The sequence below is a fragment of the Leifsonia sp. YAF41 genome (assembly GCF_052113185.1).
Taxonomy (GTDB): Bacteria; Actinomycetota; Actinomycetes; order Actinomycetales; family Microbacteriaceae; genus Cryobacterium.
On the sequence record NZ_JBFRCS010000013.1, the window covers coordinates 57,672 to 115,342 of the forward strand.

Genomic DNA, 57,671 nt, shown 5'->3' on the forward strand with positions numbered 1-57,671 from the left:
ACGCCCAGTTCTACGAGATCGCGCGGCCCAAACTGTTCAGCCGATGCCTTCAAGCCCAATTTCAACACGGTGCCTCCACTTGTCACTGCGATCCTATTCGCAGCCGACGCCGGCCCGCCTTCTCACCAGGCATTCCGCCTGGAAATTTGCTCAGTTGAGCAGCGGGCCGGCCTCGTGGTTCAGCGTGTGATCGAGGCCAGGATGCTGGCGCGCACCGCATCGAGCTGGCGTCGCAGCTCAGAGACGGTGTCGGCGGGAACCCGCGAACGGTAGGCGGCGGTGCGCAGGTCGGCGCGCAACTGCTGCCGGAACTCGTTCAGCACCATGTCGGCTTCGTGGAGCGCACGGTTTGACTCGGTGTGGAGGTTGGACTCGTTGGCCGAGTTTTTCGACTCGGACTTGGCCTCGCGGGCCGCAGAGGCGAGATCGGCCCGCAGGCTCTTCATCGCCGCATTGACACCGGAGCGCACTTCGTCGGCCAGGCGACGCACCGAATCGGTCAACTCGTTCTCGATCGCGAACAGGTCGCCCTCCCGGGCGGCCAGCTCGGCCCGGCCCGCCTCGGTGATCTCATAGACGGTCTTGCGGCCGTCGGAGACCTTCGTGACAAGACCCTCTTCCTCGAGCTTGGCGAGCCGGGGGTAGATGGTTCCTGCGCTCGGGCTGTAGGTTCCGCCGAAGCGGTCGCTCAGTGCCTGGATCAGTTCGTAGCCGTGGCGCGGCTGCTCGGCCAACAGGCTGAGCAGGTAGAGCCGGAGGCTGCCGTGGGAAAAGACCGGGGGAGTCATTCCGACGCTCCTTCCTCGCCGAAGGTCGACGCGTCGTGCGAGGCATCCGTCGGGGAATTCTGCCCGCTGCTGTCGGCGCGGCGCACCACCGAGACGTCGCCGGAGACCGACTTCGCGTTGAGTTCGAGCCAGCTGCCCGAGAGGTCGCCGATGCTGCTGTCGAAGCCTTTGCCGAGCGTGCCGCGCACGGTGCGGTCGTCGAGTTGCAGCGTGCCGGAGACGGTGTTGATGCGGTAGCGGGCCGGAACGTCGGCACCGAGGCGCACGGTCAGATTTCCGCTGACCGAGTTGGTGTTGATGCGGTCGGGCACGCCGTCGATGTCGACGAAGACGTTGCCCGAGACGCCGTCGACGCTGAAGCGACGGATGTTTCCGCTCACCGTCACGTCGCCGGAGACCGTGTGCGCTGAAATGTCGCCCGTGTGGCTGCGCACCGAAAGCTCGCCGCTCACGCTGTTCAGTTCGAGAGCGCCGGTGCTGCCGTCGATCACCACGTCACCGGTGACCGTGCTGATGCGTGCGTCGTTGGCGAGCCCGGAGACGAGGGCGTCGGCGGAGATGACGCCGAACTTCAGTGCGATATCGCGCGGCACCATGATGCTCACGTCGGCGCGCGCCGATCCGCGGAACGAGCTGAAGACCTCAATGAAGTTGTCCCAGCGCAGTTGCGGGTGATCGATTTCGAGCAGGTCGCCGTCCATCGAGATCTTGAGGTCTTTGCCGCTGACGCTGTGCACGGTCACGCGGGCTCCGGGCTCGTCGTGCCCGATCACATCAACTCGGCCGGCGATCAGGCTGACCTTCAGGTGGCGTACCAGTTCGATGTCGATGATTTTCGTCTGGCCGGGCGTCACCAGCCACTTTTCGAGTGTCATTGTCTGCTCCTTCGGGGCACCAGCACGGATGCCGAAATCTCGGGTCTGAATCTGAGTTCTGAATTGTCGATGACGCGATATATCGCGTTCCGTAAATCTCACGATATATCGCGTCTTGCCCGAGCGCAAGGTGTTCGCAGAATTCGTCGTTGCCCGGCCGGGTGGGGTACCGAATTCAGGAGTGGAGGTGTGTCGCGGTGCCGAAATGCGTCAGCCGGGCTGAATTTCGGCGCGACACGCACTCCGCTCCTGATTTGGGCTCGCGAGTGCCGGCGGTCGAGTCATCCGCCAGCCTCGCGCGTGCGCCTCAAACGTCGCGTCGCCGCGGCGAAGGCGACGATGTGAGCGCACGCGCGGCAGGTCAGCGCTGGGGTCGACCCGCGCGCCTCCTGTGTCGAGTGCTAGCGCGCCAGGTGCCGCTCATCGACCCCGTTGTAGGCGCTCAGCGGGCGGATCAGTGCGTTCGACTCCAGCTGCTCCATGATGTGCGCGGTCCAGCCGGTGATCCGGGCCGCCACGAACAGCGGCGTGAACGCCGCGGTGTCGAAACCCATCAGGTGATAGGCCGGCCCCGACGGGTAGTCGAGGTTCGGCAGGATGCCCTTGCGTTCGGTCATCGCCAGTTCGAGCGTTGTGTAGAGCGAGAGCAGCGCCGGCCGGTCGTAGTGCTCGATCAGGGTGTCGAGCGCGGTCTTCATCGTCGGCACACGGGAGTCGCCGTCTTTGTAGACCCGGTGCCCGAATCCCATGATCTTGCGCTTCTCGGTGAGCGCGCCTTCCAGCCATCCGGTCGCCGACGCCGCATCACCGATCTCATCGAAGATGTGCATCACGGCCTCATTGGCGCCACCGTGTAGTGGCCCCTTGAGCGCACCGATCGCACCGGTCACCGCCGAATACAGATCGGACAGGGTCGAGGTGATCACTCGCGCGGTGAAGGTTGAGGCATTGAACGAGTGCTCGGCGTAGAGCACCATCGACACGCGGAATGCGTCGACGACGGCCGGCGCGGGCACCTCCCCGAATGTCATGAACAAGAAGTTCGACGAGTAGTCGAGGTCGTCCCGCGGCGCGATCAGCTCCTGACCGCGGCGGCGACGCTGGTCATACGCGACGATCGCCGGAAGCTGCGCGAACAGGCGCAGAGACTTGCCGAGGTTCGACACCCGGCTGTCGTTCTCGGCATCCGGGTCGCTCGCGCCGATCAGGCTGACCGCCGTGCGCACGACATCCATCGGATGCGCCGTCAGCGGGGTCAGGTCGATCACGGCTTTGACCGCGGGGCTGAGCGCACGGAGCGAACGCTCCTCGGCCACGAACGCGGCAAGCTCCTCGGCGCTCGGCAGCTCGCCGTGCCAGAGCAAGTAGGCGACCTCCTCGAACGAGCACCCCGCGGCAAGCTCCTGCACCGGATAGCCGCGGTAGAGCAGCGAGTTCGTCTCCGGGTTGACCTTGGAGATCGCGGTGTAGTCGACGACCACACCGTTCAGTCCCTTGCGAATGTCTGACGTCACTGTCATTTCTAGATCCGATCGGTGGGGCAGGCTCAGCGCGAGACCTGAAAGTTGAACACGGAGGTGTCGAAGCGGTTGTACGCCTCGTAGTCGAGCAGCTCGTAGAGGTCGGCGCGGTGCTGCATCTCGCCGAGCACCGGCTCGAGTGTGCCGTGCTCGTTGAGGGTGTCGAGGCCGCGCACTGCGGACCCCATCGCCAAGCGCAGCAATGAAACCGGCCAGATCACCATGTTGATGCCGATGTCCTGCAACTGGTCCACCGTGAAGAGGGCGCTCTTGCCGAATTCGGTCATGTTGGCCAGCAGCGGCACGTCGACGGCGGCACGTACGGCCTCGAACTCGGCCAGCGTGCCCATCGCCTCGGGGAAGATCGCGTCGGCGCCGGCATCCACCAGCTTCTTGGCCCGGTCGGTCGCCGCGGCCAGGCCGCCGTCGCCCGGCACGGTGGCACGGATGTCGGTGCGCGCCATGATCAAGAAGTTCGGGTCGCGCCGGGCGTCGACGGCTGCCCGGATGCGCTTGAGCGCCGTGTCCTCGTCGACGACCTGCTTGCCGTCGAGGTGCCCGCACCGTTTCGGGTTCACCTGATCCTCGATGTGCGTGCCGGCGAGGCCCGCATCCTCGAGAGTCTGGATCGTGCGGGCCACGTTCATCGGCTCGCCGAAGCCGGTGTCGGCGTCGACGATCGCCGGCAGATTGGTCATCCGGGCGATCTGCTGGGCGCGGGTGGCGACCTCGGTCAGCGTGGTCAGACCGATGTCGGGCAGGCCGAGGTCGGCGGCAAGTACGGCCCCCGAAATGTAGACGCCGTCGAAACCCTTGGCCTCGATCAGCTTGGCCGAGAGCGGGTTGAATGCGCCCGGAAAACGCTGGATCGTGCCACTCGCCAGGCCCGCACGCAATGCCTCGCGCTTGGCGGCCGGCGTTTCGGTCGAGTACAGCATTAGAAGAGCCCCTTCGGCAGCGCGGATGCCTGCAGCAGGCCCGGCTTCGCCACGATGGTGAGCTGGCCGATCTCAGCCGCGGTCAGCTCGGGCAGACGCTCGGCCAGGCCGAGGAAGCGCTCGATCTCGTCGGCCTCCAGTACGTCGGCGGCGAGCGTGCGGAACTTGTTCAGGTACTGCTCGCGACCGAACGGACGCGCACCCAGAGGGTGGGCATCCGCGACCGCGATCTCGTCGACGATCGTCGAACCGTCGGTCAGCGTGATCACCACGCGGCCGCCGAACGCCTTCTCGTTGATGTCGAGCGAGTGGTAGCGGCGCGTCCACTCGGCATCCTCGACTGTCGACGTCTTGTGCCAGAGGGCGACGGTGTCGGGACGGCCGGCGCGCTCGGGAGCGTAGGAATCGACGTGGTGCCAGCTGCCGTCCTGCAGCGCAACCGTGAAGATGTACGGGATCGAGTGGTCGAGCGTCTCGCGCGAGGCGGTCGGGTCGTACTTCTGCGGGTCGTTGGCGCCCGAACCGATCACGTAGTGCGTGTGGTGGCTGGAGTGGATGACGACGGATGCGACGTTGTCGGGGTTCGTGACCTCGGGGTGCTCCTGGTGCAACTTGCGGGCCAGGTCGATCCAGGCCTGCGCCTGGTACTCGGCCGAGTGCTCCTTGGTATAGGTGTCAAGGATGGCGCGCTTGGCTTCGCCGGCGGCGGGCAGCGGCACCGTGTAGGCGGCGGTCGGGCCGTCGAGCAGCCAGGCGATCACGCCGTCTTCGCCCTCGTAGATCGGGGTCGGGCTGCTCTCGCCGCGCATCGCCCGGTCGACGGCCTCGACGGCCATCTTGCCGGCGAAGGCGGGGGCGTGAGCCTTCCAGCTTGAGATTTCACCCTTCCGCGACTGCCGGGTGGCCGTGGTGGTGTGCAGCGCCTGGCCGACGGCCTGGAAGATGGTTTCGGCCGGCAGGCCGAGCAGGGTTCCGATGCCGGCGGCGGCGCTCGGGCCGAGGTGCGCGACGTGGTCGATCTTGTGCTTGTGCAGGCTGATCCCCTTCACCAGATCCACCTGGATCTCGTAACCGGTGGCGATGCCGCGCACGAGGTCGCGCCCGGTCAATCCGCGCTGGGCGGCGACATGCTGGGCCACCGCGACGATCGGCGGGATGTTGTCGCCCGGGTGGGAGTACTCGGCGGCCAGGAAGGTGTCGTGATAGTCGAGCTCCCGCACGGCGACGCCGTTCGCCCAGGCTGCCCACTCCGGGGAGACTCGCACCGCAGCATCCTCACCGAACACGTTGGCGCCGTCGCCACCCGTCGAACGCGGGTGCGAGAGTGCCTGCGAGCGGGCTGAGACGACCGGGCGGCGGGTCAGGGATGCGGCGGCGACCGACGCGTTGTCGATCACACGGTTGATCACCATATCGGTGGCCTCCGCCGAGACCTCGACGGGGTCGACGGCGACCTGGGCGATCTTCCAGGCGAGCTGGTCTTCACGGGCCAGGTTCTCGTCGCTGCGGTAGACGCGCACGGGGTGCTGCAGGGTCATCGGGTGTCCTTTCGTGGGGAGGCGCTCGCCACGGCGGTCGTCTCCGGGTTCTGGGGGTTCGTCTGGGGGTTCGCTTCGGTGTTGATGTTCGAGTTTGTTTTCGCGCTGTTGCCGGTCGGCAGGGGCGGAATCGTCGCCAGGATGTTGTCAAGACTGTTGCGCAGGTGCACGGCGGTCGCCTGGGCGGCGAGCACCTCATCGCGGCGCAGAATCGCATCGATGATCAGAAGGTGTTCGATGCGTGCCTGCTCCAAACGACGCGGGTTGGCGTGCGCGTGGCGGCGGGCCCGGGCCAAGTGGCCACGGATGTCGCCCAGCGCACCCCGCAGATAGCTGTTGTCCATGGCGGAATCGATCGCCGCGTCGAGGCGATCAGCCAGGATGTAGGTCGAGTCGGAGCTGCTGTTTCGGCTGCCCGTGGTGCCGGGCTCGACGACGCCGTGCGGTTCGCTGAGGTCATCGAGCGACGCGCTCAAGAAGGCTTCCTTCAACGCTTCGAAGGCGGCGGTGTCGCGGCGCCGGGCGGCGAGGCGCGCAGCCTGGGTCTCGAGCGCCTCACGCAACTCGAAAAGCTGTTCGATCTGTGCCCGGGAGACCGGGGTGACGATGGCCGTACGCCCCGAGGCGTTCGAGACGAGGCCCTCGTTGATGAGGCGCGAGAGCGCTTCTCTGACCGGGGTGCGCGAGACGCCGATGCGGGCCGAAACCTCGATCTCCGCCAACGGAGTGCCGGGCTCGAGGCGCCAATGGATGATGTCGTCTCGCAGACGTTCGTAGGCGATATCACTGGCGCGCATGGCTTCATCGTAACAAGCACTGATTGCCTTGTGTATACATGAACAGGAAACATGCAGCCTGAGCGCGCGGGAAGTCGCCTAATTTCCGGTGTTCCGGGGCTGCAAGCGCGATCTCTGTATGCAGAATGTCGCCGAGGCGAGCTTGCAGCCAACATCCGTCTCGCAGGGGGTGAAGGTGTTGACATTGACGTAGCGTCAAGATCTAACGTGGAATTCAGCAGCTGGACAGCGCTGCCGAAACCCGCTCACCCACAGTCAGGAGGCCCGATGGACTGGTCGATTCAAGAAATCGCTCGCCTGGCCGGCACCACGAGCCGCACGCTGCGCCACTACGGCGAACTCGGCTTGCTGCCGCCCAGCCGCATCGGCGGCAACGGCTACCGCTACTACGACGAGAAAGCCCTCGTGCGCCTGCAGCGCATTCTGCTGCTGCGTGACCTGGGGCTTGGATTGCCCGCCATCGGCGAGGTGCTGGCCCGTGAATCGGCGGCGGTACCCGCGCTCCGCGGTCACCTGGCCTGGTTGCAGAAGGAGCAGGAACGACTGAACGCACAAATTCGCTCGGTCGAACGCACACTCACCGATCTCGAAGGAGGAAGACAGCTCATGGCTGAGAACATGTTCAACGGTTTCGACCACACCCAGTACAAAGAAGAGGTCGAACAGCGCTGGGGCGCAGAGGCCTATCGGTCAAGCAACGACTGGTGGAGCAGCATGACGGATGCCGAGAAGTCGGCCTGGCAACAGCGTCAGAAGCAACTCGCTCGTGACTGGCAGGCCGCCGCCGAAGGCGGAATTGCCGCCGACAGCGACGAGGCCCAGGCGCTCGCCCAGCGGCAGTTCGACTGGCTGGCCGGCATCCCGGGCACGCCCCGCCGGGCGGAAGGCGGGCCGACGAAGGAGTACTTTGTGGGGCTCGGCGAGATGTACGTCGCCGACGAGCGTTTTGCGGCGAACTATGGAGGAGCTGCGGGGGCCGAGTTCGTGCGCGATGCGCTGGCCATCTTCGCGGAGCGCAACCTGTAGCAGTTTCGTTGATCGAGGAGCGCCCGACGGAGTCGGCCGCGTCTCGAGATCCCGTGAGCCAATCTCTGAACGTGATCACCGCCGAGAATCGGCTCGCGAGGTTTCGAGACGGCCCTGGCGGGCCTCCTCAACCACCGATGACTCCGGTGATCGAGCCTGTCGAGATCGACCTACCGACTCCCTCCGCGCGTAGCATCGGAGCGTGGAGAAGAACAGGAATCTCCTGTCGGTCCGCCTTGCCACCGGGGTGACGCTTCCCTACCTCGCGCAGGGCGATGCGAACGGAACCCCGCTCGTTCTTCTGCACGCCTGGGGTGAATCGCTGGGCTCGTTCGATCGCCTCACCCCACTGCTTCGCGCGGGCATCCGTGTGTTTGCGCCCGACCAACGCGGCCATGGCGAAGCCGACAAGCCGGCCACCGGCTATGCGCTGGCTCAGTTCACAGCCGACGTCGTGGCGTTCCTCGACGAGCTGGGGTTGACCCGTGCTGTTCTGTTGGGATCGTCGAGCGGGGGATACGTCGCCCAACAGGTCGCGATCGATCATCCGGAGCGCGTCGCCGGACTCATCCTGGTCGGGTCGCCCCGCACGTTGAAGGGTCGGCCCGCATTTGCGGCTGAGGTGGAGAAGCTCACCGATCCGATTGATCTGGGCTGGGTCAGGGCGACGCTGGGGTGGTTCCCGCTCGTCGGTGACGTGCCCGAGTGGTTCGTCGACGACCGGGTCGTCGACGGTGTTCGGATGCCCGCCCGCGTCTGGATTGAGGCCCTGCGGGGGCTGTACTCGGCAGAGCCGCCGACGGAAATCGGTACGATCACGGCGCCCACCCTGATTCTCTGGGCGGCAGCCGACGGGCTGCTCTCCGAGGTCGACGAGCGGGCGCTCGCCGCAGCGATTCCCGCATCACGGCTGATCGTCTACGAGAACACGGGGCACCTTGTGCTCTGGGAGCGGCCGGACCGGGTGGCCGCCGATGTGACCGACTTCCTCCTGACGCTTCGCTGATCAAGCCTGTCGAGATCCGGTGACGCGTTCTCGAAACCGGTCGATGACGCAAAGGAGGAGATTCTGCAACACACGGCGCAAACCTGGCGGGCCAGACCGGCGGGTCGCAGAATCTCCTCCTTTACGTATGTGTCGGCGAGGAAAGAAAGAGAAGGATGCGGCGGCATCCGTCTAGTGGATGACCGCCAACACGATGCCGACCGCGACGAACAGAGACCCGAACACCCGGTTCAGCACGCGCTGGCCCCGCTCATCCCGCGTGAACCGCTGGAACGACCGCGCGGCAGCGGCGAAGAAGAACCACATCACGATCACGTCGACCACCACCACGGTCACGGCGATCACCAGGTACTGCGCCAGCAGATCCTCCCCCGGCCGCACGAACTGCGGCAGAAAGGCGAGAAAGAAGACGATCGCCTTCGGGTTGAGCAGGTTCACCCAGAGTCCGCGCCGGAACAACGAGAACGCGGGCTCGTCGCGGATGGCCGCCACGTCATCCGGGTTCGCGCTCGGCTTCGCGAGAAACTGCCGCACACCGAGATAGACGAGATAGGCGGCGCCCGAGTAGCGGATCACGTTGAACGCGATCGGCGAGCTCGACACCAGCACGCCGACGCCGAGGGCCACGATCAGAATCTGAATGACTAGGGCCGTCTGCTGCCCGAGCACGCCCCAGAAGGCACGTCGGAAGCCGACGTTGAGCGAGTTGCTCATGGTGTTGATCGCTCCGGCCCCGGGCGTGAAGCTGATCAGCACGCTGGCGCCGAGGAGGGGGAGCCAGAGTGCGAGTTGCATCAACCCAGCCTACGGGCACCTCACGGTCGGGGACTTGACAGTCACGCCGCGCTCAGTCGACAGGGGGGAGCGTTCCGACATCGCCGGGGGGCTCCCGGGTCGAGGCGTCCGTCGCATCCGTCGACGTCGCATCCGCCACATTCGCCCCCGTCTCGACCGCATCGCTATCCGACGCCGCATCCGCCTTCTCACGCTGCCGCCGGCTCGCCAGGATGAAGGGCACGCCGAGCAACTCGATGATCGCGGCAAATCCGAGCGATGCGGCGTAGCCCGAGACGTCGGCGGAGCGCCCGAGGATCGGTTGCACGACCACGCCGCCCACGCTCCCCATCAACGACTCGAACGACAACACCGTCGCACGTTGCTTCGACGGGATCATGTCGTTCATATACGACTGCTGGATCGGCTGGCCGATCGCCGAGACAAGTCCCCACAAGACCAGCAAGACGATCGCCACCCAGAACGACGGCGTGAGCCAGAGCCCGACGAGTACGACGACACTGCCGAGTGTCGCGCCGACGATCACGGTGGTGCGGAGTCGGAACAGGCGACGGACGCGCGGCGCCGCCCAGCCACCGAGGATTTGCGCGCCGGCGAGAATGGCCGCGGCCAGCCCGGCGATCGAGTACGCCGTCGGGTCACCGTAGAGCTCGAGCAGGTACGGCTGTAGCGCGTAGAAGACGTAGAACCCCACGCCGGTGGCGAAGGGCGCGGCGAACATCATGTAGCGCACGGCCCGGCGCTTGAGACCGAACTCGATCGAGGCGGAGAGCACCGCCTGGGTGGCTTTGAGCGGCCCCTTCGAGCGATCCGGTGTGAACCCGATGTCCTTCATCAGCAGCGCGGCGACGACGAACATCGCCATGAGCACGCCCGCCCTGATGAGAAACGGAACGCCGAGATTCGTCGCCTGCGCGATCACACCGCCGGCCACCGAACCGCCGAGGATGGCGATGCCGGCCACGATTTGAGCGCGTCCGAACACTTTCTCCAGGCCGCCGGCGTAGCCCACGAAGCGCAACGCATCGACGAGCCAGGCGTCGACGGCGCCCGAGAAGAAGGTGAAGCCGAGCCCGAGCAGCATCGAGACGACGGCCCAGGCCCAGAACGGCGCGTGCACCTGCCACATCAGAAAGTAGAGCAGGGTCGAGGCGGCCAGGGTGACGGTGCCGAGCAGGTAGGAGAGTTTTCGGCCCCAGGTATCGGCGACGACGCCCGTCGGCACCTCGAAGATCACCATCCCGGCGGTGAAGAAGGCGTTGGCGGCGAACGCCTCCAAGTTGTTCAACCCAGCGTCGAGTAGAAACAGGGTGTTGATGCCCCAGATGAAGGATGCCGCGAGCGTGTTTCCGAGGGTCAGCGTCAGATAGACGCGCTGAATGCGGCGGGCATCGGCATTCATCACCGGTGCCGCCGGTTCGGGGCGGTCGCGGGGCGTCACGCAACCATCATGGTCCTGCCGCGGCTCGGCGACCAGCCCAGTGCGAAGTTCAACCTAGGCGTGGGGAATCCCGCGGGGCGTGCGCCATTTCCGTACCGATTCCGACGTTGCCGCCGAGCGCCCAACCGATCCCGAGCACGGTCACTTCGATGGCGGTGCGCACGATCCAGATCTTCAGGCCGGTGCGCCGGTGCAGTCCGGTCATTAGGCCGTCGCGCGGGCCGGGGCCGAAATGCGCGCCGATGTAGAGTCCGGTTGCGATGCCGACCACGAGCAGGCCAACCGCGAAGAAGATGATGCGCAGCCAGAGGTCTTGGCCCGCGGGGATCAGCGCGAGGCCGACAGCAGCGCTCGGGCCGACCAGCAGCGCATTCAGCACGGTGCCCACCCCGAGCCGCTGGCGAATGGGGATCCAGAGCAGCAGCACGACGCCACTCAGCAGCACGGTGATGAGGCCAAACCCGAGGTGGGTGTGCTTGTCGATACCGAGAGAGAGCACGTCCCACGGGGCGACGCCGATCTCGCCGCGCACCATCAGGGCAATGCCGATGCCATACAGAAAGAGGCCAATGAGCAGTTGAGGGATGCGGCGGGTCATAGTCACCAATCCAATGTGAAATTGGCACTGTTATCAAGTAGCCAATTTGTTTAGAGTGGCCTTATGGTCGAAAACCAGATGAGTGCCCGCAGCCTCGAGTCACTGCTCGGCGAATGGCAGAGCGGGGCCAGCGCCTACGTGGCATTGGCCGATCGCATCCGTTTGCTGACCCTCGACGGGCGCATTCCGATCGACAGCCGGCTGCCGGCCGAGCGGGACCTGAGCACACGGCTCGGCCTGAGTCGCACCACGATTGCCGCGGCCTACCGCCGCCTGCGCGAGAGCGGCTTCCTGGTCAGTGTGCGCGGTTCGGGCAGCATCGCTCGGCTGCCGGGCAGTGCCCCCGCCCTCACGGTGGTCGACGGCGGCGGCATCCTCGATTTCAGTAAGGCCACCATGCCGGCACTGCCAGCGCTGGCGGATGCGGCGCTCGCCGCGGCCGGCGATCTGCCGCGGCATCTCGGTGATTCGGGCTTCGACCCGATCGGCATTCCCGAACTGCGCCAGGCGATTGCCGACCGGTACACGGCACGCGGCCTGCCGACCGTGCCCGACCAGATCATGGTGACAATCGGTGCCCAGCACGCGATCGCGCTGCTCTCCCGGGTGCTGATCGGGCGGGGAGACCGGGCCCTGATCGAGACCCCGACCTACCCGCATGCCTATGAGGCGCTGCGTGCGGCGGGGGCCAGGTTGGTGCCCGTCAGTGTCTCGGCCGGTGCGCCCGGCGACGACGAATCGACGCTCGGGTGGGACGAGACGGCGCTGATCCAGACCCTGCAGCGCAGCAATCCGGTGCTCGGATATCTCATGCCCGATTTTCACAACCCGACCGGGCAGAGCATGCCGGTCGACCAGCGTGAGCGGGTGCTCGCCGCCGCCGCACGACAGGGCACGGTGCTGATCGCCGATGAGACGATCGCGGAGTTCAACATCGACCGGCCGGGGGAGTACCTGCCGTTCGCGGCGTATGCCGACAGCGCGATGCCCGCCACCGCGGTGTCGATCGGGTCGGTCGGCAAGAGCGTCTGGGGCGGCATCCGGGTGGGCTGGATCCGGGCCGAGCGACCGTTGATTCGCAAGCTCGTCGCGTCGCGCTCGGCGAACGATCTCGGCACCCCGATTCTCGAGCAGCTCATCGTGACGCGGCTGCTGGCCGACATGCCGGCCATCCTCGAGCAGCGCCGCGGCGTGCTCCGCACCTCGCGCGACCACCTCGAGGCGCGGCTGGCCGACCGCTTCCCCGAGTGGCAGGTGCCGCATGTCAATGGCGGCATCACGGCCTGGGTGAACCTCGGGAGCCCGGTCAGTTCGCAGCTCGCCTTGTCGGCCCGCAACCACGGGCTGATCGTGCCGGCCGGTCCCCGGTTCGGAATCGACGGGGCGTTCGAACGGTTCATGCGTATCCCGTTCTGCTACAGCTCCGACGAGATCGATCGTGCCGTCGACGCGCTGGGCCGGGCCTGGGATGCGCTGGGTCAGCATCCGGTGCCCGACACGGGCTATCTCGCCGACGTCGTCTAGCCCGTTCCTCCCGCGAGACTGCAATTGTCGGAGCCTGGCGCGCGCTGAGGCTCCGACAACGGCAGTTTCGCGGGTAGAGCCTGAGAACACGGGCGGATGCCGGGCCCCAAAATCTCGGAGACTCCGGCATCCGACCACGCGACTAGGCGATGCCGACGACCTCCCGGCCGGCGCGCTCGCCCGACTCCACAGCACCGTTCAGGAAGCCGAAAAAGTCGACCGAGGTGTGTTCTCCGGCGAAATGCACATTGCCCGACCTCACGGTTGCCACGCCGAACAGCGAGGTGTACTGCCCGGGCTTCGGGCAGGTGTAGGAGCCTTTCGACCACGGGTTCAGATGCCAGACATCCCGGTAAGACTTACCGGTGTAGGCCGCAGTCATCCCGGGGAACACCGGTTCGACCTGGGCGAGATACGCGGCCACCTGCGTCGCCGAGCCGGGGCCGAAGGGCTGCCCGGTCCAACCGCTGGTGACCTGCCGCCCACCGGGGAAGAAGTTGAAGACTCCCTTCGTCGTCGAGGTGGCCGCGGTGTCGTCCCAACCGCACTGGTAGCCGGAGATATTCGTGTACGACGAGCCGCCATAGCCCTGCGCGACCCACGGGCGCGAACTGACCTGCACGTGCAGCTTGGCGTTGGCCCCGAGGTCCATCTCGGAGATGGCGCGCTTCTTGAGCGCTGAGAAACCGGACTGCGACAGGTCGCAGTCGCGCAGCGTCGTGAACGGCAGGGCCAAGATCACCTTGCCGGCGTTCACATCGCTGATCGTGTTACCGGACTGGAACGAGCAGGTCACGGATCCGTTGCTCAGCGTCTTCACGGCAACGAGTTTCTTGCCGTACTGGATGGTCCCAGCGGGCAACTCGGCGATCATTCCGGCCACGATCTGATCGTTGCCACCCTCGACGATGAAGCGCTCGTCGGCGCCGTTGATCGGTTCCAGGGCGCTCTGCGTGTTCCAGCCGAGCAGGTAGATGAGGTTGAGCGCCGACTGCTGATCGGGATCGAGTCCGTACTCGGCAATCACATTGGACTGCATGAGCTTGCCGAATTTGCTCGACAAGCCTCCGGGGATGTTGCCGGCGATCCATTCGTTGACGGTCATATTGTCGATTGCGACGCCCGCCGCCGTGTGGTTGTCGAAGGTCTGGGTGGCCGGTGCACTCTGCAGCGCGCTCTTGAAGGTCTGCCACACCGAGGCCCAATCGTCTTTCGCGGTCGAGTAGAGGTAGTTGGCGCCATCGATGTAGTACTTGTCGCCGAAGCTGCCGTAGCTCCCGCCGTTCGCCTCTTTCAGGGTGAGCCCCAACGAATTGGCGAGGTTGCGGGTGGCGTTGTGATCGGTGTTGATGAAGGCCCCGCCGTGCTCGACGACAGCACCGTCGTCGAAATAGTTGGTCAGGCTGTAGCAGCGTCCACCCGCCCGGGTGTTTCCTTCGTAAATGGTGGAGCGCACGCCCTTCACGGTATAGAGCCAGTGTGCGGCGCGAACTCCCGCGAGACCGGCTCCGACGATGACGACGGATGGAACGTTGTTACCGCTGCCGGCGGTGGTTGCCGCGGAGGCCGAAAGTCGATCGCCGGTGACGCTGACGAGTCCTGCGGCGCCCAGGATGGTCGCTCCCTTCAGCACACTGCGCCGGGTCAGCTCGCCGCGCTCCGGCTCCCGTTCAAGTACTTCGTCGACTGGAATTCCGGTGTTCTCAGATACTCGGTGGGCGGCGAATATTCGTTGAATGCTGCCGGTGAGGGGGGTATTTCCGTTTCTTGCTGGCATGAAGATCTCCTCGAGTTGTTGCGGAACACGATGGGTACACTTGCATTGAGCAGCTCGCTACTGAACAGAATGTTCAGTGCTAATTAGCTTCCGTTTGGTACTGGCTGTCAAGTGTTCAGCTGGATTCGCCCGTAGAAGTGAGCCCGTAGAACTGAGGAGCAGTGATAGTCGACGACGACATCGGGGCCCGTGTGCGGTCCTTTCGGAAGCTCAGAAGGATGCCGCTTCGAGCGTTGGCCGAGGCGGCCGGGTTGAGCCCGAGCTTCGTGAGCCAGTTCGAGAACGGCTTGACGAACGCGAGCATCGGAAGCCTCCGCCGGCTTGCCGACTCCCTCGGTGTTTCACTGGCCGATCTCGTCGACAGTGAGACCCGGCCCGCGAACACGGTTTTGCGCAGGGAGGACCGCCCGACTCTGCCGAGCAGCGATGGCGCCCGAAAGTTCGTCATCACTCAGCCGCCGCTTCGGCACGTCGAGGTCTATGTCTCTGAGTTCGCGCCGGGTGGATCGACGGGAAGCGAACAATATGCGCATGGAGAGGCGCAGGAGGTGCTGCTCGTCCTGCGTGGCGAGGTCACTCTCCATCTCGATGACCAGGAGCTGCGCCTTCATCCCGGCGACAGCATCGAATACCTCAGCAGCACGCCGCACCGCGTGGTGAACCGCGGCGACACCGAGGCCGAAGTGCTCTGGGTGACGAGCCCGCCGACGCCGGAACACGCACCAGTGACCACACCCGTCGCGCCGACGAGGTGAGCATTGTGGCGCGGTTGTAAACGGTGCCGGTGGGGCTACTCGTCGAGTACGAACGTCACCTCGATCACGACCTCCCAGGCCGTGATGGCTCCGTCTGAAACCTCCACCTTCTGTTCCTTCACCCACGCTCCTGAAACACCGCGCAGGGTTTTGTTCGCCCGGGCGATCCCGGCCGCGACGGCATCCTCGAATGATGTCTCGGACCGGACGCTGAGCGTCGTGACACGTGCAACAGACATGGTTCCTCCTCATTGATCGAACTCGCCCAGAGCATACGCTCGGCGTCCAAGCCCTGACACCCCTCGCATCGGGCGCGTCGGCCGGGTGCGCGATCGCGCCACGCCGCGCTGACATACTGATCTGGTGCATTTTCTCGCTGTCTTAAGCATGAAGAACCGGGCGCTCATCGCGCTCATCACGATCGTCGCGGCCGTCTTCGGCAGCCTGGCGCTGACCAGCCTCAAGCAGGAGTTGATCCCGTCACTCCAGCTGCCGCAGCTGCTCGTATCGACGAGCTACCCCGGCGCGTCACCCGAGGTCGTCAACGACGACGTCTCGACGCCGATCGAAACGGCGATTCAGGGCGTTCCCGGCCTGGAATCCACGTCGACGACGAGCAGCACCAACGTCTCGATGGTGAGCGCGACATTCACCTACGGCACCGACCTCGCCAAGGCCGAGTCGAAGATCGGTCAGGCGATCAACCGCATCAAGTCGACCCTGCCCGACAATGTCGACCCGCAGGTGCTCAGCGGTAGCATCGACGACTTCCCGGTGCTGTCGATCGCCGTCTCCGGCGGAGACCCGGCCACGCTCTCGGACGAGCTCAAGCGCAGCGTGCTCGGCGACATCCGCGACGTCTCCGGCGTGCGCGATGCCGCCCTCGTCGGCGACGTCGGTCAGCGGGTGACGATCACTCCGGATGACGCGCAGCTCGCCGAACGCGGGCTCAGCACGCAGTCGATCCGTTCCGCAATTCAGCAGAACGGTGCGTTCATCCCGGCCGGTTCGCTGACGGAGGGGGACAAAACCCTGTCGGTGCAGCTCGGCTCGAAGCTCACTTCTGTCGAGGACATCAGCGCCCTGCCCCTGATTTCGGCCGTTCCCGGCAAGCCGGTAACCACTGTGACGACGATCGGCGACGTGGCAACGGTCGCGCTCGAAGCGAATCCGGCCACCAGCATCTCGCGCGTCAACGGGGAACCGGCGCTCACGATCTCGGTCACCAAGGTGCCCGCGGCCAACACCGTCGAGGTCTCGACGCAGGTGCGCGAGATCCTTCCCGAACTCGAAGCCGCCGTTCCGGGCGCGACCTTCACCATCGTCTTCGACCAGGCTCCCTTCATCCAGCAGTCGATCGACTCGCTCACCCAGGAGGGCATGCTCGGCCTGTTCTTCGCTGTGCTGGTGATCTTGGTATTCCTGCTCTCGGTGCGCGCGACCCTCGTCACCGCGATCTCCATTCCAACGTCGGTGCTGATCACGTTCATCGGATTGCAGACCGTCGGGTACTCGCTGAACATCCTCACCCTGGGCGCCCTGACGATCGCGATCGGCCGGGTCGTCGACGACTCGATCGTTGTGATTGAAAACATCAAACGGCACCTCGTTCCCGGTGTGGACAAGGCGGAGACCATTGTCGGCGCCGTGCGCGAGGTGGCCGGCGCGATCACGGCGTCGACCATCACGACCGTGGCCGTGTTCTTGCCGATCTCATTCGTGAGCGGCTCGACCGGTGAACTGTTCCGCCCGTTCGCGCTGACCATCACCATTGCGTTGGCGGCGTCGCTGCTCGTCTCGCTGACGATCGTGCCCGTGCTCGCGTACTGGTTCTTGAAGGTTCCGACGGCGAAACCGGCGGAGATCTTGGCCGCCACGACCGGCGAAGCGGATGCCCCGGCGCTGGTCTCGGTTTCGACCGGGTCGGTCTCGACAAGCTCGACCACCGGAGTCTCGACAAGCTCGACCACCGGCTCGCGCCGCTCGCGCCGCGCCGAGGCAGCAGCGGAACCCGACGAGCTCGAGCACCCGAGCCGCCTGCAGAAGGGCTATCTGCCGGTCATCCGGTGGACGCTCAAGCACGCGGTCGCCACCATGCTTCTCGCCGCGCTCGTGCTCGTGGGCACGGTCGCCATGATTCCGCTGATGAAGGTCAACTTCCTCGGGTCCACCGGCCAAAACACGTTCAGTGTGACGCAGACTCTGCCGGTCGGCACGAGCCTGGCCACCCTCGACGCCGCCTCCGAGCAGGTCGAAACGACGCTCCGCGGCATCGACGGCGTCGACGTCGTGCAGGTTTCGATCGGTGGCAGCAGCATGGCCGCGGCATTCGGGGGCGGCTCCTCGTCCAGCGACGTCACCTACTCGATCACGACCGCCGACTCGGCCGACGCCGATGAGGTGCAGCAGCAAGCGCGCACCGAACTCAACAACCTGTCGGACGCCGGCGAGGTCTCGATCGGTGCCTCGAGCGGTTTCGGCGGATCCTCGACGATCGACGTCGATGTGACGGCGGCGAACCCCGCTGACCTGCAGACCGCGACCGACGCCATCCTGGCCCAGGTCTCGAAGCTCGATTCGATCAGTGAGAGCTCCAGCAACCTGTCTGCTTCGCGCCCGTATCTCGCGATTGATGTCGACGCGGATGCCGCGGCGAAGGCCGGGCTCAGCGAACTCGCCCTCGGCACCCTCGTGTCGCAGGCGATGCAGCCGAGCGTGCTCGGCTCAATTGTGATCAACGACACGTCGCTGTCGATGTATCTGCAGTCGGATGCACCGCCCGCGACCACCGCGGAGCTCTCGGCACTGCAGATCCCCACGGCCACCGGTCCCGTCGCACTCGACACTTTGGCGACGGTCAGCCAGGTCGACGGGCCGTCGTCCATCACGACCGCCAAGGGAATCCGCACGGCAACGGTTTCGGCCATGCCGAGCGGTGACGATCTCGGCACGGCCAGTGCGGCGATCACCACCGTGATCGACGAGACCACCCTGCCCGCCGGCGCAACGGCGACGCTCGGCGGAGTCTCGGCCGACCAGACTGAAGCGTTCAGCCAGTTGGGCATCGCGATGCTCGTGGCCATCCTGATCGTCTACATCGTGATGGTGGCGACCTTCCGTTCGCTCCGGCAGCCGCTGTTGCTACTTGTCTCGGTGCCGTTCGCGGCGACGGGAGCCATTGCGCTGCAGGTCATCACCGGCGTTCCGCTCGGTGTCGCGTCGATGATCGGCGTGCTGATGCTGATCGGCATCGTCGTGACCAACGCCATCGTGCTCGTCGACTTGGTCAACCAGTATCGGCGCAAGGGCATGAGTGTGCCCGACGCGCTCATTCACGGTGCTTCTCGCCGTCTCCGGCCGATCCTGATGACCGCCCTGGCGACGATCTTTGCGCTGCTGCCAATGGCGGTCGGACTCACCGGGCACGGCGGCTTCATCTCGCAGCCGCTCGCACTCGTGGTCATCGGCGGGCTCGTGTCGTCGACGGTGCTGACCCTCGTTGTTCTGCCCGTGCTCTACTACCTCGTCGAAGGACGTGCCGAGCGTCGGGCGGTACGTCGTCTCGCGGTTGCCGCGGCTGCAGCAACGGATGCCGTTGTTGTCACGGAGGGTGCGGAGGTTGCGGACGTTGCGCCCGTGGTGGAAGCTGCACCGGTGGTGGAGCCCGCGCCGGTGGCAGTCGCCGAGGCTGCGCCTGTGGCCGAGGTTGCGCCTGTGGCCGAGGTTGCGCCGGTCGCCGAACCCTCGCCGGTGTCCGAAGCTGCACCTGCAGCGGAAGCTGTACCTGTCGCCGAAGCCGAAGCCGAAGCCGAAGCCGAAGCCGAAGCCGAAGCCGAAGCCGAAGCTGCACCTGCAGCGGAAGCTGTACCTGTCGCCGAAGCCGATGCCGATGCCGATGCCGAACCGGTAGCCGAACCCGAAGCTGTAGTCGAAGTCGAGGCTGTAGATCCCGAACCTGCGGAGGATCCCGCGCCGGTAGTCGCCGAAGCAGTGGAGGAGATGTCGGATGACGCGTCGCCCGAGCTCGCGACGGAAGCGGTGGAGTCGGAAGCGGTGCAGATCGAATCGGCGCAGCCTGATCTCGTTCAGCCTGACCTCGCACAGCCCGACCTCGCTCAGCCGGAAGCCGCCGAGGCCACGCCTGCCGAAGCGACTTCGGAAGCTGCCCAGCCGGACGCCGTGCCTGCGGATGCCGTTGTCATGGACACTCCGTATGCGGAACTCGACCAGCTCGAAGACCAGCTTGTCGACGAGCTCAACGACCAGCCCTTCGACGAGCCTGACGATGGCTTCGTCGAACCCGGCGACGTCGGCTCCGCACCGATTCCGGCGGGCACGCGCTAACCCCTCTCGCTGGTTGAGGAGCGAGCGCCAGCGAGCGTCTCGACACCTCGCAGGCCGGTCTCCAGACGCAACCAGGGTTCACGGAACTCAACCGTCGGCCGGATAGGTGCCATTTTCGCTAATGAATTTCAGGGTCATATGACTCTGAAATTCATTAGCGAAAAAGGGTACCCCGGAGCCGCATCGCAGGTGGTCGGCCGCGACTCTTCAGGCGAGCGTCGACGCGAGAAAGCTCAGCGCGGCGGTGGCGAGATCGGTCGTCGTGTCGGGCGTGGGCGCACTCTCGCCGAAGGGGATGGCGACCCAGTCCTTGAAAGGGCGGTGCTGCCCCGAGGGATCCCACAGCTCAGCGCCGGGCAACGCCAACGCCGTCGAATGTGCGGAACTTCCGTCGCCGAGTTTGAGCGCGATTCGATCGCCCTGCAGACAGGCGAATGCCTTCTTCTGCAGGGTGATGGCGCGGGCACCGAACATCTTGCCGCCGACGGCGCCCGCTGGTGCGAGTTCGAGAATCAAGTCGTCGAAAACCGCTTCTGCGCTCATGTTGCGATGGTAGCCGCATCCACCGGCTCGGAATCGCCTCAGCACGACGAAGCAACCGCACACTTGAGCAGGGCGCAGATCACGTGGAGCCGTCCGGTATCCAAGACACGCGCGCGGTCAACCGCCTGTCTCGACCGAAGCGCGGTTGCTAGGGTCGAAATCGTGACCGATGCAGCGCTGCCTCATGACCCCCTCTGGCCCCGAACCGGCAGCTGGCCGTCGCCGGACGACCTGGCTCCCGAGACTCCGATCGACCTCGGGTTGATCGGCATTCCGGCCTGGCGCACCTCGCTGTCGCCCACCAACGCCTGGCAGACGCCGCGGGCGATTCGCCACGCACTCAAGAAGTACAGCGGTGCGCTCATGCCGGACCGGGTCGGTCGGCCCAACCCGCGCAGTCTTGACGAACTCACTGTTGCTGACTTCGGTGACGCCTTTGAGCCCGACGGTGAGGCCGGCGAGGCCAATGCGATCGGCGCTGTCGCTGCGGCGGCAGCTCGCTCGCGTGTCGTCGTGGCGCTCGGCGGCGACAACTCGCTCACCGTTCCCGTCGCCCGCGGCGCCTGGGGAGACAACGCGTCGACCGCGGGACTCATCACCCTCGACGCCCACTACGACCTGCGTGACGGCGTCTCGAATGGCTCGCCCGTGCGCCGCCTCATCGAAGAAGCCGGGCTGGACGGTCGCCGCATTGTGCAGATCGGCATCGCCGACTTCGTGAACTCCCGCGAGTATGCCCAGCGCGCTCTCGACTACGGCATCACGGTCGTGCATCGCGACGAGCTGCACCGGCGTCCGATGAGTGATGTGTTCGCCGAAGCGCTCGACATCGCCGGATCCGCCGGTGGCCCGATCCATGTCGACCTCGACGTCGATGTGTGCGACAGATCAGTGGCGCCGGGATGCCCCGCGTCAGTCCCCGGCGGAATCTCCGCCTGGGAACTCCGCACCGCGGCCCGTGCGGCAGGTGCGGACTCCCGTGTGGTCTCGGTTGACCTTGCCGAGATCGACGCCTCGGCCGACACCGCCGACGCCCGCACCGTGCGCCTCGCCGCGCTCTGTGTGCTGGAGGTCGCGGCGGGTCTGCTCGACCGCCCTTAGCGGCGGTCGCGTCGCGCTGGCATCGGCTGTTCCATCGCCGCCAGGGCGACGCGCGACACGCATCATGTAACCGATGGTCGGGCCGGTGCGGAACTTCGGCGATTCTCGACGATTCCGCGTGAATTCGGCCCGAGAGTCGGGATTTCGTCAGAATCTCCGCACTTGCGAACGCGCTCAGTGGTGCATGGTCCGACCCGCGCGACCTCACTCAGCCCGAGGCCATGGCCAACACCTTAAACACTCGCGCGCCCCTCGGTCGAGGAGCGCGCGAACTGCAGAGCGACGATGGTCAGCGCGCGACCGCGGTGGCGACTCCGTCTTTCCACACCGTGTCGATGAGCGGAACCCCGGGACGGTAGGCCAGGTGCACATAGGAATCGGCGCTGAGCTGCGTCAGGTCGGCGCGATTGCCGACCGCGATCGCGCCGACATCCGTGCGGCGGAGCGCAGCCGCACCGCCGGCGGTCGCGGCCCAGAGGGCCTCGGCCGGAGTCATGCCCATGTCGCGCACCGCGACGGCCACGCAGAACGGCATCGACGAAGTGAATGACGATCCCGGGTTGCAGTCGCTCGCCAGAGCAACCGTGGCGCCGGCGTCCAGCAGTCGACGGGCATCCGGGTAGGGCTGCCGGGTCGAGAACTCCACTCCGGGCAGCAGGGTGGCGACCGTGTTCGAGCCGGCAAGCGCCGCCACGTCGTCGTCGGTCAGGAAAGTGCAGTGGTCGACACTCGCCGCGTCGAGCTCGACGGCCAACGCGACGCCCTCACCCGGGCCGAGCTGGCTGGCGTGCACCCGCACGCCGAGACCGAGCGCGGCACCCGCGGTCAGGATGCGACGGCTCTGCTCAACCGTGAAAGCGCCGGTTTCGCAGAACACGTCGATCCACCGCGCGTGCGGAGCGCATGCCGCGAGCATCTCGCCGACGACCAGGTCGACGTACTCGTCGGCGCGGCCGGCAAACTCGGTCGGAACTACATGCGCTCCGAGGAATGTAACCTCGGGAGTCACCTCGGCGGCCAACCGCACAAGCCGCGTCTCGGCCTCGAGCGAGAGCCCGTAGCCGCTCTTGATCTCAACGGTCGTCGTGCCCTGCGCGAGCATTTCTCCCAGGAATCCGCGGGTGCGCTCTCGCAGCTCCTCGTCGGAGGCGTCCCGCGTAGCAGCGACCGTCGAACGAATTCCGCCAGCGGAATACTTCTGTCCCGACATGCGAGCTTCGAACTCGGCCGAACGGTCGCCACCGAAAATGATGTGACTGTGGCTGTCGACGAAGCCCGGGATCACGCTGGATCCCTGTGCGTCGGTCACCAGGTCGGCGCTCGGGGCATCGCCCGCAGCGCCGACCCACGCGATGAGCCCATCCTCAATCAGCACCGCCGCGTCGTGCAGGATGCCCAGGCGCGCGACATCCTGACGGGTGTCGGCTTCCGAGACGTGTGCCGAAGCATCCGCCGGAACATCCGCCGCAGGAGTCGCCACGTTCGTGACGAGCTGCCCGATATTGGTGATGAGCTCAGTTGTCATGTGTCTACTTTTCCCACATCGGAACGCGCAGTCCACGCTCGCGCGCAACTTCGGCGGCACGCTCGTAGCCGGCGTCGACGTGACGCATCACGCCGGTGCCGGGGTCGTTGGTGAGAACGCGCTCGATTTTCTCGGCGGCCAGCGGGGTGCCGTCGGCGACGATGACCTGTCCGGCGTGGATGGAGCGGCCGATTCCGACGCCGCCACCGTGGTGGATCGACACCCAGGTCGCGCCCGAAGCGGTGTTCAGCAGCGCGTTGAGCAGGGGCCAGTCGGCGATGGCGTCTGAGCCGTCGGCCATGGCTTCGGTCTCACGGTACGGCGAGGCGACGGAGCCGGAGTCCAGGTGGTCGCGGCCGATCGCGAGGGGTGCGCTGAGCTCGCCCGAGGCGACCATCTCGTTGAACTTGAGTCCGGCGAGGTGGCGTTCCTTGTAGCCGAGCCAGCAGATGCGCGCCGGCAGGCCTTCGAACTGCACCTTTTCGCCGGCTGCGGTGATCCAGCGGCGCAGGTGGGCGTCTTCGGGGAAGAGCTCGAGAATCGCCTTGTCGGTGGCGGCGATGTCGGCCGGGTCTCCCGAGAGCGCGGCCCAGCGGAACGGCCCCTTGCCCTCGGCGAAGAGGGGGCGGATGTAGGCAGGCACGAAGCCGGGGAAGTCGAAGGCACGGTCGTAGCCGCCCAGTTCCGCCTCTGCACGAATCGAGTTGCCATAGTCGAACACCTCGGCGCCGGCATCCTGGAATTCGACCATGGCCTGCACCTGCTTGGCCATCGAGGCGCGGGCGCGCTCGGTGAAGGCAACCGGGTCAGCGGCGGCGAGGTCGTGCCATTCGGCGACGGTGACGCCCTCGGGCAGGTAGGCCAGTGGGTCGTGCGCCGAGGTCTGGTCGGTGACGATGTCGATCGGCACCTTGCGGGCCAGCAGCTCGGGGAAGACCGTCGCGGCATTGCCGACGAGGCCGACCGAGAGGGGGCGGCGCTCGTTCTTGGCGGCGACGACGCGCGCGATCGCGTCGTCGATGTCGGTGGCCAGCTCGTCGAGGTATCCCTTGTCGATGCGGCGCTGCAGGCGAGTCTCGTCAACGTCGACGATGAGCACGACACCTTCATTGAGGGTGACAGCGAGCGGCTGCGCGCCGCCCATGCCGCCGGCCCCGCCGGTGAGGGTGATGGTGCCGGCCAGGCTGGATTCGCCCGACGCGTCGAGATCTCCGCGGCGCTCCGCCAGCTTGACCGCGACGGCGGCGAAGGTCTCATAGGTGCCCTGCAGGATGCCCTGGGTGCCGATGTAGATCCACGACCCGGCGGTCATCTGGCCATACATGGTCAGGCCGAGCGCCTCGAGGCGGCGGAACTCGGGCCAGTTGGCCCAGTCTCCGACGAGGTTGGAGTTGGCGATGAGCACGCGCGGCGCCCACTCGTTGGTACGGAACACGCCGACGGGCTTGCCCGACTGCACGAGCAGGGTCTCGTCTTTTTCAAGAGTCGTCAGGGTGCGCACGATGGCGTCGTAGGCCTCCCAGCTGCGGGCGGCTTTGCCCGTTCCGCCGTAGACGACGAGCTCTTCGGGGTGCTCGGCGACCTCGGGGTCAAGGTTGTTCATGAGCATGCGCAGCGGGCCTTCGGTCTGCCAGCTCTTCGCTGTCAGCGTTGATCCTCGAGCTGCACGAACGGTGCGAGAAGTAGTCATACTGCGATTGCACACCACCGGGAGGCCCCGAACAACGCGGATGCCGCCACTTCTGTCCGGCATCCCAGACCGGACACCCGTGAAGGTGGCGTTCCCCCCTGTATGAGCCGTTTTCACTCCGGCGAGAAGGAGAGTTCGCAGGCGGCCGCGAGCCAATGTCAGCAGCGTTGACATTGCTGTTGTCAGCGTCCTAGGGTGGAGCTTTCATGCCACCTCAGGTGGGTCAACGATGACGGACGGAACTTTATGACGCAGGGCACCCCCTCGGAACCCACCACGCAGTCGGCAGGTGGCGGAAAGATCTCTCGCCGAACTGCGCTCGGCCTCGGCGCATTGGGAGCGGTGGTGGTCGCCGGTGGAGTAACCCTGGCGGTCAACATGAACGGCGCGGGGGCGCGGAATGCGGACAAGGCGAAGACGCTGATCACCGGCGGGAAGGTCTGGACCGGAGACCCGAAGCGAACAGCAGAAGCGGTGGCGATCGCTGCCGACGGCACGATCCTCGCGGTCGGCAGCATCGCCGATCTCAAGGCCTTCAGCGACCACAACACCGAGGTGATTGACGCCAAGGGCGGCTTCGTCATGCCGGGCATCCACGACGGGCATCTTCACTCGTTGGGCGGCGCGGAGAGCGCGCTCTCCCCCAGTCTCGACAATGCCACGGGCACCGTCGACGAACTGCTCGCCTACCTCACCCAGGTCATCGAGAATGATGCCGAAGACCCCGCAGACCCGAATTCCTGGCTCAGGGTCGCCGACTGGAACCCGACCGGACTCGTCGGTGCGGTCGCGCACCGCAAATTCCTGGACACCCTGCCCACGAAGCGGCCGATCTTTCTGCAGGGATCTGACTTTCACAACGGCTGGGCGAACAGCCGTGCCCTTGAACTGGCGGGAGTGGACGCCAACACTCCGAACCCGACGGGCGGAGAAATCGTCATGGACGCCGACGGGCCGACCGGGCTGTTCAAGGACAACGCGCAGGTACTCGTGCAGAGCGCCATGCCGAAGCACACCGAGGAACAGCTCGCCCGCGCCTACACCGCGAGCTATGCAAAACTCGCGGCGAACGGGATCACCAGCTTCATGGAAGCCAGCGGCGACGACAAGGCGGCCAAGCGTCTCACCGGCCTCATCAACGATGGCACGGTGAATCAACGCGTGAGCTTCGCCTACCGGATTCCTGCCGAGCTCGCCGAGGTGCCCACTGAGGCCGTGGAGACCATCCAGGCTTCGCAGAAGCGCTATGCCGACGTCGATCGCTTCACCATGCGCACGATCAAAGTGATGATGGATGGCGTCGCCGAGTACCCGGCATTGACCGCGGCCATGGTCGAGCCGTATCAGAATCCTGACGGGACCCCCATGGACCAGAGCGGGGCGCTTTACTTCGCCCCCGAGCTCTTCAACGACCTTGCGGTCGCCGTCGACGCCGCGGGTTGGCAGATCCACACCCACGCGATCGGCGACCTCGCCGTTCGCACAACCCTCGACGGATTTGAGCAGGCTCGCACCAAGAACGGGAAGCGCGACAGCCGTCACACCATCGCGCACATTCAGTTCGTGGCGCCGGAGGACCGCCCGCGTTTCGCCGAGCTCGGAGCGCTGGCCAGCATGCAGCTGCAGTGGGCCGTCCAAGACACGTTCACCATCGACGCCCTGGCTCCCTACGTCGGCCCCGAGCGACACCTCGGCACCTACCCCGCCGRCTCACTGCAAGACGCGGGCGCTCACCTGGTCGGCGGATCGGACTGGCCGATCGACCCGCTCAGCCCCTGGAACCAGATCCAGACCGCGGTCGACCGGGTCGGCCTCGGCTCGGAGACCGGCGAGCCGCTCTACGCCGAGCAAGGCCTCTCGCTCACTGAGTCCTTGGAAATGCACACCCGCGGGGGAGCCTTCCAGCTCTTTCAGGAGAAGGAAACCGGCCGGATTGCGCCGGGCATGCGCGCCGACCTCGTCATCCTCGACCGAGACCTCCTGGGTGTCCCCCTCGCCGAGGTGAGTGGGGCGACCGTGAAGTACACGATGGTCGACGGCAAAGTCATTCACGAGGCGGGAGCCGGTGATGCGCCAAGCGCCAATGGCGCCGGTTCCGCGGCCGGTGCGATCTCGCTCGCGGGGCTGAACCGCAATCACGAGTCCTGCGGCCACCCGACGCATACGACACAGGCCTGAGCGACGGTGGGACTCAGCCGAGCGGGCTGAGTCCCACCTGCGCCATCGGCGGTGAAATCATTGACGGCACCGCCCTCGCCCTGTAGCTTCGCGGCAGTGCCGAGGCGCCCATTCGATTGAATTGGCTGCTTCGGGCACCCACCAAACGTCCTGACTCAGAAGGAGACGTATTGTGCGCAACCGCGACGTCGATGATTTCGCTCAGACCAAGCTCACCCCCGAGTATCGCGAGATTCTTGAGAAGCTCAGGCAGATCGTCGAGGAGACCGTTCCCGACGCCATCGAAGTTCTCAGCAGCGGCAACCCGGCCTGGCACGTCAAGCGCACTCTCGCCACTGTGACCACCAATGACAAGAACCTCACCCTCACGTTTGAGCGGGGTGCGAGCCTGACGGATGACCACGGCTGGCTGGAAGGAACCGGTTTCAACACCCGGCACCTCAAGATGAAGAACATCGACGAGCTGCCCGAAGACGCCCTCCGCGACTATCTGACGCAGGCCGCGGCCCTCGACGCCGGCGCCTGAGCTCGTCGCCCTCGCCGACTTAGAGGCTTGCGGTCGAGTTTCCCCGGTGTGCCACGCAAACTCGACCGCACGGGGCAAGCTCGATGCACCGCGACCGATGCAGCGCGGGCGAGCAACGCCCGGCCTCAGCGCAGGTGCGCCGCCGCCGYCGCAGCGATCGCCTCGGCGACCGCCGCGAGGGTGCGGGAGTGCAGCTTCCACTGCTGCCAGTAGAGCGCCACATCGATGAACGCGCCCGGGTCGAATTCCACCAGCTCACCGGCCGCTTCCGCTGCCGCACTCTGCGCGTCGGGCAGCATTCCCCAGCCCAGGCCGAGCCGCACCGCGCTGGCGTATTCCGACGAGGCCGGAATGAAATGCTGCGGCGGATGCAGGGTCTGCCGGGTGCGCTGGCGCAGGTACCGGTCTTGCAGATCGTCGGTACGGTCGTAGATCACGACCGGTGCGAGCGCGAGGTTGGCCACCGTCGGTCCGCCCGGCAGCCAGGTCGCGACGAACTCCGGGCTCGCCATCGGCCGGTAGCGCATCCGGCCGAGCGGACTCACGATGCAGCCCTGCACCGGGTCGGCGACCGAGGTGATCGCGGCCATCACCGTGCCGTCGCGCAGGCGCGCGGTCGAGTAGTCCTGGTCTTCCCGATAGACGTCGAAGCTGACCCGGTGCTCGGCCGGCACCTGCGCGAGAGCCGGCAGCGCCCAGGTCGCCAGTGAATCCGAATTGATTACGATCGGGATGCGCAAAAACGGGCCGCCCGCATCCGCCGCCCGGTCACTGGGCGGGTCGAGCGTCGCGAGCGCATCATTTTCGAGCAGCGCGAACTGGCGGGCGAGGCGCAGCACGACCTCCCCGGATGCCGTCGGCTTGACCGGTTTGACACGCTGCAGCAGCACACGTCCCACGGCGAGTTCGAGTGCCTTGATGCGCTGGCTGATCGCCGACGGGGTGACGCGCAGCGCGCTCGCCGCCGCATCGAAGGTGCCACTGTCGACGACCGCGACGAGGGCCCGGAGCTGTTCCAGCTGAAGATCCATGCTCAGTCGTCCTCCGCATCGTGTTGGTGGGAGGGAGAGAGAACCCGGTCGAATGCGAACCGCAGCCCGTCGACCGGAAACGGCCAGTCCGTGTAACGGGCGAGCGCCTCAGCGGTGCTCAAGCCGAGGGTCCGCGCCTCGACGATTCGTTCGGCGATCAGGGCCAGGTCGGCCGCTTGGCGGCCGACGTAGCCGCGGTCGATGACGCGTCCGTGCCCCGGAACGACGAGGTCGCCCTCCTCCATCTGCTCGTGCACTGACGCGAGCACGCCCGGCCAGTCGAGCGGAAAACTGCCGGAACCGAACATCGGCGGCCCCGATTCTTCGACAAGGTCGCCAAGTATCCAGACGCGTTGATCGGGGACGAACAGCACCAGGTCGGTGTCGGTGTGGGCCGGAGGGAGCGGGACGAGATGCACCTCGCGGCCGCCGAGGTCGACGCGGAGGAGATCGGCGACGGGGTGCGTCGGCGGTGTGAGTACGACGCCGTGCCACTCCCGATCCGGCTCCCGGCCGGGGTCGACGAGATAAGCGTCGAGACGGGGCGCCTCATACTCCGCGAAATGGCGTTCGATCTGCGCGTGCCCGAAAATCTCGGCGTTCAGCGCCGACTGCGGCCCCAGCCGCTGGTTGCCAAAGGTGTGGTCGTAGTGCGCGTGGGTGTTGACCACCCAACGGATGGGCGTATCGAAATGTTCGGCCACATCGGCGAGCAGTGTGTCAGCCTCGCCCGGACTGCTGAGCGTGTCGACCAGCATCAGGCCATGTGTGCCCTCGATCACCACCACCGAGACATCTAGCGCTCCGTAGCGCCGCTGGAACACCCCGGTGGCGACCGGAATCCACTGGTTTTCGCTCATGTCTCGAACGCTACCCTCTCATCTCACATTAGAGAAGCTAATGATCCATCAGAAAGATGAGCTGGAACCGCGCGCGCGGGTGGCATACCGTGGTCGATTGTGGATGCCTTGACTCTCTCTTTTCCCGTGCTCGCGGCCGGTTTCGGCCTGGGCCTGTCGCTGATCGTCGCGATCGGCGCGCAGAACGCGTTTGTGCTGCGCCAGGGGATCCGCCGAGAGCACGTGCTGCCGATCGTGCTGATTTGCGCACTCTCCGATGCCGTGCTGATCGTGCTCGGCATCTCGGGAATCGGATTCGTGATCGAGCGGTTCCCGGTCGCGCTGATCGTGATCAGATTCGCCGGTGCCGCATTCTTGATCGGCTACGGACTACTCGCGGCACGCCGCGCGTTCACCGCCGGTTCGCTGGAAGTCAGTCCGGGCGGGGAGCGACTGTCGCTCCGCACGGCGATCCTCACGGTACTCGCCCTCACCTGGCTGAACCCGCACGTGTACCTCGACACGGTGTTGCTGCTCGGCTCGATCGCCAACTCGCACGGCGACGAGGGGCGCTGGCTGTTCGGCCTGGGCGCCGTGCTGGCCAGCTTCGTCTGGTTCGCCGTGCTCGGGTTCGGCGCCCGCCTGCTCGGCCCCCTGTTCTCCAAGCGGGTGTCGTGGCGCATTCTCGACGGCGCGATCGCCGTCACGATGCTCGCCCTCGGCATCCGTCTGCTGGTGATGCCCTGACACCTCATCTCGTCGTTGGCGGTTAGGATCGGCGGATGGCCACCCCAGATTTCGTACTCGACCTCCGGCAGTCGATCGGCTCAGCTCCGCTCTGGTTGAGCGGGGTGACCGCGGTGGTGTTGAGAGACGACGAAGTGCTGCTCGTGCGTCGAGCCGACAACGGCGCCTGGACGCCCGTCACCGGGATCATCGACCCGGGCGAGGAACCGGCGGATGCGGCGGCGCGCGAGACTCTCGAAGAAGCCGACGTGGTGGCAACCGTCGAACGTCTGGTCTGGGTGCACGTGCTCGAACCGCTGACCTACGACAACGGCGATCGAGCTCAGTATCTCGACCTCGTCTTCCGCTGCCGATGGGAGAGCGGGGTGCCGTTCCCCGCCGATGGGGAGAATTCCGAGGCGGCCTGGTTTCGGCTCGACGCGCTCCCGGAGTTGCCCGGAAACCATGCCGAGCGCATCCGTCGTGCCGTCGCGGCGGATGCTGCCACGGATGCCCACTTCGAAGGCGGGCGATCGGTCTGATCAGCCGCTCGGTCTGATCAGTCCTGGCCGAGGATCACGCCGCGCTGCGCCAGGAACGGCTGCGGATCCACTCTGACCCCGTTGAGGTGCACCTCGAAGTGCAGGTGGCATCCGGTGGACGCTCCGGTGCTGCCCACCCCGGCGATGACCTGTCCGGCCGCGACCGGATCGCCGACCGCGACGAGCGTCAGACCGTCGGCGATGTGACCGTAGCCGGTCTCGACGCCGTCGCCATTGCTGATCAATACCCAGTTGCCGAGGGTGCCGTTCGGTCCGGCGGATGCGACGGTTCCGTCCGTCGCGGCGCGAATCGGCGAGCCGCAGCCGGCGGCGACGTCGGTTCCGTAGTGAAATTCACCGACCCCCGCGGTGGGGAGAACCGGGCGGGGGCCGAACCCATCGGAGATCGTTCCGACGACGGGGGAGATCCAGCCCTGGTCGCTGAGCTGGCCGGTGTCGGCGGCATCCGGGAGGCTGAACAGCGAGAACGCTGACGACATTGAGAAGGGCGAACGCGGAGAGCCGGTACTGATTCCGCTCGTGAGCAGCGCGGTCAACTGGGCCCGCGCGGCGGCCAGAGCGGCTTGCGCAGCGGCCAACGCCTCCCGCGCTTGCTGCACCGGGATGCCGCGGGCCAACTCGTCGGCGGTCTGCGCCTGGGCGAACAGCTCGGTGGCGCGCTTGTCGGCCGCGAGGGTGCGCTCTCGCACCGTGTCGAGGTTGCCCGACAGCTGAGCCAGTTGGTCGAGGCTGCCGAGCTGGTCGAGCAGATCCTCCGCTGCGCTGTCGCCAACCAACACCTCGGCTGTCGCGGCGCCCGACTGGCGCTGCGCGAGGCTGCGCACCAACGCTCCGACCGCACGCTTCGAGGCTTCGCTGGCCGTCGCTGCGTCCGTGGCGAGGGCGTGAAGTCGGGCGGACATCACCGTCGCCGAGTTGAAGTCGGCTGTCGCCTTGTCGAGTGCCGATTGGGCGGCGTTAACGGCGGATTGCGCCGTGGTCACGGCGAGCCGAGCCGATGCGATGGCCGCCGACCGGGTGAGTGCTACCTGGCGAAGGGCGGTTTGGTTGCGCGCCGCCGTTGCCGCGGCCGCGGCCGCGGCCGAGCGTGCAGCGGCGGCGCGCAGCACGGCCTCGCGGGCAGATGCTGCTGCGGCTGCTGCGTTCGCTGTCGCGGGGGCGGCCGGTGCAGCGCTTGACGGCGGGGTGGGTGTCGGGGTGCTGCTCGGCGTCGGCGTGGGTGTGGGGGTCGGTGTCGGTGTCGGTGTGGGTGTCGGTGTGGGCGTGGGGAGTGTGGTCGGTTCAGGGGTCGGGGTCACAGGTGGCGTCGGCACGGGAGTGACTGAAGGCGTCGGCGCAGGTGTCGGCGTTGGCGTCGGGTCCGGGGTCGGGATGAGCGTCGGCACGGGGTCTGGAGTGGCGGGCGGCGCAGTGTCGGCGGGAGCCGGCTGGTCCGCCGGCTGGTCGCTCGGTGACCCGGTCGGAGTCGCGGCCGGAGCGGATGTCTCCGCAGCTGGGGGCACGGATGTCGCCGAATCAGGCGCCGGCGTGGGACTGGTTGTCGCCGCGGAAGTCGCCAGATGTGTCGCATCCGGAGCATCCGTCGCATCCGCTTGTGCGAGCGACGGAGACCCGAGCACGAGCGCTGTGATCACGACGGCGGTGAGCGAGACGGAGGCAGCGCGACGCCCGAGACCGGCGTCGAACCGTCGGATAACTCGAGCGATAATCTTCATCGAGGTCCTGCTCCGCAAATCCACATTCGGGTGATGGATGGTCAACCCGTTCGGGCCGGCGTTGCGCCAGTATGCCACGGTCGATCTGCACCACACAAGCGATCGCGCGCGCCCTTCCACGCCCGCTTCCATGTACCTTTCCGCAGGGCGCCGGCGGGCACAGCCGCTGCGCTCGCCGCGTTGCGGCCATAGACTCTTACTATCTGTGATCCCAGACGGGCCAGGCGTGTTGAGGAGTGATCATGGCTGATTCGAAGGTTCCGGCGGCAGACAATGCGCTGCGCATCCTGTCGCATCTGGCGGCCCAGCGTGGTCCGGTGCCGGCATCCTCCATTGCGACGGCGCTCGATCTGCCGCGCTCGAGCGTCTATCACTTGCTGACGGTGCTCACCGAGCGGGGGTTCGCCCTGCATCTGCCCGAGGAGAAACGCTACGGTCTCGGCATCGCGGCATTTGAACTCAGCACGGGATTCTCGCGCCAGGAGCCGCTCAGCCGGGTCGGCCAGCCGCTGCTGGCCGGTCTCGTCGACCGGTTGGGCGAGTCCGGGCACCTCGCCGTGCTGCACGGCCGGGACGTGCTGTACATCGCCGAAGAGCGAGCGCCGCGCCGGCCCCGGTTGGTGACGGATGTCGGTATCCGTCTTCCCGGACACCTCACGGCGAGCGGTCGCGCACTTCTGGCCACCCTGCCACCGGCGCAGTTGCGGGCTCTCTACCCGGATTCCTCGGCTTTCGTCGAGCGCAACGGGCACGCTCCGCACAGCTATTCAGAGCTCAAACGCATCCTCAATCAGGTGCGTGAAGACGGCTACGCGACCGAAGACGGCGAGGTGACGTCGGACTTCGCGTCGATCGCCGTCTCCGTGCGTGATCACGTCGGCTGGCCGGCCGCCGGAATCGCGATCACCTTTCCGCGCGGCAATGTGCCGCCCGAGAAGTGGCCGCAACTGGCGGCGCAGATTGCGGAGGTGGCGGCGGAACTGTCGCGGCGCATCCGCGGTCGCGTCGCCTAGTCCCTATCCACCACCCCGTTGGTGTTAGTCCCCGTCGGTGTGTGTTTCGGTGGCTAACTCCGGTAATCCTGGAGGCCGAGCGGCATCCGCCGCATTGCTCCGCGGGGGAAGAAGGCCAGCGGGAGCGGATTACCGGAGTTAGCCACGGGCGCCGAGGCTGAACCTCGCAGTTCGGCCCCGGTGGACAGCGGCAGGGTTGGTGGCTAACTCCGGTAATCCGACCGGCGGCTGCCGAAGGAGTCCGGTGCCGGCGGGTAATAGCGCCGGATTACCGGAGTTACCAACGCGGATGCGAAAGAGCTAGCGCAGAGTGCCGACGGCCCCCGCCGCGGTATCCCGCACCGCACCAGACTGCACGAGACCGACGATCGCCTCGATCTCCGGCGAGAGAAAACGGTCGCTGCCGGGGCCCTCGGCGACGGTGCGCACGAGATCGCGCACAGCGCCGGTCGCCGGGCCAGGCAACAGCGGGGCGCGCAGGTCGAGCGACCGCGCGGCGGTCATCACTTCGATGGCGAGCACCCGGCCGAGGCCGTCGATCGACTTGCGCAGCTTGCGCGCGCCGGCCCAACCCATCGACACGTGGTCTTCCTGCATGGCCGACGACGGAATCGAGTCGACGGATGCCGGCACGGCCAGTCGCTTGAGCTCCGAGACGATCCCGGCAGCCGTGTACTGCGCAATCATCAGTCCGGAGTCGACGCCGACCTCGTGCGCGAGGAACGGCGGGAGCCCCTTGTTGCGCGAGACGTCGAGGTGGCGGTCGGTGCGACGCTCGCTCATGCTCGCGACATCCGCCGCGGCGATGGCCAGAAAGTCGAGCACGTAGGCGACGGGGGCGCCGTGGAAGTTGCCGTTCGACTCGACCCGGCCGTCGAGGGTGACGACGGGGTTGTCGACCGCGCTGGAAAGCTCGCGGCCGGCAATCAGGGCGGCGTGGCTCGCGGTGTCGCGGGCGGCGCCGTGCACCTGCGGCGAGCAGCGCAGCGAGTAGGCATCCTGAACCGTGGTGTCCCACGGGCCGGCGTGGCTCGCCACCAGGGGGGAGTCGCCGAGCAGGGCGCGCAGGTTGGCGGCACTCTCACCTTGGCCGAGCTGTGGGCGAAGAGCCTGCAGGTCGGCGGCGAAAACGGCGTCGGTGCCGAGCAACGCTTCGACGCTCATCGCAGCGGCGATGTCGGCGGTCGAGAGCAGCATGGCGAGGTCAGCGAGCGCGAGCACGAGCATGCCGAGCATGCCGTCGGTGCCGTTGATGAGGGCAAGACCCTCCTTCTCAGCGAGTACGACGGGGGTGATGCCGGCCGCGGCGAGGGCCTGTCCGGCATCCATGAACGTGCCCTCGGCATCCCGGACTTCGCCCTCGCCCATGATCGCGAGCGCACAGTGCGCGAGCGGCGCGAGGTCACCCGAACAGCCGAGCGAACCATATTCGCGCACGACCGGCGTGATCCCGGCGTTGAGCACGGCGGCGTAGGTCTCGGCGGTGGCCGGGCGCACGCCGGTGCGACCGGTCATCAGGGTCGAGAGGCGCAGAAGCATGAGCGCGCGCACGACCTCGCGCTCGATCTCCGGGCCGCTGCCGGCCGCGTGCGAGCGCACGAGACTGGCCTGCAGCTGGGCGCGGCGGTCGGAGGTGATGAAGGTGGTGGCGAGGGCGCCGAAGCCGGTGGAGATTCCGTAGTGCGGGTCAACGTCGCTGGCCAGATCGTCGATGATGCGCCGGGTCGCGGCGACGCCGGCGAGTGCCGTCGGGTCAAGAGTAAGAGGGGCGTTGTGGCGGGCGACGGCCACGACGTCGGCGAAGCTGACGGGGCCAGTGCCCACGGTGACGGATGCTGCGGAGAAGGTCATACTCTGATTCGACACTACGCAGACGGCTCAGGCAATCAATCCGAACCGGGTGCTGTCTGCGATTCCAGACGCACGGCTGCGTCCCCCGTCCGGGGTGTCGCGAAAACCGCAAGATCTGGCGGGGTGTCAGTAAGAGCCGCACAGATCGTGCGTGATTCGGTGACAGTTGCGGTTTTCGCTGACAGCGCTCGGAGCGAACCCGCTCCCCGCTACCGGCCGAGCGTGCTGTGCAGAAAGGCGGCGACGGTGGCCCGCATCGGCTCGTCGAGAATCCCGATCGAATGCGCGGCGCCTGGCACCTCGACCAGGGTGTGCACGACGCCAACCTTCTCGAGATGGGCGGCGTAGCCGGTCGCCTGAGTCAGCGGCATGAATTCCTCGGAGGCGGTGCCGATGAAGACCGGCGGATCGTCGGCATCCGCTGCACCTATTGCCGATGCGGCCCGCGCGGCCTCGCAGTCGGTCAGCGTGCTGCAGCCGAGGTAGCGCAAAGTGATTCGCCGCAGATCGCCGGTCAGCGCCGCTGCGGCCGCGGCCGGGGCAGCAGGAACCGCCGCGCCGGGCGGGGTGCTCGCCGCCGTCGTCCAGGTGTTCCGCCGTGTTGCCTCGCCAGCGGCGACTGCTGCCTCGCGCAGGTCGAATGGCGCCGACAAGACGGCGACGGATGCGACGCGCGATCCCGTCGTCCAACTCCCCGTTCCGCGGGCGCCGAGCAGCGCGTCCAAGTTGCCTCCGGCAGAGCCGCCGAACACGCCGATTCGATCGGGGTCGATGCCGTAGGTCGTGGCGTTCTCCGGCGCTCTGATCCACTCGACCGCGCGCGAGACATCCTCGATGGCTGCCGGGAACGGGGCGGCAGGAGCCAAGCGATAGTTCACCGAATAGGCGACGAAACCGGTCGAGGCCAGCCAGAGGCAGACCGCCCGCCAGTCGCTGCTCGCCTTGTCACCGCGCGCCCAGCTGCCGCCGTGAATCGAGACGACAGCCGGCCGCAGGGCGCCAGCGGCGGGTGAGCACACGTCGAGGGTGAGCATCGTTCMGTCGGCGAGGATGTCGTAGACGACATCGGCCGCCACATCGATGTCGGCCGGCGGGGTGAACGTGCGGATGCCGATGATCTCGTCGGTCATCAGTTCGCTGCCGGTCGTAGTCGGATCCGTCTGCACCACGGGGTGAGTCGGCACATGAAAACCGGTGAGCATGCCGGTGCCCGCAAGCATCAGGGTGACGGCGCCCACGATCGCCAGAACCCGGACGCGGCGGCTGCCAGATCCTAGGCTGGGACGAACATTATTCACGCGGACTCCGGGTTCCCTCTTGATATGAATGAGTCGAGACTAGAGGGCCGCTGGGCACGCCAGCGAATCAGCGGGAGTCTGGCCCTGCTCAGAGCGACTTCGCGAAGCACAGACTCTGAGTGGCGCCGATGTACTCACCGAAGAGCGGTATCTCCTGATAGCCGCGCTTTCGGTAGAGGCGCAGTGCTGCGCTGTGCAGCGGACCGGTTTCGAGCATGAGTTCGACGGCGCCTGCGTCCCGGGCATCGGATTCGATCCGGTCGAGCAATGTCGCAGCGACGCCCTGGCTGCGTCCGTCGGGATGAACGAAGAGGCTCTTGAGCTCGGCGGTGACTCTGGCCGCGCCGTGATCTGCGCCGTGGACGGCGCCATTCGCCGTCTCCTCAGTCGAAATCGACAGCACGAGAGCGGCCATGCCGAGGGCGCGGGCGTCCTCATCTCTCGCCAGATACACCGAGACGTCCGAGTGGTCGAGTTTCTCAACACCCAGTAGAAAGTTGGTCTCAGGGGGATAGAGGGCGTGAGCAAAATCTGCGCTCAACCGCACCAGGGTCTCGACCTCGGGTTGACGGGGTGACTCGATGCTGATCGTCAGTGCCATGCGCCCAGACTAGGTGGCGGAGATTTCATGGAGGTTTCGTTCAAGCGTGGCGCGGCGTCGTGACGAGGTGACGGGCGAAGATGCGGAAGGATGGCGGATATGGTCGACCAGTCAACAGCCCTTCCTGTTCTCTCGCTCTGGTGTGGCGGCTACACCAGCCCGACGGGAACGGCACCAGGGATCTCGGCGCTCGGCAGGGCGCCCGGTGCGGCAGAGCCTGCGTCGGTGACTGCGGTGGTGGCCGGCTCCCCCTCTTTCATGGCCGCGCATCCCACTCTCTCCCTGATCTACGCCGTCCTCGAGGTCGACGGGACCGTGCAGGCCTTTCGTCGGGTCGCAGAAACCGCGCTTGAACCCATCGGCGCGGAATGGCCGGCCGGCCCCGCGGCGTGCCACGTCTTCGTCGACCCAGAGGGCCGCTTTCTCGTCGTCACCTGCTGGGGCGACGGGGCCGTGCTGTTCTACGAGCTCGATGCCGACGGCGTGATCGTCTCGCGGCAGAGCGCGGCAGCGGCCACCGACCCCTATCCGGGCGCTGACCGGCAGTCGAGGGCACACGCCACGGCGCTGCTTCCCGATGGACGCATCCTCACGACCGACCTGGGTTTTGATATTCTGCGCGTCTGGCGGGTCGAACCGACTGGCTCTGCCACCGCCGGAACCGGCCTGATTCTCACCCAGGAGCTGCCACTCGGCGCCGGAACCGGCCCGCGTCACCTCACCGTTCACCCGAGCGGCCACGTCTACGTCGTCACCGAATACTCGATCGAAGCCATCGTGATCGGTCAAGACTCCGATGGAATCCTCGACGTGCGCGGCCGCATCCCGGCCACCATCGCCGGCGCCCAGTCGACGGATTCGGCGGCCGAGATCTCGCTCAACGAGGCGGGTACACGCGTCTACGTCACGGTGCGCGGCTCCAACCGGCTTTCGACGCTTGAGGTGCAGAACGAGGGTGCGCGGCTCGAACTCATCGGCGACGTCGACTGCGGCGGAAACTGGCCGCGGCACCATCTGCAGCTTGGAGAATGGCTTTTCGTGGCGAATCAGCTCTCGAACGAGGTGAGCGTTTTCTCGCTCGATCCCAGTTCAGGGCTGCCCTCGTCGCCCGTCGGTAGCATCCCCGTCGGCTCGCCGAGCTGTCTGATTCCTCGTCGCCCGCAGTAACCGACGAGCGGTGCGGGCGGATGTTGCCAGTGACTTTTCAGCTTCCATCCGGTAACGTAGACAAGTCGGCTCTTGACACCGTGCGGTTTTTGTTTGCGCGGATGGGTTTGTAAGTCAGGTGGGCCGGTTCATCAGTAATCCGCTGGTGGAAATCACTGTATGTGAACGGTCCCGGCCATTGACTGCCCGGGTTCTCAGGTTGCGTCGCAGAAGCGGCGCCGTTTGCCATGTACTCAACACAACCCAGAAATACCTCTATGCCTAAGAGCAAGAAGCCTGCCGTCGGTCGCGCGGCCAAGAATTTCGATCCTAACCACTCCGGTGGTTCACGGGGCGGCGCCCCCAAGACGGGCAGCAAGAGCCCGAGCCACCGCGGTTTCCGCGCTGACGAAGGCGCCCCCAAGAAGCAGCGCTGGAACGCCGACGAGCGTGCAACCCGCTCCGCGTCCCGCCCCGCCGGCGACCGTCCGGCTTACGGCAACGACCGCTCAGAGCGTCCCGCCTATGGTGGAGCCCGCACCGAGCGCCCGGCCTACAACAACGACCGTGGCGACCGTGCTCCGCGCACCGACCGCCCCGCATACAACAACGACCGCCCGGCCCGTGGTGAGCGTCCGTCCTACGGCGACCGTGCTCCGCGCACTGACCGTCCGGCGTACAACAACGACCGTCCGTCGTACGGTGACCGTCCGGCCCGTACCGAGCGTCCCTCGTACGGCGACCGTGCCCCGCGCACTGACCGTCCGGCCTACAACAACGACCGCCCGGCTCGCACCGAGCGTCCGTCGTACGGCGACCGTGCCCCGCGCACCGATCGTCCGGCGTACAACAACGACCGACCGTCGTACGGTGACCGTCCGGCCCGCACCGAGCGTCCCTCGTACGGTGACCGTGCTCCGCGCACCGACCGTCCGGCGTACAACAACGACCGTCCGTCGTACGGTGACCGCCCGGCTCGCACCGAGCGTCCGTCCTACGGTGACCGTGCCCCGCGCACCGATCGTCCGGCGTACAACAACGACCGCCCGTCATACGGTGACCGTCCGGCCCGTACCGAGCGTCCCTCCTATGGCGACCGTGCTCCGCGCACTGACCGTCCGGCGTACAACAACGACCGCCCGGCTCGCACCGAGCGTCCGTCCTACGGCGACCGTCCGGCTCGCACCGAGCGTCCCTCCTATGGCGACCGCGCCCCGCGCACTGACCGTCCGGCCTACAACAACGACCGCCCGGCACGCACCGAGCGCCCGTCGTACGGTGACCGTCCGGCCCGCACGGAGCGTCCGTCCTACGGCAGCGACCGCGCCCCGCGTCGCGACTTCAACAGCGACCGCCCGAGCATGAGCAGCAGCGGCGACAGCAAGTTCTACCCGAGCCGCGAAGACAAGCCCCGCTTCACCGCCGAAGAAGACGTGGTTCTGGAGCGCCTCGAAGCGCAGGCCACGACGGCATCCGATGTCGTCGGCGTCAGCTTTGCCGACCTCGGCCTCGGTGGCAACATCGTGCGCGAGCTCGGACTGCTCGGTGCGGCCAGCCCGTTCCCGATCCAGGCTGCCACCATCCCCGACGTGCTCGCCGGCCGCGACGTGCTCGGCCGCGGCCGCACCGGCTCCGGCAAGACCATCGCCTTCGGCGCTCCCCTCGTGGAGAAGCTGATGGAGAACGAGGGAAGCAAGAACCGCCAGCAGGGCCGCAAGCCCCGCGCGCTGATCCTTGCCCCGACCCGCGAGCTCGCGCTGCAGATCGACCGCACCGTGCAGCCCATCGCACGCAGCGTCGGCCTCTTCACCACGCAGGTCTACGGCGGAGTTCCGCAGTACCGTCAGGTCAGCGCTCTGCAGCGCGGCGTCGACATCATCATCGGCACCCCTGGCCGCATCGAAGACCTCATCGACCAGGGCAAGCTCGACCTCAGCCAGGTCAGCATCACCGTGCTCGACGAGGCCGACCACATGTGCGACCTGGGCTTCCTCGAGCCGGTGCAGCGCATCCTCAACCAGACCAAGAAGGGCGGCCAGAAGCTTCTCTTCTCGGCCACGCTCGACAAGGGTGTTGCCACCCTGGTCAAGCAGTTCCTGACCAACCCGTCTGTGCACGAGGTCGCCGGTGAAGACCAGGCCTCCTCGACCATCGACCACAAGGTTCTGGTTGTCGAGCACCGCGACAAGAGCGCCATCATCGAGCAGCTCTCCAACCGCGATGGCAAGACGCTGATCTTCAGCCGCACCCGCGCCTACGCTGAGCAGCTTGCTGACCAGCTCGAAGATGCAGGAATCAAGGCCACCAGCCTGCACGGCGACCTGAACCAGGCCCGCCGTACCCGCAACCTCGCGTTGCTGACCAGCGGCCGCGTGAACGTGCTTGTGGCAACGGATGTCGCAGCCCGCGGCATCCACGTCGACGACATCGACCTGGTCATCCAGGCCGATGCCCCCGACGAGTACAAGACCTACCTGCACCGCGCTGGCCGCACCGGCCGTGCGGGCAAGACCGGTACCGTTGTCACGCTCATCCCGAAGCAGCGTCAGCGTCGCATGGACGAGCTTCTCGGCCGCGCCGAGATCGACGCCAGCTACGCCAACGCCGTTCCCGGCGACTCGTCAGTCAGGGCCCTCGCGAACCTCTAGGTTCTGAGAGAAAAGGGGCATCCACCGTCACGGTGGGTGCCCTTTTTCATGCCTGGGCGAGAGAAACCCGTGACCAGGTGCGCAAAAGAGCGTCTCGATTCGCGCGACGCGCCGACGCGTTGCTTTCGCAATTGTGCCGCTCACCCCTACGCTTCAGATGTTGCCCGTGTGCCGTTAGCGGTACGCATCCGTGCTCGGCTGCAATTCGGGTTTGCAGCCGGGAACGTGCGACACGTAGCCTGCGGGGCGTCCATTGGACGCCCCGCAGTCTGCGTCGTGCAGCATTTACGTCATTCGGTAGACCAGCTCGATCGCACCATTCTCAAACGATGTCGTGTGTGCGAGTTCGAGGGGCGCCGTCGGGGTCCCGAGCGGCAACAACCGTTTGCCTGACCCCAACACGACCGGAACGATCGTGAGTTTCAGCTCATCGAGCAGGCCGGCATCGGCGAACTGCGCGGCGACGACTCCGCCGCCCATCACCCAGACGTTCTTGCCGGCAGCCGCGCTGAGCGCCTCGGCGTGCGCAGCCGCGACGTCGCCGTGAAAGAAACGGATGTCCGCGCCCGGCACGGCCGTGAGCTCGCGGGAGGTCAGCACCCAGACGGGGAAAGCTCCGTAGGCCCATTCGTCGGTGCCGTCGCCGACGATGTACTCATAGGTGGTGGAGCCCATGATGATGGCTCCGACGCCGCTGAGAAACTCGTCATAGAGGGCCTGAAAGGTCTCGAAGTCGAATTGAAGCAGCCATTCCAGGCGATCGTTGTCGTCGGCGATGAAACCGTCGATCGAGGACGCGACGTAGTACTGGGTGAGAGCCATATGCAGCACTCTACGCAACACTCCAGACCTGCGCGGGGTGAGTTGAAGCCCACTCGCAAACCGGGCCGAAACGGAGGTTCACCTGAGGCAACGGAGGCAGCTGCACTGCGGTTCTCCATGAGTCAACGCGCGCCTTCTGCATTCACACGTGCCTTGCTAACGTGAAATGTAAGACACGCGTACCGGGTGAACGGAGCAGCGGATGAACCTCGAACGCTGGAACTGGGACCTCCTCGAGTCTGGACCGGCAGAGGCCGGCCACTCAGTGCTTCTCCTGCCCGGCGGCATGTGCACTGCGGTGTTCTATCAGGAGCTGATGGCTGAGCCGAAGTTGGTCGGCGTTCGGCTGGTCGCAGCAACATTGCCGGGGCACGGGGGCAGTCCCGCTCCCGACGACGTCAGCATCGAGAACTATGCGCGGCTCGCGAGTGAGCTGGCTGCCGACATCGGCTGCGATGCGGTGGTCGGCCACAGTATTGGGGCCAACGTGGCGCTTGAGATGGCAGCGTCGGGTGCGTTTTCGGGGCCGCTTGTGCTGTTGGGTCCCTGTTTCTCGCGCGAGGACGAGGCGAGATTCTTCCGCGCCCTCGATCGGCTCAGCCGCGTGTTCGGCCACCTGCCATATGTCGCGATGTTGAAACTCATTCCCGGCGCGGTCAAGGAGAGACCGCTGCCCCCGGACCGCTGTGATGAGCTCGTCAGTGAGTTTCACAAGAACGATCCGCGATTTATGCGAAAGGCATTCCACCGCTATCTGCGGTACTTGGACCGCCACGGCTCCGTCGCGTCACGACTGTGCGAAGCCGAGGTGCCCGCCTGGGTCGTGCACGGCGAAAGCGGCGACGGCGGCATGACCACAGAGGAGCGGCGCACCTTCGAAGGATGCCCGCGCATCCACGTGATCACGATCCCCGGCCCGAGCTTCTTGCCGGCCAGTGAGGAGCCTGCGCTCGTTGCCGACCTTGTCGTCGAAGCGCTGGCCCAGACGCACTGACTCCTTCGAGGTTCTGGCTCGATCCATAGAATTCTGCGGGCGTCTTGCGGAACGGCAATGAAAGAGGCCTGCCGCCACGGTCAATCCGTGGAGGCAGGCCTCTTCTTCTCTACGCCGGTCTAAGCCGTTTCGGTGAGCACCGGCTCGGTGATCGCGCCGTTGAGCACGTCGTCGAGCGCAATGACGGTGTCTTCAGACGACGTGCCGAGCGCCAACGCCAGCTCGGACTCGAGCAGCTGTCGCGACTTGGCGAGCATCCGCTTCTCGCCGGCCGAAACGCCGCCGTCCTGCTCGCGGCGCCACAGGTCGCGAACAACCTCGGCGACGCGGGTGACGCTGTCACTGGCCATCTTCTCCTGGTTCGCCTTGAAACGGCGGCTCCAGTTCGTGGCTTCCTCGGTGAACGGATCGCGCAGCACCTTGTAGACCTCTTCGAGCCCTGCGGCGTCGATGACGTCGCGCACTCCGACAAGCTCAGCGTTCGCGATCGGAAGCTGGATGACGAGCTGCGACGAGTGCACCCTCAAAGTCATCGCCGGCTGGGCGACGCCTTTCAGCGTGATCGTGGAGAGTTCAGTGATGGTGACCGCACCGTGGTGCGGATAGACGAGGGTTTCCCCAACGATGAACTTCAAACTTCCTCGATTCAGATCGCGATGCGCGCGGCTACGTGTGGCACCGACATGTCGAACAGCTGCCCGTAAAACGTCAAACGGGAGTTGTGGTCGTGGAGGCGCCCGGCATCATACCAAGCGACCAACCTTTCAATTGTGCCACAGTCGCCTGGGAGTCCCCCTTGCGACGCTCGGATGAGGCGAACACAGCACGACAAGCGGGATCAGATGATCGCCGCAACCCTCGCTGAGCCGCCGACGTCGGCGACGCATCCGTGCCCCGTGTGCTGGCCGCCAACTTAAGAGCAGGCAAACAGTCCAGTGATTGTCTAGCCCCGGTTGCGGGTCATCCCTAGACTCTGGCTACCCCTGAACGGGTGTGACCCATGCATGGGTCGCTCGGTTCAGGGGATTGGTAACTCGAAACACGCAACTCAACCCGTTCGATACACGCGTTCCACAAGGACGTTCGATTAGCGAGGAGTACACGGTCTTGAAACACTCCACCCACGGTTCGCCCGACATGCCGGGCCAGAGAACCAGCAGCGCAGAACACTCACGATTCCTAGCGAGGGGCGGGCGCACAACGGCCATTGCCCTGGCCACCGCCGCCACCCTCGGTCTCACTGCCCTCGTCGCCGCTCCGGCGCACGCCGCAGAGGTCACTCACACCATCGCCGACGTTCAAGGTCCGGGCTCGTCAAGCCCCCTCGTCGGCACCGTCGTCACCGTCGAGGGCGTGGTCACCGCCGACCACCGAGTCGGCGGCTACAACGGCGTCTACATCCAAACTGCGGGTTCCGGGGGAGAAACGGATGCGACTCCCGGCGTCTCCGACGGCGTCTTTGTCGCCGTCGGCGCGGTCACACCCACCTTCGCCATCGGCGATCTGGTGAGAGTGACGGGTCCCGTCGTTGAAAACTTTGGCCTCACTCAGGTCACCGGTTCCGCCGCCGGAGCCGTCGAAGTCGTGACGGCCGGGGTCGGAGTGCCGGCAGCGACAGCCCTGCCCGACACCGTCGTCGGCGCAGACCGTGAGCAGTTCGAAAGCATGCTCGTCGCGCCCACCGGAACCTACCGACTCAGCTCAAGCCATCAGCTCTTCAACTTCGGCACGCTCTGGCTCTCGGCCGGCAGCGACCCGCTCGTCAAGAGCACCGAACAGGTGCGTCCGGGCGCAGAAGCCACGGCGATTGCCGCGGCGAACCGGGCTAACCGGTTGTTCCTCGACGACGGCTACAGCATCCAGGTCGGCAACAAGGCGCACCTGGGCGAGCAGCCCTACTTCACCACCGACACCGTCGTGCGTGTCGGTGACATGGTCGACTTCCCCGAGCAGCTTGTGCTGTCGTACGGGTTCGACGACTGGCGCCTCCAGCCGGTGGTTCCCATCGACGACGCCAGCGACGCGGCCTACAAGCCGACGTTCGAGCCGACCAACCCGCGCCCCGGCGCCCCGCCAGCTGTCGGAGGTGACATCCAGGCCGCCTCGTTCAACGTGTTCAACTACTTCACCACGTTGAAGAGCGTCAACTCGGCAGCGCGCGGCGCCACCACCCAGGCGCAGTTCGACATCCAAAAATCGAAGATCGTCGCGGCAATCAACGGCCTCGACGCCGAAGTCGTCAGCCTGATGGAGATCGAGAATTCGATCAAGTTCGGCCAGCCGATCGACACGGCGCTCGCCGACCTGGTGAGCGGTTTGAACGCCGCCGCCGGCAGCGACGTCTGGGCCTACGTGCCCACTCCGGCAGCGCTGAACGATGCAGCGATCACCGACTTCATCACGACCGCGATCATCTACAAGAAGGCCGCACTCACACCGGTTGGAGCCAGCCAGACGCAGATCGATGAAGCGGTCTGGAACATCGCCAGGGAGCCGATCGCCCAGACGTTCACCGCCGGGCAGAAGACCCTCACGGTCGTGGCCAACCACTTCAAGTCGAAGAGCGGAACTGGAACCGAGCCGGCCGACGGCCAGGGTCAGTTCAACACCGAGCGCACCGCCCAAGCCCACGCGGTCGTGAGTTTCGTCGACACGTTGAAGGCGTCATCCGGCAGTGAGAATGTGTTGCTGCTCGGCGACTTCAACGCCTACGCGCAGGAAGACCCGCTGCAGGTGTTCGCGGATGCCGGCTACGTTGACCTGGTTCCGGCGAAAGCCTCCGATCAGTACACCTACACGTTCGACGGTGAGCTCGGCTCGCTCGATCACTCGATTGCGACGCCGGCGCTGGCCGCCTCGATCACCGGGACTGGTGTCTGGGGGATCAACTCGTCGGAGTGGGGCGATCGCGGCTTCGCGTTCAAAGCCACGGAGTCCGCAACCCCGTATCGCTCAAGCGATCACGACCCGATCGTTGTCGGCATCTCGCAGGAAGTGGTTCCGGTCGACATCAATGTCGTCACCACCAACGACTTCCACGGTCGCATCGAACAGGCCTCGCCCTCTGGCGGCGGCGCGGTGCTCTCCGGCGCGGTCAAGCAGATCAGAGCGCAGAACCCGAACACCGTCTTCGCGGCGGCCGGCGACCTCATTGGGGCATCCACGTTCACGTCGTTCATCCAGCAGGACAACCCGACGATCGACGTGCTGAACGCCGCAGGACTCGACGTCAGCTCTGTGGGCAACCACGAGTTCGACCAGGGCTTTGCCGACCTCACCGACCGGGTGATTCCGCGGGCGAACTGGGAGTATCTCGGTGCCAACGTCTACGACAAGACGACCGGCAAGCCGGCCCTTCCTGAGTACTTCGTTGAGACCTTCAACGGCGTCTCGGTGGGCTTCATCGGGGCGGTGACGAACGAGCTTCCCTCCCTGGTGAGCCCGGCCGGCATCGCAAACCTGGAGATCCGCGACGTCACCACCGAGACCAACCGAGTGGCCGACGCCCTGCGTGACGGCAACCCGGACAACGGTGAAGCGGATGTCGTCATTCTGCTGGTGCACGAAGGTGCGGCAACGACGGCGCTCAGCTCGGCCACCGATGATTCGGCGTTCGGCCGGATTGTGAACGGGGTCGACGGCGACGTCAACGCGATCGTCTCCGGACACACGCACCTCGCCTACAACCACGTGATCAATGGGCGTCCCGTCATCTCGGCCGGTCAGTACGGCGAGAAGATCGGCCTGATGAACCTGTCGGTGAACCCCGAGACGAAGGAGCTGCTGGCGATCAGCAACCAGATTCTGCCGCTGATGAACACGGCGGCGGTGCCTCCGGTCGCGCTGTACCCGGCCGACCCGGCGGTGACGCCGATCGTGGCGGCAGCGACGGCGGCAGCCAACGAGCTCGGTTCGGTGAAGGTCGGAGATATCACGGCCGACTTCAACCGGGCCCGGCAAACGGCGGGAACCGAGAATCGGGGTGGTGAGTCGACGCTCGGAAACTTCGTCGCCGACGCCCAGCTGCTGGCCACTCAGACGGCCGGCGCCGAGATCGCGTTCATGAACCCCGGCGGTCTCCGCACCGACATGAAATTCGCATCGAGTGGGGCGACCGATCCCAACGGAAATCTGACCTACAAGGAGGCGGCGAGCGTTCAGCCCTTCGCCAACACGTTGGTCACGATGAAACTGACCGGGGCACAACTGAAGCAGGTTCTCGAAGAGCAGTGGCAGCCGAGCGGCGCAAGCCGACCGTTCCTGCGGCTCGGCGTCTCGAAGGGTCTGAACTACACCTACGACCCGACGGCCGCCGCCGGTTCCCGCATCACCCACATGTTCTTGAACGGCGTGGAGATCACGTCGGGCGAGAGCCACACGGTGACCGTGAACTCGTTCCTCGCATCCGGCGGTGACAACTTCCTCACCTTCGCTGCGGGAACAGCCAAGGCCGACTCCGGCAAGGTCGACCTGCAATCGATGGTCGACTACTTCAAAGCGGTGGGCACGGCGTCTCCGGACTACGCGCAACGCGCCGTCGGGGTCACCCTCAGTGCGCCTGACGCCGACGGCTACAGCGCCGGCGACGTGGTGACGCTCGGACTGTCATCGATGCTCTTCAGCGCGGGCGAGCCGGTCGGCACCACAGCCACCGTGTCGCTCGGCGGGGTCGCGCTCGGTTCGGCGCCGATCGATCCGGCCATCGTCGACACGACGGATGAGGTGGGCCGGGCAACCGTCAGCGTCACCATTCCCGCCGGTGCGTCGGGTGCCTCGGCACTGACCGTCACCGTCGACACGACCGGCACGACCGTGCAGGTGCCGATCACGTTCAGTGTTCCGGAGCCGCCCAAGGCAGCAAGCAGCACCTCTGGTTCGCTGAGCAAACTGCTGGCCCAGCACAAGTCAACGGTGCAGTACACGCTCACGGTCACGGCCGACGGCGTGGTTCCGACCGGAAAGGTCACGATCAAGGATGGCGACAGCACGATCGCCACGGTGACCTTGAAGGCCTCCGACAAGGGAAAGGTGAAACTCAACCTCCCCAAGTTGAACGCGGGGATTCACTCGATCACCGCGGACTACGCCGGATCTGACACCGTCAAGGCGTCAACCTCCGGGCCGAGCGTGCTCGTTCTCTGGTAGTTCAGTAGCGACGGATGATGGGGCCTCGCGGTGCGCGGGCCCCATCACTCGTTCGTGAGACTCGCCTTCTCGTGCCCGATAGGCTGGAGAGACCACTGCACGAGGAGACGACGATGGGCACACGCTGGGCGCGATTCGCCCGCGGCTGGATTGTCGCCCTGTTCTCCACTTTTGTGGCGGGCCTCTCGCACGCACTGGCCGGCGGCGCTGTTCCGAGCATCGTGGCTGTCGTTCTTTCTCTCGCTTTCGCCGGAATCGTCTGCATCGGCCTGGCCGGGCGCACCCTGTCGCTCGCGCGGATGGCCGTGTCGGTGCTGATCAGCCAGTTGATCTTTCACGGGCTCTTCTCGTTCGGTGCGCCCGGTGGCGCACTGACCGTGTCGCCCGCCTCCGCGTCGGCCGGCACGGCCGGAAACGGGGCACACGAGCACGGCCCGATCGGCGTCCTGGTTGGTCTGGGCTCCGCACCGGTTGGTCACGCTGCCGGGCATGATGCGGTCTGGATGTGGGTGGCCCACGCCGTTGCCGCCCTGATCACCATTGTGGCGCTGCGCCACGGCGAGTCTGCGTTCTGGGGTCTGTTCGACACCGTGCGCCTCGGCATCCGTTCACTGTTCACGGCGCTCGCCGGGGCGCTGGCCGGCGCGACGCTGCCCGCCATTCCCCGCTCGGCGGCGACGACCGCACGCGTGTTCACACCGCGTGACCTTGCGCTTGTCTTCTCCCGAATGCGGCATCGCGGGCCGCCGGCTCTGAGCTTCGCCTGACTTCGGTCGGGCCACACAGATCAGACCCTTCCCGCACGCACCGAACCGGCTGCAGGCATAACCCTGACCCTCCCCACGATTCGTGGGGCTTCGGTGCGCTCATTCGCACAAGGACAACTCAATGAAGCTCAAGAACACCCTCATCGCCGGCTCCACCCTCGCGGCCGGCGCCCTGCTCGCCGTCGCCGTTCCGCTCTCCGCCAGCGCTCACATCTCGGTTGATTCGCCGTCGAGCGCTGCCGGCTCGTACACCGTGCTGACATTCGCCCTTCCGCACGGCTGCGACGGGTCGGCCACCACGGCCCTGGCGATCTCGATCCCGGAACAGATCACGAGCGTCACCCCGACGGTCAACCCCGGCTGGGATGTCTCAAAGGTTGACGTCGATCTGACGAAGCCGATCACCGACGGTGCCGGCAACACCATCAGCACGCGCCTCGGGCAGGTCGTCTACACCGCGAAGACTCCGTTCCCCGACGGTCTGCGCGACACCTTCGCGCTCAGCATGCAGCTCCCCGCCGATGCCGCGGGCAGCACGCTCGAATTCCCGATTCTGCAGACCTGCGAGGTCGGCGAGACGAACTGGAACCAGGCTCCGAAGGCCGACGGTTCTGAGCCAGATCACCCCGCACCCGCGATCGCGGTCACCGCGGCAGTCGCAGAGGGCGAGGGGCACGGCGGCCACGGAGGAGCGGAGTCCGAGGAATCGGCAGCAAACGAGACTCACGCTGACGCGGCATCCGATGATGTGGTGGCCCGCGTGCTCGGCATCAGCGGACTGATCGTCGGTGCCGTCGGCGTTGTGCTCGCGGTCACCGCGCGCCGCAAGACCTCGGCCTAGGCTGTCGGCATGCGATCACACGCACGGCGACACGCTCGTGCCCGGATTGTCGGCACCCGGATTGTCGGCACCTGGGTCGTCGGCCTGGCGATGGCCGGTGCGGTGCTCGTCGGATCGGTGCTGGCCGGTCCGGCGAGCCCGGCATCGGCACACAACTCGGTGATCAGCACGACACCGGCGGCCGGCGCAGTCGTGACCGAGCAGCCGCCCGTCTTCCAGGTGACGACGAATGACAATCTGCTGAACCTTGACGGAGTGGGATCCGGCATGGCAATGCAGATCTCGGGGCCGGCGGATGCCGCCTCACCGCTCTATTACGGTGACGGCTGTGTGACGGTCTTCGGGCCGACGCTGGAGATGGAGGCTCAACTCGGCGAGCCAGGGGAGTACACGGTCGTCTGGCAGGTCGTCTCGACGGATGGTCACTCGATCTCGGGGGACTTCAGCTTCACCTGGCAGCCGAACGCCGACCAGCAGCTCGCCGAGGGCACCTCGACGCCGCCGAATTGTGGCGGAACCGCATCGGGCGGATCTGCCGCCAAACCCACGCAGACGGATGCCGCGACACCGGCGCCGGCTCCCGAGAACGCCGCCCTCGGCGACGTGCTCTGGATCGGGGCTGCGGTGGCTGCGGTGCTGGCGGCCACTCTGGTCACTCTGCTGGTGGTCGGTCGCAGGAAGCCGCCGGCGGCCCCGACCAACACTCCACCCGAAGAGACTCCGTCCACGAAGTAACTCTTTTCTAACCTGAGGAGGGGGCGGATTCGCCCCCTCCTCACCCACATCCTGACGAGCAAGTCGCCTTGTTGTCCTTCGTATTTCGGGCGGCGAAGCTCGCACGTCCCGCTACTGCGCCGACGGTTGGCTCCAGGGGCTGGGGTGTGGCGAACGGGCCTCCATGGGCGCAGCCCATGGAGCCATCCGGCGGCGCCCCCGAGTTTTTCGTCTTTTCATCTTTGAACGCGCCCATCCACGCACGTCGCCCGCCCAGCATCCAGCCGACCCCGTACATCCCCAGTTACGATTACAAGGTGACTTCGACGATCCCCACCCCCTACGAAGACCTCCTGCGCGACACCCTCGCCAACGGAGCTCAGAAGACCGATCGCACCGGAACCGGCACGCGCAGCGTCTTCGGCCGCCAATTGCGATTCGACCTCGCCGAGGGATTCCCGCTGATCACCACCAAGCGGGTGCACTTCAAGTCGATCGCCTACGAACTGCTCTGGTTCCTGCGTGGCGAAAGCAACGTGGAGTGGCTCCGCGACAAGGGTGTGACGATCTGGGACGAGTGGGCGGATGCCGACGGCGATCTGGGCCCGGTCTACGGTGTGCAGTGGCGTTCCTGGCCCACGCCGGATGGCGGTCACATCGACCAGATCTCCGAGGTGATCGAGGCGATCACCACTACGCCGGATTCCCGTCGACTGATTGTGTCTGCCTGGAATGTGGCGGACATCCCCGACATGGCGCTGGCCCCGTGCCACGCCCTGTTCCAGTTCTATGTCGCCGACGGCAAGCTCTCTTGCCAGCTCTACCAGCGCAGCGCCGACCTCTTCCTCGGAGTGCCGTTCAACATCGCCAGCTACGCGCTGCTCACCCAGCTGGTTGCCGAGCAGGTCGGCCTCGAACTCGGCGAGTTCGTCTGGACCGGCGGCGACTGCCACATCTACGACAACCATGTCGAGCAGGTGACCGAGCAGCTCAGCCGGGAGCCGTTCCCTGCCCCACAACTGCGCATCGCTCAGAAACGCGACAGCATCTTCGACTACGAGTACGACGATCTCGTGATTGAGAACTACCAGCACCACCCCGCCATCCGCGGCGCGGTCGCTGTCTGATGATCGGGCTGATCTGGGCCGAGTCTGACGGCGGAGTGATCGGCAAAGACGGCGTCATGCCCTGGCATGTGCCCGAAGACCTCGCGCATTTCAAAGAGGTGACGAAGGATGGCGCGGTGATCATGGGGCGCAAGACCTGGGACTCGCTGCCGCCGCGGTTTCGCCCGCTCCCAGGCCGGCGCAACATCGTGATCACCCGCCAGCCCGAATGGGCTGCAGAGGGTGCCGACACCATGCACTCGCTTGATGAGGCGCTTGCTCTCGCGCACGCCGCCGACGATTCGGTCTGGGTGATCGGAGGCGCCGAGATCTTCGCCCTCGCGCTGCCCCTGGCCGATCGCCTCGAGGTGACTGAGCTGCGCGCGAGGTTCGACGGCGACACCGTGGCGCCCACGATCGACGCTTCCTGGACCTTGACGGTGTCCGACCCGTCCGCGTCGGATCTCGCTGAGTCTGATGCAGGCCTCGGATGGCACACCTCGCGTTCCGGTCTCGACTACCGTTTCCTGACCTACCGCCGAGCCTGATCGCATCCGCAGCCTGCCCATTTCGCTGGTCGAGCCTGTCGAGACCTCGTTCGCCGATCTCGAGACCCGGTCACCAGATCTCGACAGGCTCGATCTCCGGTCGCGTGAACTCGTGCCGACAACGACAAACGGCCCGCCACCCAAGGGGGTAGCGGGCCGTTTGTCGGCTTCGGTGACTAGTTGGTCGGCATCAGAGCAGCGCGACCTTGGCCAGCGCGACGGGTGTCGCTTCGAGAGATTCATTGCGGTTCAGGCGTCGCCGGGTGACGAAGGCCGCGATGCCAATCGCGACGAGCGCACCGATCGCCCAGAAGACGAGACTCCACACCCAGGGGCCGACTCCGAGCGTGCCGCCGGCAATCAAAGTACGGAATGACTGCACGGCGTCGGTGAGGGGCAGATAGTTGTGCAACGCCTGGAAGAAAGGGGCCGCGGTCTGGATGGGATAGGTTCCCCCGGCGGCGCTGAGCTGCAGAACGACGAACAGCAAGCCGACGAATCTGCCGGGCGCACCGAGGAGCGCGATGAGTGCTTGATTGATGGCCATGAAGGTGAGCGATGCAAGGATCGCAATTCCGAACGTTGCGGGGAGGTTCACGATGTCGATGCCGACGGCGAACTTCACTGCGAGCACAGCAAGCGTCGCTTGCACGACGGCGATGAGCGCGTTCGGAAGATAAGAGCGCAACGCAACCAACCACAACGGCAAGCGTGAACCGACGAGGCGCGTGTTGAGCGCCGGGCGCATGAAGAACACCGCAAGGCTGCCGATCCACAGTCCCAACGACAGAAAATACGGAGCGAGACCGGCGCCGTAGAGCGCGACAGCATTCTCCCGCTCGGCATCGAGCGCGATGGGGGCGGCGGCAACGTTGCCAAGCTGGTTTGCTTGCGTGTTCGTGTAGGTCGGAATCTTCAGTACACCGTCGGCGAGCCCGGTCGAGAGGGTGTGTGCGCCGTCGTCGACCTGGTGTGCGCCGTCGGCTGCAGAGGAGGCACCGGACTTGAGGGTGTCCGCCCCCGTGGCGAGGCTGCTGCTGCTGCTCGCCGCGGTCGTGATCGACGAGACTAACGTCGTGAGTTTCACGGTCAAGCCATCGAATCCCGTGTTGAGGCTGCCGAGTCCGGCGGCGAGAGTTGTCGCACCTTCGCTCGCGGCGAGGGTTCCGTCCCGAACATCTGCGGCGCCGGAGGCCAGGGCGCTCAGCCCGGTGCCTTCACTCGCTGATCCGACCAAGGCTTCCGCCCCGGCATCCAGGGCGGAGACGCTGCTGCTCACGGTTCCGGCTCCATCGGAGACCTGGTGGGCGGCGGTGTCGAGCTGCTGAAGCGCGGTGGCACGCTGCGGATCGGTCATGGTGTTGTAGCCGACGACGAGTTGGTCGAGGGAGCTGGCGACCTGCGCGGCGCCCGCAGCGAGCGTCGGTGTCGCGGTATCGAGGGTGTCGAGCCTGTCCGAGAGCTGGGTTCCGCCGGTCAGCGCGCGATCGGCGCCGACGGCCAGGGACGACGTTCCACCCTGCAGGGTCGCCAGGCCGGTGCTGAGGTCGGTTGCGCCGGTGGTGGCTTGGCCGATGCCGGCGTTCAAAGCGGAGAGCCCGGCGGGAAGCGCATCCGTTGCCGAGGAGATCTGGCCCAGCCCACTGTTGAGTTTCCCCGCACCGATGGCGAGCGTCGATGCGCCATCGGCGAGGGCGGATGCGCCGGTCGAGAGTTCGCTGGTGCCGTTGGCGAGGGTGGCCGCACCCTCTGCGGCGTCGGCGATGCTGTCGTGCACGGTGGTGAAACCGAGGTAGACGTTTTCGAGATATGTCGACGAGACCGTGTCTGCGAGATTCCGCACCAGAGTGTTGCCCAGCGACTGGGCCATGCTTCCGGTGATGTAGTTCGTTGCATCGTTTGTCGTGATCGAGAGCATGCCCTGTTTGGCCGCGTTCGCGCCGGTCGGCTCAACCGTCGCCGGCGAGGTCGCGTTTGCTGAGAAATCGGCCGGGATCGTGAGCACGGCCAGATAGTCACCGCGTGCCAGTCCCGCTTTGGCCTTGTCGGCGTCGGTGACCGTCCACCCGAAGCCTTCTTTGCTGTCACCGTTCGCGTCGACGAGCGCCGAGACGACGTCGTCACCGAGCTGGATCGAGCTCGAGCTTCCGGCGCTGTCCTCGACAGTCGCTCCGGCGTCGAGGTTTACGATCGCCGCGGGCACATTGCCGATATTGCCGACGGGGTCGTTGTTCGACCAGATCAGGGCAGCAGCGTAGATCAGCGGGATGATGCTCAGGGCGATCAAGACGACAATCGCGAAGGGTTTCGGCAGCGTGAGCCCGCGGCGCGCGCGGGCAACTGAACGGAGAAGGGCCATAACTTTACTTTCGAATGCGTGTGTGGGGAGGTGTGAGAAAACGGATGTCGCTGCTCGGTCAGCTGCGGAGGGTGTCGGGAACCCCGGCGAGGGTGAGCATCAGGTCGGACAGGTGTTCCGCGAACGCCTCGGGGGTGTCGCGCCCGGGGAAGTCCGTCTCGAGCCACTGCAGCACCAGCCAGGTCGACCCCGCTGCGATTGAAGTGATCCGATCGTCGTCAGCTCGACTTCCTGGGGCGAGATGAGCGCCGAGCACGTGCTCGCTCATGCGGGTGGAGATATATCCGACCGCCGCAGACAGCACGACATAGCTACTCGAGCCCCGAAGCACACGCCGGTACACCTCGCGCCGGAGGGAGACGTGCTCAAGGAGCATTCGAATTGTGCCGCGCAAGAACTCGACACCGGCTTGGTCCGTGAGCTGTGCGTCGCTCCGGGCGAAGGATGCCTCGAGGTCCGCGACAACTGCGGCCGCAATGAGGGCAGGCACATCTGCAAAATGCTGGTAAAACGTGGGCCGGCTCACTCCGGCTCGCGAGGCCACCTCGGTGATGGTCAACTCGTCGGCGCGCGCTTCACCGAGAAGCTGCTCAGCTATGGCCAGGAGCGCGGCGCGCGACCGGATCGCCCGCGGATCGGTAGGTTCCGGCACGATCGCCTCCTCGTAGATCTATTTTACAATCGTAAAAGACTACGTCCGATCTTGATTTGCTGTCAAGTGCCGTATCGCCGGGTGCGCGGTCGTTGGCGTGCAGGGCGCGTGCACAGGCTCCGGAGTTCGTGACGCGTGCACAGCCTCACGCCGAGCAGCAGTCGTTCAGGGGCGCGCCGGTAGGCTTGCCCGGTGAGTTGGAACGACGAAATTCCGTGGGATCCGAACGAGGTTCCGCCGCCCATCGACGACGGGTATGCCGAGTACTACGGGGCCCCGCCGCCCCCGGATGACGCCTATCAGGCGCCGAACTTCGCCGACTCCCCGGTCAGCCGGGCCGGGGGCTTTGGTGCTCCCAGCGGTCCCAACGGCACCGCATCACACGCCGCGTCCGCCGACATCCGTCGCAACCCGGCCACCGCCAAGTTCACCACCGCCGCCGAAGCGCTGCACACGGTCTTCGGCTACGACTCGTTCCGCGGTGAGCAAGCCGCGATCATCGACCAGCTCATCGGCGGTGGCGACGCCGTCGTGCTGATGCCGACCGGTGGCGGTAAGAGCCTCTGCTACCAGATCCCGTCGCTCGTGCGCCCGGGCACCGGTATCGTCGTGTCCCCGCTGATTGCGCTCATGCAGGATCAGGTCGACGCGCTCACCGCCGTCGGCGTGCGCGCTGCATTCTTGAACTCCAGCCAGGACGCCGAGTCCCGAAATCAGGTGGAGCGCGACTACATCGCCGGCAACCTCGACCTCCTGTATGTCGCACCCGAGCGTCTCTCGCTCGAGTCGACCAAGCGGTTTCTCGACCGCGGCGAGATCGCACTCTTCGCCATCGACGAAGCCCACTGTGTGTCGCAGTGGGGCCACGACTTTCGGCCCGACTATCTCGCGCTGTCCGAGCTGGCCGACCGCTGGCCCGATGTGCCGCGCATCGCGCTCACCGCCACGGCGACGGATGCGACGCACCAGGAGATCACCTCCCGGCTGCAGATGGAGCAGGCGAAGCACTTCGTCGCCAGCTTCGACCGGCCGAACATCCAGTACCGCATCGTCAACAAGGCCGAGCCGCGCAAGCAGCTGCTCAGCTTCATCAAGACCGAGCACCCCGATGACGCGGGAATCGTCTACGCGCTCAGCCGCAAGAGCGTCGAGGCGACCGCCGAGTTCTTGCAGGCCAGCGGTCTCAACGCCCTGCCGTACCACGCGGGACTCGACGCCCGGGTGCGCGCCCGCAACCAGGCCCGATTCCTGCGCGAAGACGGCGTGATCATCGTCGCCACCATCGCGTTCGGCATGGGCATCGACAAGCCCGATGTGCGCTTCGTCGCCCACATCGACCTGCCGAAGAGCGTCGAGGGGTACTACCAGGAGACCGGTCGCGCCGGTCGTGACGGTCTGCCGTCGACCGGATGGCTCACCTACGGCCTGCAGGACGTCGTGCAGCAGCGACGCATGATCGACGAGTCGCCGGGCGACCTCGCGCACCGCCGCAAGCTGTCCGCGCACCTCGACGCCATGCTCGCGCTCTGCGAGACCGTGGACTGCCGCCGCGTCAATCTGCTGCGCTACTTCGGTCAGCAGAGCGAGCCCTGCGGTAACTGCGACACCTGCATCACCCCGCCGGCCGCCTGGGACGGCACGATTCCGGCCCAGAAGCTGCTCTCCACGATCGTGCGCCTGCTGCGCGAGCGCAATCAGCGCTTCGGCGCCGGACACCTGGTCGACATCCTGCGCGGAAAAGTCACCCCGCGCGTCACCCAGCACGGGCACGACCAGCTCGCCACGTGGAACATCGGCTCCGACCTCAGCGACCAGCAGTGGCGCGGCGTCGTGCGACAGCTTCTCGCGCAGGGGCTCATCGCGACCCATGGTGAGTACGGTGTGCTGGCGGTGACGGATGCCGCGGCCGAGGTGCTTGCCGGCAACCACGCCGTGCAGCTGCGGCACGAGCCGGAGCGTGCCGAACGTGCGGAGCGCGGCGCTCGCTCGTCCCGCAGTTCGAGCAAGGCGAAAGCCGCCGACCTGTCGCCCGCCGACGAGGAGCTCTTCGAAGCGCTGCGCGCCTGGCGCTCGGCCGAGTCGCGCGAGCAGGGGGTTCCCGCCTACATCGTCTTCGGCGATGCCACCCTGATCGCGATCGCCGCCGCGAAGCCGGCGTCGCTCGGCGACCTCGATGGCATCACCGGAATCGGTGCGAAAAAACTGGAGTCCTACGGGCAGAAGGTCATCGATGTGGTGGCGGCGGGCGCATTCGTCCCGGCGCTGTAGTAGCGCTGTCTCCTTTTTCGCGGAGGGATCGGCGCGTCGGGCCTCACACCTTCCGCGGATAGATCGTCTCGCCACGCGCAAGCATCTCGACATACGTCACGATCTTGCGCTCACGCGTCTCGGCACGCTTGACGTTCGCAATCCGAAACAGGATCGCGAACCGATTCGCGCTGTCCAACTGTTCGAACAGTGCCAATGCTGTTGGCGAGGCGGAGAGAGCGGCAGCCAGGTCGTCGGGAACGACGGCGGTGCTCGCGGGCGCATAGGCGGCATCCCACCGGCCATCGGACTTCGCCCGGTCGATCTCCGCCAAGCCGGCCGGGGTCATTCGTCCCGCGTCGATGAGGGCTTGCACCCGGTCCCGGTTGATCTGCGACCAGATGCTGCGCGGACCGCGCGGAGTGTAGAGCTGGCGAAAGTGCGTCTCATCGAGTCGGTTGCGCTGCCCGTCAATCCAGCCGAAACAGAGGGCTTCCTCGAGCGCCTCCAGATAGCTGACGCTCGGTATCCCCGACCCCTTCTTGCCGATCGCCAGTTGCACCCCGGGCGATTTGGCGGCATGAGCCTCGAGCCAGGCGCGCCATTCGGCGGCACTTCCGAACACGAGCAGCTCCCGTTCCACCGCCATTAGCGCACCAGTTTCTGCAGTGTGCGCAGATTGCGCGTCGTCGTGGTCGCCTTGTGCTTGGCGCGCGCCGTCTCCTTCGAAAACGTGCTGCCGAGGGTATTGCCGCGTTCA

48 protein-coding genes (2 of these 48 cut by a window edge) are annotated in these 57,671 nt (G+C 66.4%); 21 read left to right on the top strand and 27 right to left on the bottom strand.

All coding sequences use genetic code 11. The annotated features are described in order from the left end of the window. The 7 genes from fgd to AB4Y63_RS15190 form a co-directional block, all read right to left on the bottom strand. Positions 1 to 68 carry the 5' portion of a glucose-6-phosphate dehydrogenase (coenzyme-F420) gene (fgd, locus tag AB4Y63_RS15160; protein ID WP_441792041.1) on the bottom strand. It extends 937 nt beyond the left edge of the window, so the window shows 68 of its 1,005 coding nt (coding positions 1-68); it begins with the start codon at positions 66 to 68; the stop codon falls past the left edge of the window. Between the two features lie 111 nt (positions 69 to 179). Beyond that, positions 180 to 788 carry a PadR family transcriptional regulator gene (locus AB4Y63_RS15165; protein WP_441791899.1) on the bottom strand — a complete coding sequence of 203 codons (609 nt, stop codon included), beginning with the start codon at positions 786 to 788 and terminating at the stop codon, positions 180 to 182. Further along, on the bottom strand, positions 785 to 1,663 hold the full coding sequence (locus AB4Y63_RS15170; protein WP_441791900.1) for a DUF4097 family beta strand repeat-containing protein: 879 nt from the start codon (positions 1,661 to 1,663) through the stop codon (positions 785 to 787). Before AB4Y63_RS15170 ends, AB4Y63_RS15165 begins: the two co-directional genes overlap by 4 nt. A gap of 401 nt (positions 1,664 to 2,064) precedes the next feature. Then, positions 2,065 to 3,183 carry a bifunctional 2-methylcitrate synthase/citrate synthase gene (locus AB4Y63_RS15175; RefSeq protein WP_441791901.1) on the bottom strand — a complete coding sequence of 373 codons (1,119 nt, stop codon included), beginning with the start codon at positions 3,181 to 3,183 and terminating at the stop codon, positions 2,065 to 2,067. 26 nt (positions 3,184 to 3,209) lie between these two features. Then, on the bottom strand, positions 3,210 to 4,121 hold the full coding sequence (gene prpB / locus AB4Y63_RS15180) for a methylisocitrate lyase (protein WP_441791902.1): 912 nt from the start codon (positions 4,119 to 4,121) through the stop codon (positions 3,210 to 3,212). Beyond that, positions 4,121 to 5,659 (bottom strand): MmgE/PrpD family protein, encoded by a 1,539-nt coding sequence (locus tag AB4Y63_RS15185; protein WP_441791903.1) that lies wholly within the window; start codon positions 5,657 to 5,659, stop codon positions 4,121 to 4,123. Before AB4Y63_RS15185 ends, prpB begins: the two co-directional genes overlap by 1 nt. Beyond that, the gene (locus AB4Y63_RS15190) at positions 5,656 to 6,456 is read right to left on the bottom strand and encodes a GntR family transcriptional regulator (protein WP_441791904.1); all 801 of its coding nucleotides are present in this window, start codon (positions 6,454 to 6,456) and stop codon (positions 5,656 to 5,658) included. The genes AB4Y63_RS15185 and AB4Y63_RS15190 overlap by 4 nt, the downstream gene beginning before the upstream one ends. A gap of 267 nt (positions 6,457 to 6,723) precedes the next feature. Here AB4Y63_RS15190 and AB4Y63_RS15195 point away from each other — a divergent pair, with 267 nt between their 5' ends. Continuing rightward, positions 6,724 to 7,482 carry a MerR family transcriptional regulator gene (locus AB4Y63_RS15195; protein WP_441791905.1) on the top strand — a complete coding sequence of 253 codons (759 nt, stop codon included), beginning with the start codon at positions 6,724 to 6,726 and terminating at the stop codon, positions 7,480 to 7,482. Positions 7,483 to 7,684: 202 nt separating this feature from the next. Beyond that, positions 7,685 to 8,488, top strand: a complete 804-nt coding sequence (locus AB4Y63_RS15200; protein ID WP_441791906.1) for an alpha/beta fold hydrolase — start codon at positions 7,685 to 7,687, stop codon at positions 8,486 to 8,488. A 171-nt stretch (positions 8,489 to 8,659) separates the two neighbouring features. Here the strand turns inward: AB4Y63_RS15200 and AB4Y63_RS15205 are convergent, their stop codons facing one another. From AB4Y63_RS15205 to yczE, 3 genes are all read right to left on the bottom strand, one after another. Further along, positions 8,660 to 9,283 carry a LysE family transporter gene (locus tag AB4Y63_RS15205; protein WP_441791907.1) on the bottom strand — a complete coding sequence of 208 codons (624 nt, stop codon included), beginning with the start codon at positions 9,281 to 9,283 and terminating at the stop codon, positions 8,660 to 8,662. A gap of 52 nt (positions 9,284 to 9,335) precedes the next feature. Then, complete coding sequence (locus AB4Y63_RS15210) at positions 9,336 to 10,685, bottom strand: MFS transporter (protein WP_441792042.1); 1,350 nt, start codon at positions 10,683 to 10,685, stop codon at positions 9,336 to 9,338. Positions 10,686 to 10,773: 88 nt separating this feature from the next. After that, the gene (gene yczE / locus AB4Y63_RS15215) at positions 10,774 to 11,322 is read right to left on the bottom strand and encodes a membrane protein YczE (RefSeq protein WP_441792043.1); all 549 of its coding nucleotides are present in this window, start codon (positions 11,320 to 11,322) and stop codon (positions 10,774 to 10,776) included. A 63-nt stretch (positions 11,323 to 11,385) separates the two neighbouring features. Here yczE and yczR point away from each other — a divergent pair, with 63 nt between their 5' ends. Further along, positions 11,386 to 12,846, top strand: coding sequence for a MocR-like transcription factor YczR (gene yczR, locus AB4Y63_RS15220; RefSeq protein WP_441791908.1), 1,461 nt, complete (start codon positions 11,386 to 11,388; stop codon positions 12,844 to 12,846). A gap of 142 nt (positions 12,847 to 12,988) precedes the next feature. On the opposite strand, the gene AB4Y63_RS15225 is transcribed toward yczR, so the two are convergent. Then, a complete protein-coding gene (locus AB4Y63_RS15225) occupies positions 12,989 to 14,623 on the bottom strand; it encodes a flavin monoamine oxidase family protein (RefSeq protein ID WP_441791909.1) in 1,635 nt (544 codons plus the stop codon). 191 nt (positions 14,624 to 14,814) lie between these two features. On the opposite strand from AB4Y63_RS15225, the gene AB4Y63_RS15230 reads away from it, so the two are divergent. After that, positions 14,815 to 15,378, top strand: a complete 564-nt coding sequence (locus AB4Y63_RS15230; protein ID WP_441792044.1) for a helix-turn-helix domain-containing protein — start codon at positions 14,815 to 14,817, stop codon at positions 15,376 to 15,378. Between the two features lie 35 nt (positions 15,379 to 15,413). On the opposite strand, the gene AB4Y63_RS15235 is transcribed toward AB4Y63_RS15230, so the two are convergent. Then, on the bottom strand, positions 15,414 to 15,617 hold the full coding sequence (locus tag AB4Y63_RS15235) for a dodecin family protein (protein ID WP_441791910.1): 204 nt from the start codon (positions 15,615 to 15,617) through the stop codon (positions 15,414 to 15,416). A 124-nt stretch (positions 15,618 to 15,741) separates the two neighbouring features. Here AB4Y63_RS15235 and AB4Y63_RS15240 point away from each other — a divergent pair, with 124 nt between their 5' ends. After that, a complete protein-coding gene (locus AB4Y63_RS15240) occupies positions 15,742 to 19,722 on the top strand; it encodes an efflux RND transporter permease subunit (RefSeq protein ID WP_441791911.1) in 3,981 nt (1,326 codons plus the stop codon). A 207-nt stretch (positions 19,723 to 19,929) separates the two neighbouring features. Here the strand turns inward: AB4Y63_RS15240 and AB4Y63_RS15245 are convergent, their stop codons facing one another. Continuing rightward, a complete protein-coding gene (locus tag AB4Y63_RS15245) occupies positions 19,930 to 20,265 on the bottom strand; it encodes a hypothetical protein (RefSeq protein ID WP_441791912.1) in 336 nt (111 codons plus the stop codon). Between the two features lie 162 nt (positions 20,266 to 20,427). Between AB4Y63_RS15245 and AB4Y63_RS15250 the strand changes: the two genes are divergently transcribed. Next, positions 20,428 to 21,366: an arginase family protein gene (locus AB4Y63_RS15250; protein ID WP_441791913.1), complete on the top strand. Its 939-nt coding sequence runs from the start codon at positions 20,428 to 20,430 to the stop codon at positions 21,364 to 21,366. Positions 21,367 to 21,655: 289 nt separating this feature from the next. On the opposite strand, the gene hutI is transcribed toward AB4Y63_RS15250, so the two are convergent. After that, positions 21,656 to 22,891: an imidazolonepropionase gene (gene hutI, locus AB4Y63_RS15255; RefSeq protein ID WP_441791914.1), complete on the bottom strand. Its 1,236-nt coding sequence runs from the start codon at positions 22,889 to 22,891 to the stop codon at positions 21,656 to 21,658. A gap of 4 nt (positions 22,892 to 22,895) precedes the next feature. Continuing rightward, positions 22,896 to 24,581, bottom strand: a complete 1,686-nt coding sequence (gene hutU, locus AB4Y63_RS15260) for a urocanate hydratase (RefSeq protein WP_441791915.1) — start codon at positions 24,579 to 24,581, stop codon at positions 22,896 to 22,898. Positions 24,582 to 24,827: 246 nt separating this feature from the next. Between hutU and AB4Y63_RS15265 the strand changes: the two genes are divergently transcribed. Both AB4Y63_RS15265 and AB4Y63_RS15270 read left to right on the top strand, forming a co-directional pair. After that, the gene (locus AB4Y63_RS15265; protein ID WP_441791916.1) at positions 24,828 to 26,759 is read left to right on the top strand and encodes an amidohydrolase; all 1,932 of its coding nucleotides are present in this window, start codon (positions 24,828 to 24,830) and stop codon (positions 26,757 to 26,759) included. Between the two features lie 172 nt (positions 26,760 to 26,931). After that, on the top strand, positions 26,932 to 27,285 hold the full coding sequence (locus AB4Y63_RS15270; protein ID WP_441791917.1) for a DUF1801 domain-containing protein: 354 nt from the start codon (positions 26,932 to 26,934) through the stop codon (positions 27,283 to 27,285). A gap of 125 nt (positions 27,286 to 27,410) precedes the next feature. Here the strand turns inward: AB4Y63_RS15270 and AB4Y63_RS15275 are convergent, their stop codons facing one another. Both AB4Y63_RS15275 and AB4Y63_RS15280 read right to left on the bottom strand, forming a co-directional pair. Further along, complete coding sequence (locus AB4Y63_RS15275; RefSeq protein ID WP_441791918.1) at positions 27,411 to 28,316, bottom strand: LysR family transcriptional regulator ArgP; 906 nt, start codon at positions 28,314 to 28,316, stop codon at positions 27,411 to 27,413. A 2-nt stretch (positions 28,317 to 28,318) separates the two neighbouring features. Continuing rightward, a complete protein-coding gene (locus AB4Y63_RS15280) occupies positions 28,319 to 29,176 on the bottom strand; it encodes an MBL fold metallo-hydrolase (RefSeq protein WP_441791919.1) in 858 nt (285 codons plus the stop codon). Between the two features lie 108 nt (positions 29,177 to 29,284). Here AB4Y63_RS15280 and AB4Y63_RS15285 point away from each other — a divergent pair, with 108 nt between their 5' ends. Together AB4Y63_RS15285 and AB4Y63_RS15290 are read left to right on the top strand one after the other, a co-directional pair. After that, positions 29,285 to 29,902: a LysE/ArgO family amino acid transporter gene (locus tag AB4Y63_RS15285; protein ID WP_441791920.1), complete on the top strand. Its 618-nt coding sequence runs from the start codon at positions 29,285 to 29,287 to the stop codon at positions 29,900 to 29,902. A 35-nt stretch (positions 29,903 to 29,937) separates the two neighbouring features. Further along, positions 29,938 to 30,423: an NUDIX hydrolase gene (locus tag AB4Y63_RS15290; protein WP_441791921.1), complete on the top strand. Its 486-nt coding sequence runs from the start codon at positions 29,938 to 29,940 to the stop codon at positions 30,421 to 30,423. Positions 30,424 to 30,440: 17 nt separating this feature from the next. Here AB4Y63_RS15290 and AB4Y63_RS15295 read toward each other — a convergent pair whose 3' ends face one another. Then, entirely contained in the window at positions 30,441 to 32,159 is a 1,719-nt protein-coding gene (locus AB4Y63_RS15295) for a peptidoglycan DD-metalloendopeptidase family protein (RefSeq protein WP_441791922.1), read from the bottom strand. A gap of 242 nt (positions 32,160 to 32,401) precedes the next feature. Between AB4Y63_RS15295 and AB4Y63_RS15300 the strand changes: the two genes are divergently transcribed. Then, positions 32,402 to 33,172 (top strand): IclR family transcriptional regulator, encoded by a 771-nt coding sequence (locus tag AB4Y63_RS15300; protein ID WP_441791923.1) that lies wholly within the window; start codon positions 32,402 to 32,404, stop codon positions 33,170 to 33,172. A gap of 300 nt (positions 33,173 to 33,472) precedes the next feature. Here AB4Y63_RS15300 and hutH read toward each other — a convergent pair whose 3' ends face one another. The 3 genes from hutH to AB4Y63_RS15315 all read right to left on the bottom strand — a co-directional run bounded on the left by hutH (position 33,473) and on the right by AB4Y63_RS15315 (position 36,922). Further along, positions 33,473 to 35,023, bottom strand: coding sequence for a histidine ammonia-lyase (gene hutH, locus AB4Y63_RS15305; protein ID WP_441791924.1), 1,551 nt, complete (start codon positions 35,021 to 35,023; stop codon positions 33,473 to 33,475). Positions 35,024 to 35,232: 209 nt separating this feature from the next. Continuing rightward, positions 35,233 to 36,321: an alpha/beta hydrolase gene (locus tag AB4Y63_RS15310; RefSeq protein ID WP_441791925.1), complete on the bottom strand. Its 1,089-nt coding sequence runs from the start codon at positions 36,319 to 36,321 to the stop codon at positions 35,233 to 35,235. Between the two features lie 88 nt (positions 36,322 to 36,409). Further along, positions 36,410 to 36,922: a GNAT family N-acetyltransferase gene (locus AB4Y63_RS15315; RefSeq protein ID WP_441791926.1), complete on the bottom strand. Its 513-nt coding sequence runs from the start codon at positions 36,920 to 36,922 to the stop codon at positions 36,410 to 36,412. A 99-nt stretch (positions 36,923 to 37,021) separates the two neighbouring features. Here AB4Y63_RS15315 and AB4Y63_RS15320 point away from each other — a divergent pair, with 99 nt between their 5' ends. Beyond that, the gene (locus AB4Y63_RS15320; protein ID WP_441791927.1) at positions 37,022 to 38,089 is read left to right on the top strand and encodes a lactonase family protein; all 1,068 of its coding nucleotides are present in this window, start codon (positions 37,022 to 37,024) and stop codon (positions 38,087 to 38,089) included. A gap of 257 nt (positions 38,090 to 38,346) precedes the next feature. After that, entirely contained in the window at positions 38,347 to 40,716 is a 2,370-nt protein-coding gene (locus AB4Y63_RS15325) for a DEAD/DEAH box helicase (RefSeq protein WP_441791928.1), read from the top strand. A gap of 285 nt (positions 40,717 to 41,001) precedes the next feature. Here AB4Y63_RS15325 and AB4Y63_RS15330 read toward each other — a convergent pair whose 3' ends face one another. Next, on the bottom strand, positions 41,002 to 41,538 hold the full coding sequence (locus AB4Y63_RS15330; protein ID WP_441791929.1) for a dihydrofolate reductase family protein: 537 nt from the start codon (positions 41,536 to 41,538) through the stop codon (positions 41,002 to 41,004). Positions 41,539 to 41,740: 202 nt separating this feature from the next. Between AB4Y63_RS15330 and AB4Y63_RS15335 the strand changes: the two genes are divergently transcribed. Then, positions 41,741 to 42,532 (top strand): alpha/beta fold hydrolase, encoded by a 792-nt coding sequence (locus AB4Y63_RS15335; RefSeq protein ID WP_441791930.1) that lies wholly within the window; start codon positions 41,741 to 41,743, stop codon positions 42,530 to 42,532. A gap of 119 nt (positions 42,533 to 42,651) precedes the next feature. Here the strand turns inward: AB4Y63_RS15335 and AB4Y63_RS15340 are convergent, their stop codons facing one another. Then, on the bottom strand, positions 42,652 to 43,167 hold the full coding sequence (locus AB4Y63_RS15340; protein ID WP_441791931.1) for a CarD family transcriptional regulator: 516 nt from the start codon (positions 43,165 to 43,167) through the stop codon (positions 42,652 to 42,654). 472 nt (positions 43,168 to 43,639) lie between these two features. Between AB4Y63_RS15340 and AB4Y63_RS15345 the strand changes: the two genes are divergently transcribed. From AB4Y63_RS15345 to AB4Y63_RS15370, 6 genes are all read left to right on the top strand, one after another. Beyond that, entirely contained in the window at positions 43,640 to 47,677 is a 4,038-nt protein-coding gene (locus AB4Y63_RS15345) for an ExeM/NucH family extracellular endonuclease (protein WP_441791932.1), read from the top strand. Between the two features lie 113 nt (positions 47,678 to 47,790). After that, positions 47,791 to 48,444 carry a hypothetical protein gene (locus AB4Y63_RS15350; RefSeq protein WP_441791933.1) on the top strand — a complete coding sequence of 218 codons (654 nt, stop codon included), beginning with the start codon at positions 47,791 to 47,793 and terminating at the stop codon, positions 48,442 to 48,444. Between the two features lie 121 nt (positions 48,445 to 48,565). Beyond that, on the top strand, positions 48,566 to 49,285 hold the full coding sequence (locus tag AB4Y63_RS15355) for a YcnI family copper-binding membrane protein (RefSeq protein ID WP_441791934.1): 720 nt from the start codon (positions 48,566 to 48,568) through the stop codon (positions 49,283 to 49,285). 9 nt (positions 49,286 to 49,294) lie between these two features. Continuing rightward, positions 49,295 to 50,020 carry a copper resistance CopC family protein gene (locus AB4Y63_RS15360; RefSeq protein WP_441791935.1) on the top strand — a complete coding sequence of 242 codons (726 nt, stop codon included), beginning with the start codon at positions 49,295 to 49,297 and terminating at the stop codon, positions 50,018 to 50,020. Between the two features lie 296 nt (positions 50,021 to 50,316). Continuing rightward, complete coding sequence (locus AB4Y63_RS15365) at positions 50,317 to 51,126, top strand: thymidylate synthase (protein ID WP_441791936.1); 810 nt, start codon at positions 50,317 to 50,319, stop codon at positions 51,124 to 51,126. After that, a complete protein-coding gene (locus AB4Y63_RS15370; RefSeq protein WP_441791937.1) occupies positions 51,126 to 51,653 on the top strand; it encodes a dihydrofolate reductase in 528 nt (175 codons plus the stop codon). The genes AB4Y63_RS15365 and AB4Y63_RS15370 overlap by 1 nt, the downstream gene beginning before the upstream one ends. Positions 51,654 to 51,843: 190 nt before the next feature. Here the strand turns inward: AB4Y63_RS15370 and AB4Y63_RS15375 are convergent, their stop codons facing one another. After that, on the bottom strand, positions 51,844 to 54,012 hold the full coding sequence (locus tag AB4Y63_RS15375) for a YhgE/Pip family protein (RefSeq protein WP_441791938.1): 2,169 nt from the start codon (positions 54,010 to 54,012) through the stop codon (positions 51,844 to 51,846). Positions 54,013 to 54,070: 58 nt separating this feature from the next. Then, a complete protein-coding gene (locus tag AB4Y63_RS15380) occupies positions 54,071 to 54,664 on the bottom strand; it encodes a TetR/AcrR family transcriptional regulator (RefSeq protein WP_441791939.1) in 594 nt (197 codons plus the stop codon). 192 nt (positions 54,665 to 54,856) lie between these two features. On the opposite strand from AB4Y63_RS15380, the gene recQ reads away from it, so the two are divergent. Next, a complete protein-coding gene (gene recQ / locus AB4Y63_RS15385; protein WP_441791940.1) occupies positions 54,857 to 56,932 on the top strand; it encodes a DNA helicase RecQ in 2,076 nt (691 codons plus the stop codon). Between the two features lie 43 nt (positions 56,933 to 56,975). On the opposite strand, the gene AB4Y63_RS15390 is transcribed toward recQ, so the two are convergent. Beyond that, entirely contained in the window at positions 56,976 to 57,560 is a 585-nt protein-coding gene (locus AB4Y63_RS15390) for a YdeI/OmpD-associated family protein (RefSeq protein WP_441791941.1), read from the bottom strand. After that, a protein-coding gene (locus AB4Y63_RS15395; protein WP_441791942.1) for a DUF1697 domain-containing protein crosses the window boundary here: on the bottom strand, positions 57,560 to 57,671 show its final stretch. The gene runs 413 nt beyond the window's last position; only the last 112 of its 525 coding nucleotides appear in the window; its start codon lies off the right edge, out of view; the stop codon is at positions 57,560 to 57,562. The genes AB4Y63_RS15390 and AB4Y63_RS15395 overlap by 1 nt, the downstream gene beginning before the upstream one ends.

Coding starts and splice junctions, on each gene's coding strand:
- AB4Y63_RS15165 (WP_441791899.1), bottom strand. CDS start 788: ATGACTCCCCCGGTCTTTTCCCACGGCAGCCTCCGGCTCTACCTGCTC.
- AB4Y63_RS15170 (WP_441791900.1), bottom strand. CDS start 1,663: ATGACACTCGAAAAGTGGCTGGTGACGCCCGGCCAGACGAAAATCATC.
- AB4Y63_RS15175 (WP_441791901.1), bottom strand. CDS start 3,183: ATGACAGTGACGTCAGACATTCGCAAGGGACTGAACGGTGTGGTCGTC.
- prpB (WP_441791902.1), bottom strand. CDS start 4,121: ATGCTGTACTCGACCGAAACGCCGGCCGCCAAGCGCGAGGCATTGCGT.
- AB4Y63_RS15185 (WP_441791903.1), bottom strand. CDS start 5,659: ATGACCCTGCAGCACCCCGTGCGCGTCTACCGCAGCGACGAGAACCTG.
- AB4Y63_RS15190 (WP_441791904.1), bottom strand. CDS start 6,456: ATGCGCGCCAGTGATATCGCCTACGAACGTCTGCGAGACGACATCATC.
- AB4Y63_RS15195 (WP_441791905.1), top strand. CDS start 6,724: ATGGACTGGTCGATTCAAGAAATCGCTCGCCTGGCCGGCACCACGAGC.
- AB4Y63_RS15205 (WP_441791907.1), bottom strand. CDS start 9,283: ATGCAACTCGCACTCTGGCTCCCCCTCCTCGGCGCCAGCGTGCTGATC.
- AB4Y63_RS15210 (WP_441792042.1), bottom strand. CDS start 10,685: ATGAATGCCGATGCCCGCCGCATTCAGCGCGTCTATCTGACGCTGACC.
- yczE (WP_441792043.1), bottom strand. CDS start 11,322: ATGACCCGCCGCATCCCTCAACTGCTCATTGGCCTCTTTCTGTATGGC.
- yczR (WP_441791908.1), top strand. CDS start 11,386: ATGGTCGAAAACCAGATGAGTGCCCGCAGCCTCGAGTCACTGCTCGGC.
- AB4Y63_RS15225 (WP_441791909.1), bottom strand. CDS start 14,623: ATGCCAGCAAGAAACGGAAATACCCCCCTCACCGGCAGCATTCAACGA.
- AB4Y63_RS15235 (WP_441791910.1), bottom strand. CDS start 15,617: ATGTCTGTTGCACGTGTCACGACGCTCAGCGTCCGGTCCGAGACATCA.
- AB4Y63_RS15245 (WP_441791912.1), bottom strand. CDS start 20,265: ATGAGCGCAGAAGCGGTTTTCGACGACTTGATTCTCGAACTCGCACCA.
- hutI (WP_441791914.1), bottom strand. CDS start 22,891: ATGACAACTGAGCTCATCACCAATATCGGGCAGCTCGTCACGAACGTG.
- hutU (WP_441791915.1), bottom strand. CDS start 24,581: ATGACTACTTCTCGCACCGTTCGTGCAGCTCGAGGATCAACGCTGACA.
- AB4Y63_RS15280 (WP_441791919.1), bottom strand. CDS start 29,176: ATGAGCGAAAACCAGTGGATTCCGGTCGCCACCGGGGTGTTCCAGCGG.
- AB4Y63_RS15290 (WP_441791921.1), top strand. CDS start 29,938: ATGGCCACCCCAGATTTCGTACTCGACCTCCGGCAGTCGATCGGCTCA.
- AB4Y63_RS15295 (WP_441791922.1), bottom strand. CDS start 32,159: ATGAAGATTATCGCTCGAGTTATCCGACGGTTCGACGCCGGTCTCGGG.
- AB4Y63_RS15300 (WP_441791923.1), top strand. CDS start 32,402: ATGGCTGATTCGAAGGTTCCGGCGGCAGACAATGCGCTGCGCATCCTG.
- hutH (WP_441791924.1), bottom strand. CDS start 35,023: ATGACCTTCTCCGCAGCATCCGTCACCGTGGGCACTGGCCCCGTCAGC.
- AB4Y63_RS15315 (WP_441791926.1), bottom strand. CDS start 36,922: ATGGCACTGACGATCAGCATCGAGTCACCCCGTCAACCCGAGGTCGAG.
- AB4Y63_RS15320 (WP_441791927.1), top strand. CDS start 37,022: ATGGTCGACCAGTCAACAGCCCTTCCTGTTCTCTCGCTCTGGTGTGGC.
- AB4Y63_RS15325 (WP_441791928.1), top strand. CDS start 38,347: ATGCCTAAGAGCAAGAAGCCTGCCGTCGGTCGCGCGGCCAAGAATTTC.
- AB4Y63_RS15330 (WP_441791929.1), bottom strand. CDS start 41,538: ATGGCTCTCACCCAGTACTACGTCGCGTCCTCGATCGACGGTTTCATC.
- AB4Y63_RS15335 (WP_441791930.1), top strand. CDS start 41,741: ATGAACCTCGAACGCTGGAACTGGGACCTCCTCGAGTCTGGACCGGCA.
- AB4Y63_RS15350 (WP_441791933.1), top strand. CDS start 47,791: ATGGGCACACGCTGGGCGCGATTCGCCCGCGGCTGGATTGTCGCCCTG.
- AB4Y63_RS15355 (WP_441791934.1), top strand. CDS start 48,566: ATGAAGCTCAAGAACACCCTCATCGCCGGCTCCACCCTCGCGGCCGGC.
- AB4Y63_RS15360 (WP_441791935.1), top strand. CDS start 49,295: ATGCGATCACACGCACGGCGACACGCTCGTGCCCGGATTGTCGGCACC.
- AB4Y63_RS15370 (WP_441791937.1), top strand. CDS start 51,126: ATGATCGGGCTGATCTGGGCCGAGTCTGACGGCGGAGTGATCGGCAAA.
- AB4Y63_RS15375 (WP_441791938.1), bottom strand. CDS start 54,012: ATGGCCCTTCTCCGTTCAGTTGCCCGCGCGCGCCGCGGGCTCACGCTG.
- AB4Y63_RS15390 (WP_441791941.1), bottom strand. CDS start 57,560: ATGGCGGTGGAACGGGAGCTGCTCGTGTTCGGAAGTGCCGCCGAATGG.